At 55.2% G+C, this 57,671-nt stretch carries 47 protein-coding genes and 1 riboswitch (1 of these 48 cut by a window edge); of the genes, 20 read left to right on the plus strand and 27 right to left on the minus strand.

The window, feature by feature from the left end; all coding sequences use genetic code 11:
- From SHEW_RS15340 to SHEW_RS15360, 5 genes are all read right to left on the minus strand, one after another.
- Positions 1-1,228, minus strand: the 5' portion of a protein-coding gene (locus SHEW_RS15340; RefSeq protein ID WP_011866759.1) for an NAD-dependent malic enzyme. The gene continues 461 nt to the left of window position 1, outside the view; 1,228 of the gene's 1,689 nt are visible here — the first part of the coding sequence; it begins with the start codon at positions 1,226-1,228; its stop codon lies beyond the left edge, outside the window.
- Between the two features lie 210 nt (positions 1,229-1,438).
- On the minus strand, positions 1,439-1,903 hold the full coding sequence (locus tag SHEW_RS15345; protein ID WP_011866760.1) for a YehS family protein: 465 nt from the start codon (positions 1,901-1,903) through the stop codon (positions 1,439-1,441).
- A 55-nt stretch (positions 1,904-1,958) separates the two neighbouring features.
- Positions 1,959-3,101 carry a serine hydrolase domain-containing protein gene (locus SHEW_RS15350; RefSeq protein WP_011866761.1) on the minus strand — a complete coding sequence of 381 codons (1,143 nt, stop codon included), beginning with the start codon at positions 3,099-3,101 and terminating at the stop codon, positions 1,959-1,961.
- A gap of 22 nt (positions 3,102-3,123) precedes the next feature.
- Positions 3,124-4,350, minus strand: coding sequence for an Nramp family divalent metal transporter (locus tag SHEW_RS15355; RefSeq protein ID WP_263053318.1), 1,227 nt, complete (start codon positions 4,348-4,350; stop codon positions 3,124-3,126).
- Between the two features lie 161 nt (positions 4,351-4,511).
- Positions 4,512-5,042, minus strand: a complete 531-nt coding sequence (locus tag SHEW_RS15360; protein ID WP_011866763.1) for a PH domain-containing protein — start codon at positions 5,040-5,042, stop codon at positions 4,512-4,514.
- Between the two features lie 229 nt (positions 5,043-5,271).
- On the opposite strand from SHEW_RS15360, the gene SHEW_RS15365 reads away from it, so the two are divergent.
- Both SHEW_RS15365 and SHEW_RS15370 read left to right on the plus strand, forming a co-directional pair.
- On the plus strand, positions 5,272-7,845 hold the full coding sequence (locus SHEW_RS15365; RefSeq protein ID WP_011866764.1) for a TonB-dependent receptor: 2,574 nt from the start codon (positions 5,272-5,274) through the stop codon (positions 7,843-7,845).
- A gap of 246 nt (positions 7,846-8,091) precedes the next feature.
- Positions 8,092-8,727, plus strand: coding sequence for a glutathione S-transferase family protein (locus SHEW_RS15370; RefSeq protein WP_011866765.1), 636 nt, complete (start codon positions 8,092-8,094; stop codon positions 8,725-8,727).
- A gap of 116 nt (positions 8,728-8,843) precedes the next feature.
- Here SHEW_RS15370 and SHEW_RS15375 read toward each other — a convergent pair whose 3' ends face one another.
- The 6 genes from SHEW_RS15375 to SHEW_RS15400 all read right to left on the minus strand — a co-directional run bounded on the left by SHEW_RS15375 (position 8,844) and on the right by SHEW_RS15400 (position 14,659).
- Entirely contained in the window at positions 8,844-9,452 is a 609-nt protein-coding gene (locus SHEW_RS15375) for a hypothetical protein (RefSeq protein ID WP_041406696.1), read from the minus strand.
- Positions 9,453-9,598: 146 nt separating this feature from the next.
- On the minus strand, positions 9,599-10,099 hold the full coding sequence (locus SHEW_RS15380) for a DUF4447 family protein (RefSeq protein ID WP_011866767.1): 501 nt from the start codon (positions 10,097-10,099) through the stop codon (positions 9,599-9,601).
- A 36-nt stretch (positions 10,100-10,135) separates the two neighbouring features.
- Complete coding sequence (locus tag SHEW_RS15385; RefSeq protein ID WP_011866768.1) at positions 10,136-10,537, minus strand: SMI1/KNR4 family protein; 402 nt, start codon at positions 10,535-10,537, stop codon at positions 10,136-10,138.
- A 361-nt stretch (positions 10,538-10,898) separates the two neighbouring features.
- A complete protein-coding gene (locus tag SHEW_RS15390; protein ID WP_011866769.1) occupies positions 10,899-11,681 on the minus strand; it encodes a RelA/SpoT domain-containing protein in 783 nt (260 codons plus the stop codon).
- 150 nt (positions 11,682-11,831) lie between these two features.
- Entirely contained in the window at positions 11,832-13,916 is a 2,085-nt protein-coding gene (locus tag SHEW_RS15395; protein WP_011866770.1) for a M13 family metallopeptidase, read from the minus strand.
- A 200-nt stretch (positions 13,917-14,116) separates the two neighbouring features.
- Positions 14,117-14,659 (minus strand): sugar O-acetyltransferase, encoded by a 543-nt coding sequence (locus tag SHEW_RS15400; RefSeq protein WP_011866771.1) that lies wholly within the window; start codon positions 14,657-14,659, stop codon positions 14,117-14,119.
- A gap of 181 nt (positions 14,660-14,840) precedes the next feature.
- On the opposite strand from SHEW_RS15400, the gene rsuA reads away from it, so the two are divergent.
- Positions 14,841-15,533, plus strand: coding sequence for a 16S rRNA pseudouridine(516) synthase RsuA (gene rsuA, locus SHEW_RS15405; RefSeq protein ID WP_011866772.1), 693 nt, complete (start codon positions 14,841-14,843; stop codon positions 15,531-15,533).
- Between the two features lie 14 nt (positions 15,534-15,547).
- Here the strand turns inward: rsuA and SHEW_RS15410 are convergent, their stop codons facing one another.
- Positions 15,548-15,985 (minus strand): DUF3069 domain-containing protein, encoded by a 438-nt coding sequence (locus SHEW_RS15410; protein ID WP_011866773.1) that lies wholly within the window; start codon positions 15,983-15,985, stop codon positions 15,548-15,550.
- A 363-nt stretch (positions 15,986-16,348) separates the two neighbouring features.
- On the opposite strand from SHEW_RS15410, the gene SHEW_RS15415 reads away from it, so the two are divergent.
- Positions 16,349-18,172, plus strand: coding sequence for a GGDEF domain-containing protein (locus SHEW_RS15415; RefSeq protein ID WP_223294727.1), 1,824 nt, complete (start codon positions 16,349-16,351; stop codon positions 18,170-18,172).
- 64 nt (positions 18,173-18,236) lie between these two features.
- Here the strand turns inward: SHEW_RS15415 and SHEW_RS15420 are convergent, their stop codons facing one another.
- The gene (locus tag SHEW_RS15420) at positions 18,237-19,067 is read right to left on the minus strand and encodes a substrate-binding periplasmic protein (RefSeq protein ID WP_223294728.1); all 831 of its coding nucleotides are present in this window, start codon (positions 19,065-19,067) and stop codon (positions 18,237-18,239) included.
- A gap of 352 nt (positions 19,068-19,419) precedes the next feature.
- On the opposite strand from SHEW_RS15420, the gene queG reads away from it, so the two are divergent.
- Positions 19,420-20,583, plus strand: a complete 1,164-nt coding sequence (queG, locus tag SHEW_RS15425) for a tRNA epoxyqueuosine(34) reductase QueG (protein ID WP_011866776.1) — start codon at positions 19,420-19,422, stop codon at positions 20,581-20,583.
- 210 nt (positions 20,584-20,793) lie between these two features.
- Here queG and SHEW_RS15430 read toward each other — a convergent pair whose 3' ends face one another.
- The 4 genes from SHEW_RS15430 to SHEW_RS15445 form a co-directional block, all read right to left on the minus strand.
- Positions 20,794-20,997: a dodecin gene (locus tag SHEW_RS15430; RefSeq protein WP_011866777.1), complete on the minus strand. Its 204-nt coding sequence runs from the start codon at positions 20,995-20,997 to the stop codon at positions 20,794-20,796.
- Between the two features lie 125 nt (positions 20,998-21,122).
- A complete protein-coding gene (locus tag SHEW_RS15435; protein ID WP_011866778.1) occupies positions 21,123-23,087 on the minus strand; it encodes an alkyl/aryl-sulfatase in 1,965 nt (654 codons plus the stop codon).
- A gap of 126 nt (positions 23,088-23,213) precedes the next feature.
- The gene (locus tag SHEW_RS15440) at positions 23,214-24,932 is read right to left on the minus strand and encodes a GMC family oxidoreductase (RefSeq protein WP_011866779.1); all 1,719 of its coding nucleotides are present in this window, start codon (positions 24,930-24,932) and stop codon (positions 23,214-23,216) included.
- A gap of 37 nt (positions 24,933-24,969) precedes the next feature.
- Positions 24,970-25,572: a gluconate 2-dehydrogenase subunit 3 family protein gene (locus SHEW_RS15445; RefSeq protein WP_223294729.1), complete on the minus strand. Its 603-nt coding sequence runs from the start codon at positions 25,570-25,572 to the stop codon at positions 24,970-24,972.
- 256 nt (positions 25,573-25,828) lie between these two features.
- On the opposite strand from SHEW_RS15445, the gene SHEW_RS15450 reads away from it, so the two are divergent.
- Complete coding sequence (locus tag SHEW_RS15450; RefSeq protein WP_011866781.1) at positions 25,829-27,379, plus strand: glutamate synthase-related protein; 1,551 nt, start codon at positions 25,829-25,831, stop codon at positions 27,377-27,379.
- A gap of 349 nt (positions 27,380-27,728) precedes the next feature.
- Positions 27,729-29,243 (plus strand): tetratricopeptide repeat protein, encoded by a 1,515-nt coding sequence (locus tag SHEW_RS15455; RefSeq protein ID WP_011866782.1) that lies wholly within the window; start codon positions 27,729-27,731, stop codon positions 29,241-29,243.
- A 158-nt stretch (positions 29,244-29,401) separates the two neighbouring features.
- Here the strand turns inward: SHEW_RS15455 and metE are convergent, their stop codons facing one another.
- Positions 29,402-31,681 (minus strand): 5-methyltetrahydropteroyltriglutamate--homocysteine S-methyltransferase, encoded by a 2,280-nt coding sequence (gene metE / locus SHEW_RS15460; RefSeq protein ID WP_011866783.1) that lies wholly within the window; start codon positions 31,679-31,681, stop codon positions 29,402-29,404.
- A gap of 200 nt (positions 31,682-31,881) precedes the next feature.
- On the opposite strand from metE, the gene SHEW_RS15465 reads away from it, so the two are divergent.
- Positions 31,882-32,781: a LysR family transcriptional regulator gene (locus SHEW_RS15465; RefSeq protein WP_011866784.1), complete on the plus strand. Its 900-nt coding sequence runs from the start codon at positions 31,882-31,884 to the stop codon at positions 32,779-32,781.
- A 79-nt stretch (positions 32,782-32,860) separates the two neighbouring features.
- Here the strand turns inward: SHEW_RS15465 and SHEW_RS15470 are convergent, their stop codons facing one another.
- The 6 genes from SHEW_RS15470 to SHEW_RS15495 form a co-directional block, all read right to left on the minus strand.
- Positions 32,861-33,586 (minus strand): HDOD domain-containing protein, encoded by a 726-nt coding sequence (locus tag SHEW_RS15470; RefSeq protein WP_011866785.1) that lies wholly within the window; start codon positions 33,584-33,586, stop codon positions 32,861-32,863.
- A gap of 241 nt (positions 33,587-33,827) precedes the next feature.
- Positions 33,828-34,439, minus strand: a complete 612-nt coding sequence (locus SHEW_RS15475; protein ID WP_011866786.1) for an arylesterase — start codon at positions 34,437-34,439, stop codon at positions 33,828-33,830.
- Positions 34,440-34,532: 93 nt separating this feature from the next.
- Positions 34,533-36,503 (minus strand): TonB-dependent receptor, encoded by a 1,971-nt coding sequence (locus SHEW_RS15480; RefSeq protein WP_011866787.1) that lies wholly within the window; start codon positions 36,501-36,503, stop codon positions 34,533-34,535.
- A 99-nt stretch (positions 36,504-36,602) separates the two neighbouring features.
- Positions 36,603-36,819: riboswitch (cobalamin riboswitch) on the minus strand.
- 221 nt (positions 36,820-37,040) lie between these two features.
- Entirely contained in the window at positions 37,041-37,391 is a 351-nt protein-coding gene (locus tag SHEW_RS15485) for a DUF805 domain-containing protein (protein WP_011866788.1), read from the minus strand.
- Between the two features lie 141 nt (positions 37,392-37,532).
- Positions 37,533-38,834, minus strand: coding sequence for a metal-dependent hydrolase family protein (locus tag SHEW_RS15490; protein WP_011866789.1), 1,302 nt, complete (start codon positions 38,832-38,834; stop codon positions 37,533-37,535).
- Positions 38,835-39,022: 188 nt separating this feature from the next.
- On the minus strand, positions 39,023-39,676 hold the full coding sequence (locus tag SHEW_RS15495) for a hypothetical protein (protein WP_011866790.1): 654 nt from the start codon (positions 39,674-39,676) through the stop codon (positions 39,023-39,025).
- Positions 39,677-39,929: 253 nt separating this feature from the next.
- Between SHEW_RS15495 and SHEW_RS15500 the strand changes: the two genes are divergently transcribed.
- The 8 genes from SHEW_RS15500 (at position 39,930) to SHEW_RS15535 (ending at position 49,496) form a co-directional block, all read left to right on the plus strand.
- Positions 39,930-40,304, plus strand: coding sequence for a BlaI/MecI/CopY family transcriptional regulator (locus SHEW_RS15500; RefSeq protein ID WP_011866791.1), 375 nt, complete (start codon positions 39,930-39,932; stop codon positions 40,302-40,304).
- Positions 40,304-41,557, plus strand: coding sequence for a M56 family metallopeptidase (locus SHEW_RS15505; RefSeq protein ID WP_011866792.1), 1,254 nt, complete (start codon positions 40,304-40,306; stop codon positions 41,555-41,557). The genes SHEW_RS15500 and SHEW_RS15505 overlap by 1 nt, the downstream gene beginning before the upstream one ends.
- 264 nt (positions 41,558-41,821) lie before the next feature.
- On the plus strand, positions 41,822-43,507 hold the full coding sequence (locus SHEW_RS20160; RefSeq protein ID WP_011866793.1) for a pepsin-like aspartyl protease: 1,686 nt from the start codon (positions 41,822-41,824) through the stop codon (positions 43,505-43,507).
- A complete protein-coding gene (locus tag SHEW_RS15515; protein ID WP_011866794.1) occupies positions 43,497-44,153 on the plus strand; it encodes a GNAT family N-acetyltransferase in 657 nt (218 codons plus the stop codon). The genes SHEW_RS20160 and SHEW_RS15515 overlap by 11 nt, the downstream gene beginning before the upstream one ends.
- A gap of 94 nt (positions 44,154-44,247) precedes the next feature.
- The gene (locus SHEW_RS15520) at positions 44,248-45,060 is read left to right on the plus strand and encodes an SAM-dependent methyltransferase (RefSeq protein WP_011866795.1); all 813 of its coding nucleotides are present in this window, start codon (positions 44,248-44,250) and stop codon (positions 45,058-45,060) included.
- Positions 45,061-45,101: 41 nt separating this feature from the next.
- Positions 45,102-45,368 (plus strand): hypothetical protein, encoded by a 267-nt coding sequence (locus SHEW_RS15525; RefSeq protein WP_011866796.1) that lies wholly within the window; start codon positions 45,102-45,104, stop codon positions 45,366-45,368.
- A 70-nt stretch (positions 45,369-45,438) separates the two neighbouring features.
- Complete coding sequence (locus SHEW_RS15530) at positions 45,439-47,145, plus strand: GGDEF domain-containing protein (RefSeq protein ID WP_190272394.1); 1,707 nt, start codon at positions 45,439-45,441, stop codon at positions 47,143-47,145.
- Between the two features lie 173 nt (positions 47,146-47,318).
- The gene (locus SHEW_RS15535) at positions 47,319-49,496 is read left to right on the plus strand and encodes a cation:dicarboxylate symporter family transporter (protein WP_011866798.1); all 2,178 of its coding nucleotides are present in this window, start codon (positions 47,319-47,321) and stop codon (positions 49,494-49,496) included.
- A 2-nt stretch (positions 49,497-49,498) separates the two neighbouring features.
- Here the strand turns inward: SHEW_RS15535 and SHEW_RS15540 are convergent, their stop codons facing one another.
- Positions 49,499-50,281, minus strand: coding sequence for a CLCA_X family protein (locus SHEW_RS15540; protein ID WP_041407402.1), 783 nt, complete (start codon positions 50,279-50,281; stop codon positions 49,499-49,501).
- 224 nt (positions 50,282-50,505) lie between these two features.
- Complete coding sequence (locus tag SHEW_RS15545; protein WP_011866800.1) at positions 50,506-52,740, minus strand: acyl-CoA dehydrogenase; 2,235 nt, start codon at positions 52,738-52,740, stop codon at positions 50,506-50,508.
- A gap of 448 nt (positions 52,741-53,188) precedes the next feature.
- Here SHEW_RS15545 and SHEW_RS15550 point away from each other — a divergent pair, with 448 nt between their 5' ends.
- From SHEW_RS15550 to SHEW_RS15560, 3 genes are read left to right on the plus strand one after another with little or no spacing between them, the layout of a single operon-like run.
- Positions 53,189-53,932 (plus strand): (Fe-S)-binding protein, encoded by a 744-nt coding sequence (locus SHEW_RS15550; protein ID WP_011866801.1) that lies wholly within the window; start codon positions 53,189-53,191, stop codon positions 53,930-53,932.
- Positions 53,933-53,942: 10 nt separating this feature from the next.
- On the plus strand, positions 53,943-55,331 hold the full coding sequence (locus tag SHEW_RS15555; protein ID WP_011866802.1) for a lactate utilization protein B: 1,389 nt from the start codon (positions 53,943-53,945) through the stop codon (positions 55,329-55,331).
- Between the two features lies 1 nt (position 55,332).
- Positions 55,333-55,902 (plus strand): LutC/YkgG family protein, encoded by a 570-nt coding sequence (locus SHEW_RS15560; RefSeq protein ID WP_011866803.1) that lies wholly within the window; start codon positions 55,333-55,335, stop codon positions 55,900-55,902.
- Between the two features lie 285 nt (positions 55,903-56,187).
- On the opposite strand, the gene SHEW_RS15565 is transcribed toward SHEW_RS15560, so the two are convergent.
- Positions 56,188-57,081 carry a LysR family transcriptional regulator gene (locus tag SHEW_RS15565; RefSeq protein ID WP_011866804.1) on the minus strand — a complete coding sequence of 298 codons (894 nt, stop codon included), beginning with the start codon at positions 57,079-57,081 and terminating at the stop codon, positions 56,188-56,190.
- Positions 57,082-57,294: 213 nt separating this feature from the next.
- On the opposite strand from SHEW_RS15565, the gene ppiC reads away from it, so the two are divergent.
- Entirely contained in the window at positions 57,295-57,573 is a 279-nt protein-coding gene (gene ppiC / locus SHEW_RS15570; protein ID WP_011866805.1) for a peptidylprolyl isomerase PpiC, read from the plus strand.
- The last annotated feature ends 98 nt before the right edge of the window (positions 57,574-57,671 follow it).

Here is a 57,671-nt window from a genome sequence, read left to right on the forward strand (position 1 = left end):
TGATCGGGCGTTCACAGTGAGTGTGCATCGCCTTGATGATCTCTTCGCTGAACAGACCCGGCGCGCCAGATACCCCGATCAGCACGGTAGGCTTACCATTGTGCATCACATCCAATAGCGAGATGTTCTCACTCTCAGTGTTCCAGCCCTCGACCTTGGCCACCTGCTGCGCCAGATTCTGTTGGAAAGGCAGCAGGTTAGGCATGTTGTCTTGCAGCAGTCCCCAGCGGTCTACCATGAATACCTGCTGGCGTGCCTGCTCGTCGCTAATGCCTTCTGACACCATCTGGGCGATGATCGCCTCGGCAATACCACAACCTGCACTGCCGGCGCCTAAGAAGGCGATGCGCTGCTGACTCAGCTTACTGTCCGCCGCCTGACAGGCCGCCAGCAAGGAGCCAACTGTCACCGCCGCGGTGCCCTGAATGTCGTCGTTAAAGCAGCAGTATCTGTCCTTGTAACGCTCAAGCAGCGGCATGGCGTTCTTCTGAGCGAAGTCTTCAAACTGGATCAAAGCATCCGGCCAACGTCTATGTACCGCCTCCATGAAGGCCTCGACAAACTCGGCATACTCTTCGCCGCCGATACGCTGATTACGCCAGCCCATATACATAGGATCTTCCAGCAGATGCGGGTTATCTGTACCCACGTCTAAGGTGATAGGCAAGGTATAGGCCGGGCTGATACCGCCACAGCTGGTGTAGAGCGACAGCTTACCGATAGGAATACCCATGCCGCCGATCCCCTGGTCGCCCAGACCCAAGATACGCTCACCATCGGTCACAACGATGATCTTCACCTTCTGACGGGTCGAGTTATTGAGGATGTCGTCGATGCGATCCTTGTTGGGATAGGAGATAAACAGGCCGCGGTTACGACGATAGTTTTTCGAGAAACGCTCACAAGCCAGGCCAACCGTCGGCGTGTAGATGATGGGCATCATCTCGGTAATATGATTCTGCAGCAGACGGTAGTACAGGGTCTCGTTGGTATCCTGAATGTTACGCAGATAGATATGACGATCGAGATCGTTGCCGAAGTTCTTGTACTGATCGTAGGCGCGCGATGCCTGTTCTTCGATGGTCTCGATCACATGAGGCAGCAGGCCCTCTAGGTTAAAGAAGATACGCTCCTCTTCGGTGAAGGCACTTCCCTTGTTGATCAAGGGGGCTTCAAGAATGGCAGGGCCGGCAAAAGGAAGATATAGCGGGCGTTTATTATCGTCCATTGGTAACCTTTTCTCTATCTGTGGGTATGTTGGAATGGCTGTGCGTTCAATTTTGGCAAGATTACCACAAAGTGTGATCTTTGTTGCCTTTCGCGCGATCATTTTTTTGATTATTTTCACACCCAGGTTGTTTTAAACACCCCAGGCTTGAGCCTGACGCCAGGCATAAAAAAACGCGGCCTGAGCCGCGTCTTTAGCGAATGATATTATTTACTTACCGCGATACTTGATCGACAGACCCATCAAGAAGTTACGCAGCACCTGGTCGCCACACTCCTTAAAGTGTTTATGGCCGGGTTTTCTAAACAGAGCACCCAGCTCGGAACTCGTCATTCTGAAGTCCGCCAGGGCTAAGGTCTCGATGATATCCTCTTCGCGCATCTCAAGGGCGATCCTCAGCTTCTTGAAGATCAGATTGTTGTTTAACTGAGATACGGGAGCGGGGATCTCTGCCCCATCGCGCAGGCCGCGCTTTTCGATGATCAAGCCATCCAGAAACAGGCACAAGGTCTTGTCGTTACAGGGCTTATAGCCCTCTTCGGCCTCTTTCTTGAGCATGTTGAGCAGGACTTCCTGGCTCATCTCATGTTTGACCTTGGCGAAGATCTTGATCATCTTGGCATTCTTGTAATCGAATACGAATCGTAGACGGCGTAAAATATCGTTATTAATCATGACTTAAATTCTTAAATTACTGGCTCGCGCGGGTGCGCCTGCCATAGCGACGACATTATAACCGACTTTGCGTCGGCGCCGAGGCATTATTTTCAAACTTGCTACCTGCCATCAGAGTCTCCCGCAGCGCCCGGCGCAGCTTATCGTGCAGGCCGAAGGCTTGATTACTCTGATCGATCGGCCAGGAGGCGTTTTCCAGCACCACCAAATAAGTGTCTGACTCGGGATAACTCAGGCTCAACGATTGATAGCCGGGCAGATAACCTGAGTGGCTGTACTCCTTTATTCCCTGCTGGTTCACCTGCACGCCGAAGCCATAATAGAGCTGCGACCAGCGATGCGGCCGCAGTATCTGAGGAGCCACCATCGCCTGGTAGGCATCGTCGCTCAGCAGCTTACCGCCATGGAGCGCCCAGAGGTAATCGAGCAGCCCCTTGGCAGAGCCCGTCATGCCACCGCCCGGCAGGAGGTTCATCTGCACCTCATATTCCATCGGTTCTTGGGTAGCGATCTCTATCCCTTCAATCAGCCCCTGCTGCGCCCCAAGCTGGGCCTTGATACCTTCGACGCCGTGCTCGCTCAGAAAGGCATTCACTAGGGTGGCAAAGTCCTGCTGATAGGTAATTTCGAGCAGCTGCGCCAGCATCTGATAGCCCAGGTTAGAATATTGAAAATCGCTGCCGGGCGCAAACCGGTTCGCCTTGCCCTGAGGCGCGATGCCTGAGCTGTGGCTAAGCAGCTGAGCGATAGTGATGCGCTCGTCATAAGTCGGCAGATTGTTGGATGCCAGATAAGGATTGATCTTATCCTCCAGAGCCAACTTGCCCTGGCTTACCGCCTGCATCATCAGGGCGGCGGTGATCATCTTGCTCTGTGAGGCCAACATGACCCGGCTATCCAGTGTCGGCGCGGCGGCCTCACCATAAGGATTAGCTTTCACGTAGCGCACCTCACCATGCTGCATCAGGGCGATCACTCCATAGAAGGGACGCTCGTTGGCGGCGATGATGCTATCGAAAACACTGCCTAGCTCGGCAAAGTTAGCGCCACTCACCGAGTCATGCGCAGAGGGTAAAATCGCCCGCTCAGCAACAGCTTGCTCAAGCTTATCCACGATAACAAACTCACTAGCAGACACTCTGCCGCTAGCAATGGCCCCCAACAGACAGAGGCTGCTCGCCACGACACTCATCTTCATCCTTGTTCTCCTAAACGGCTATTTAACCGACAAACTTCCAGTAGACAAATAAAGCCGCAAACCCTAGCAGATAAGTCATGCCGATCCAAGAAAGCAGCCGCATGGCCACGCCGTAGCGATCGCCGGGCGCCAGATTGTCACTGGTCATCAGGCGATAGTTGAGCCAGGCGAAGATGATGGTGGTCATGAAGGCCAGGGTCATCACAAACTGCAGCAGTGGCAGCAATGCCCCCTTGAAGAAGAGTATGATCCCCAGCCCCAGCAGGCTCACCGCCAACATGGTCAGGTTGAGGCCGCGCTCGCTGACCTCATCCTTTCGCAGTAGCTGCACACTCAGGATAAGGGTACGGCTGTAGCCATCGACCACGGTAACCGTGGTGCTGAAGATACAGAGCAGGGCCACCAGGGCAATCAGATAGCGGCTCCCCTCCCCCAGCACCTGGCTATAGAGCTGAATCAACTGCTCGGCAAACTTGGCCCCGGAAGGCGAGAAGTGTACGCCCGAGCCGTGCATCACCATGGCACCGAGCGAGAGAAACACCACGGCCAGTATCGCCGTGGTGATGAAGCCCAGATTAAAATCGAACAGCGCCTGCTTAGGCGTCACCCGCTGCTGTTTCTGCTTTTCCAAAAGCCAGAGGGAGTTCCAGCAGCTCACCTCGATAGGCGCCGGCATCCAACCCATCATGGCGACCAGGAAGCCCACATGAGCCCACTGCCAGGGGGAAGGCGACACGAAGCCAGGCGCCAGAATAGGTTCGGCGTTAAAGGCCAGCGCGGCGGCGCTCAGGGTGGTCACCGTCAGGCAGAGCATGATCACCTTGGTCACCCTGTCCAGCACCCGATAATGACCCAGTACCAAGAGCAATAGGCTGGCGACCAAGACGATCAACGCCAGCAGATCGATAGGCAGAGGAATAAACTGGGTGAGCAGCGCGGCAGTTAACATGGCGACGCCTGCGGTGCTGGCCACCGCCGCCAGGGCGTTGAGCAGCGAGAAGAGCAGCAGGTAACCGCGTCCTTGGCGCTGATAGCCGTGCAGCAGGCTCTCACCGGTTGCCGCGGTATAGCGGGCCCCTGCGGCAAAGAAGGGATACTTGAGCAGGTTCACCAGGAGTATCACCCAGGCCAGCTGCCAGCCAAACTCGGCGCCGGCGCGGGTCGAGGCCACCAGGTGCGATGCGCCGATGGCCGCGGCCGCCATTAGCAGGCCAGGGCCTGTGGCAGTTAACAAGCGGCGGCACTGCAGCCAGAGGCTAGTCTGGGTTGTATTTACACTAACGTTTTCCACTCTCGATTTTCCTTCAGATAAACTAAAAACGTTTGCCCAGGCAGGGCTCTGTCAGCAATAGCCTGCTACGGCTGATGCTACGGCCGAGCCTGCTTGAACTAAGACTGAGCCTGCTTGAACTAAGACTGAGCCAGCTTGGCGTCGATGCGCCTCAGGGTCTGGTCGATACTCTGCAGGCAGGCCAGGGTCTGGGCGGCCACATCCACTTTCGCCTCAACCGGCTGGCTCTGCTCGGCCAGCGCACTCTTTTGCGCCATCACGGCGGCGCGAAACTCGGCCACCTCCTCGACGCCGGTAAGGCTTATCAGCGCACCATTGCCCGACTGCCCCGCCGTCTCTATGGTCAACTTATGAATGCCGAACAGGCGCATCAGCGGTCCCTGGATCATCGCCATGTCGGTGATCTTTTCCAGCGGCACGGTATTTTCGGTGCGGGTGAGTATTCCCTTACGCACGATAAGCTTCTTGGTGGTCAGCTCAGCGCTCATGTTGGCGATATATCTATGAGTCGCCCACAGGCCGATGGGGTACCAGAGCAGCAAGAGCGGGATCCCCACGACGGAGACGGCAAGCACTACCGCCCCCGAGGTCAGCCAATAGTGCCCAAGCTTGTGGTGAAAGCGTGCCTCGAGCAGTGTTTTTTCTTCCATTTTATTTACATCTCCCCATAGGTCTGACGGGAACCGAGCTATGACAATGCCAAGAGCCTTTGTATTAATCAATCAAATTCATGGGTTTATTTATTTACATTTGTTATCAATTCGCCCTATTGACTTTGTTACTTAAGGAATTAGTTTAGTAACGTTAATGTAACAAATGGTGGCGGTAGTTGAGTGGTAGTCACTGAATTAAAAATATAACGATTCAAAAGGGATGAACATGAAAAGACCTCAATATTGGCCCAGCGCCTGCGCTATCGCCATTACCATTGCGCTAACCCCACATGTTTATGCGGCCGACGAAGGCGTCGAGCGCATCGAAGTCACAGGCTCTCGCATTAAACGTACCGATATCGAAGGCCCATCACCGATCCAGTCGATCAACAAAGACGATATCGCCAACATGGGTTTCGACAACCTACAACAACTGCTGGAACGCATGCCAGCCAACGGCGCGGGCGCCTTCTCGACCCGAGGTAACAGCCAGGACTCTACCGCCAACGGCGCGGCCTCTATCAGTCTGCGCGGCATGGGTCCAGACGCTACTCTGGTACTGATCAACGGCCGCCGTGTGGCCATCAGCTCATTCGCCGAGGGGATCACTAACTCCTTCGTCGACATCAACAATATTCCTGTATCCGCCATCGAGCGTATCGATATCCTCAAAGATGGCGCCTCGGCCATCTATGGTTCAGACGCCATCGCCGGTGTGGTCAACATCATTCTGCGTAAAAACTTCGAAGGTATCGAAATCAACCTGGGCTACGGCGAAGCCTCTGGCTCCAGCTATGACGAACAGAGCGGCTCTATGCTGTGGGGCATGCAATCCGATAAGGGCAGCGCCTCTATTATTCTCGATTACTTCAAAAACAGCACTCTCGCCGCCACCGAGATGGGCCGCTTCGGCACCGCCAACCAGAGCCCATACGGCGGTGAAGATTTCCGCTCGTCACGTGGCTTCCCAGGCTACTTCTATGTCGATGGCGTTAAGACCATAGACCCTGATTGTCCACCCGACTCGGCCACCGCCAGCGGCAGCTGTCTGTTCGACTACGGTCCATACAACCTCACTATCCCTGCCGCCGAGCGTGTGGGCGCAATCGCCCAGTTCGACTATCACCTGAGCGACGAGATGACCGCCTTCTTAGAAGTTGCGGCCCAGCACAACACCTCTGAGGCCGGCGGCGCGCCGACCCCGCTGGATGAAGATGCCATGCTGACGGTTCCAGGCACCCACCCTAACAACCCGTGGGGCAAGGATATTGAGATAGGTCGTTACCGCACAGTGGATGCCGGCGCTCGTCGCTGGGACATAGAATCTGACACCCTACGTCTGGTTGCCGGTCTACGTGGCAACATAGATGAATGGGATTGGGAGGTCTCGGCTCAGAAAGGCCGCAGCGAATCGACCCAGAAGGGTGACAGAACCCAGGGCTGGGTGCGCACCGACTTCCTGCAAGCCGAGATCGATGCCGGTAACTACAACCCATTTGGCGGCACCATGAATTCACAGGATGTGATCGATCGCATCACCACCAGCCTGGTTCGTCAGGGTGTGTCACACCTGACCGCTTATGACGCCAGCATCACGGGCCCGGCCTTTACCCTGGCGGATCGTGAAGTCATGATGGCGGCGGGCGTCGAGTACCGCGAAGAGGACGTTAGCGATGTCCCGGATGATCAATTCCAGCGCGGCCTGATCTTCGGTACCGAAGCCGTATCAGCCCAGGCAGACCGCGACCAGTACGCGGCCTATGTGGAGTTCTCTATCCCAGTTACCGACAGCTTCGAGTTGCAACTGGCCGGCCGTTACGATCACTACAGCGATTTCGGTTCAACCACCAACCCTAAGGTTGCCTTCCAATGGGGAATTAGCGATCAGCTGACCGCTCGCGCCTCTTGGGCGACCGGTTTCCGCGCACCATCTTTGGCACAAATCGGTCTTGGCCCATCGAGAGAGAGTAGCTTCTTCATCGATACCTACCGCTGCGCCGCCGACAACGTCGACTGTACCGCGCTGGACTACAACACAGAATTTGCCGGTAACTCAGAACTGGACGCCGAAGAGTCAGAAACCTGGAACGCAGGCCTGATCTGGGCACCTAGCCAGAAGTTTGATATTGGCTTCGACGTCTTCAGTATCACCCAGGACAACAAGATCGATAAGCAGCCACTGGGCGAGATCTACCTGGCCAACTGTAACGATCAAAACAGCACTGTGTGTGAGCGTCTGGCGCCGCAGCCGGGGCAAACTCTGGGCCCAATCAGCCTAATCCACTCAAGCTTCATCAACTTAAGTTCGCAAGAGGTTCAAGGGGTGGACGTTTCCAGCCACTACGGCCTGGAGATGGACCGCTTCGGCGACCTCAAGTTTGGCCTGGAATACAGCTACCTGCACAAGTTTGAGAAGGACAAGCTGGATTACACCGGCGAGTACCGCTACCCGCAACATCGCTGGTTGCTGACCACTAACTGGACCATGGATGACTTCGCCGCCAACATCAACTTCAGCTACATCGGCGAGTTTGAAGATACGCCAGATATCGACTTCGACGGCTCACTCGACTTCGAGGTCAACAAGTCGCGTATGGTCGAGTCGCAACTCTTGGTGGACATGTCCGGTTCATACCGCTTCAACGACACCTTCAAGTGGACAGTCGGCGTCAACAACGTAATGGATGAAGAGCCGCCATTTGCCATCGGCGACGGCGACACCGACCTCTACGGCTATGTGATTGCCACCCATAACCCTATGGGCCGCTACTTCTACACCAAGTTGAGCATGAGGTTCTAATACCAATCACAGTAAGTAAGCTATCAGAAATAGCGTAAGAAAAACGTTTGATAACCAGGCAGGATTTTCGATAACTAGTTATTCTACAATCAAAAAAACTAACACGGTTATCGAACGTTTTAACGAGCTAGGATGATCAACTATTTACTAGGATAGGTAAAACATACACTGTCACAAAAATGGCATCCAAATGGATGCCATTTTTATTTACACTCATTACTCACCTAAAGATAAGCGAGGAAAAGGATGATCACTCTATATGGAACCCCAAGAAGCCGCGCCCTGCGCGTCTCCTGGCTTTTGGAAGAATTAGCTATCGACTGGCAATTTCATTTCATCAACTTTGCCAAAGGCGACAACCGCAGCGAGGCCTTTCTGGCCATGAACCCTTGCGGCAAGGTGCCCGTCATAAAGGACGATGACCTGGTGCTCACCGAATCCGCCGCCATCTGCCAATATCTGGCGGAAAAATATGGTCAGGGACAGTTTCTGCCCACACCCGGTACACCTGGGGCCGCTCATTACCATCAGTGGATGAGCTACATCATCTGCGAACTGGAGCAGCCCCTGTGGACCATGGGCAAGCATAAGTTCGCCCTACCCGAGGAGCACCGCCTGCCAGCCATACTGCCCACAGCGGTATGGGAGTTTAACAAGGCCGCCGCCATCGCCGAACAGTGGCTGCCGGACAGCGACTACCTGCTAGGAGATATCCCAACGGTTGCCGATATCATGCTGGCCCATACCCTGATGTGGGCGACGGTATTTGAGCAGCAGCTCCCACCTAAACTCGCCGCCTTCAGAGACAGGATGAAGACACGCCCGGCTCTAATCCGCGCGCTGGAAAAAACCGAAGCCGTCGCCGCTCAGGCAGCAGAGTAGTTAGGCGTAAAAGGTTTAGCAGCATAATGTCTAACGCTATAGAGATTATGCTGCCATCTATAGCCATGAGGCCTTACTGAATAGCCTAACGCTTTGCTATTGGAAGCAAACGATTATCACGCAGATGGGCAGCCTGGCACCTTGGAGAGATCCAAACTGATCTCGTCAAACCTGGAGCTTATCTTCAAGATATGCTCATCCAGGCTCACCTCATACTCCCCCATCCAGTCCAAGGTTTGAATCGGCGCCAATCGATACCGCCACAGGGGCAGATCGCACTGCATCCATACCCTGTGATAGGCCTTACCCATGGCGCCGGGATCTACGGTCTGCACCCAGATGGCGTAATCTTCATAGCGCTTAAACTGACTCTGCTCATTGGTAGGCGCGCTAAACACCAGGCTCATAAACAGACCCAGCACCAAGAAGATTAGCTGCACGGCCCCCAGCAGATAACTCAGCCCCATAACAATAGTTAACGGCCAACTGCCTTTGACGACCTGTGCAAATTGACGACGAAAACGCTCCAACAGCGACAATCCAAACAGTAGGGCAATCAGCTTGATCAGCAGGGTCACAGGTTGTGCCTTAGCCATAAAGCTAGGATCAACCCAGTAGGCGCCAAACAGGCCGGGTAACAGGCTCTCAATCAGCGGCAGATAGATAAGCGCTGCGATGGCAATGAAGAGTGAAGTAGGCTGGCGAAGGCTGGCGGCTTGGTACATATCCTTGTCCAAATGGAGTTAACCTTTAAGTAACATCTGCACAAGATAGCATTGAGCTCGTTGAAGCAACACAGTTTAAAGATGAAAGATAATTAAAAAAGCCCCGCTTTAACGAGCAGGGCTTTTTTATCGAATCAGGGGCTAATTCACAGCTGAGTAGCTGCCCACTTGGCACGGCTCTCGCGGCTCTCTTTCAGGCCTTCCTTCTCGCGATAAGCCTTGTAAGCCTCGACATCCAGCGGCACCAGGGTGACATCGACTTCCAGAACTAGCTTACACTCTTTCTTGATGCGCCAGGCCGCCGTGTTGTACAGCTCGGTCAGCGGCAACGAGCTTAAGAACTCGGGGTTGTACTGGGTGTAGATGGCCTGTGTCGGGTAGACCACGAAGCTCAGGCGGCGCTTAGGCTCCTTCTTAAACAGCTCCTCGATGCCGTCACAGGTGTTTAGCACCTGCATCTCTATGGTCTCATCCAGTTCCAGCAGCTTCTTGGCCGCCAGACCCGACACCTCGGCCTCACCCGCTTCCCAGGCCAGTACGTCGGCTTCACTACACTTGCTCAGCTCGCCCACCTGGGCGGCACTCAGGCCGAGTGAGTGACGCAGGTATTTAATTTCTATTGCATTTAATTCAGCTGTCTTTGCCATCTTGATATCCAAATTTGAGTTAATCTTGTCACGTGCCTAGGCGGGGATCCAAACCTCTTCGACCCATTGCCAGAACGACTCCCAGCTCTCCTCGGCCAGCTCGCCGTCTTGCCACAGCATCACCTGACCTTCCTGATCGATACAGTAAAAGTCATCACCCTGCTGACAGATGGCGATATATTCCCTCGGCATGCCGATAGACCAGGCATAGGAAGTCACCTCTGGCAGATAGGTATGGGCATAGGGATCCGCTGCGGTCACAGGCTCTAAGGTGCCGTGAATCACGTCGCTGGCGTAGAGGAGATACTCTTTCAACTCAGCGGGTAAGGGGATCAGGATCTGCTCTTCCACTTCGACCAGTTGATCGAAGCTGGGCAGCTCCAGAGGAACGGGAACTGTCTCGCTCAGTTCCCTGAGTTGCTCGATAAGATCGTGCATTGTCGTCTGCTCTAAATAGGCTAATGGCCGCAAGTATAATCGCTTTAAGCCCAGATTGTTAATCCAATTTATCGCAGACGCTGCACCTCAATGAGATTAGGGTCTGTTGACCTTTCCTGTTTGTTTTTGCAGCATTTTGTAGGGCATTTATACCAGGCAGAGGCCGTGTAGTGTAGTTATTCTACATAAACGGACGATAACGCCGTTGAAATGGCCTACAAAAACTGCCCGAAGGGTTCATCTAAACGCGCCTTGCCCTGTGTTACGTGCTACTTGCATAGAATACTATGCGGCACAGCACGCGCCTTGAGCAAAACACGTTTAGATTGAACAAAAATTAAACCTGAAAGATAAACAGACCCTAGGCCGCGGCTAACAGCTCGGCGCTGTCCAGCCTTTTATAGTAAAGCCACGCCTTGTGGTACTGCTTATGGGAGGCCTGACGCAGATGGGTTATCTGCGCCAGCTCTAGCTGGCTCAAGTCGCGAGACTGGGCCATGGCGCGGGCCTCGATGGTCTGGATCTGCTCGTAGGCCTTATGTTCCTCACCGCTCTTGATCTCGGCGATGGCCTTGAGGTGCAGCTGCACCTCGGCGATCATGCCGGTTTGCGGTAACTGCACCAGCAGGTTGAGGTCGCGATAACCAGAAACCTTAGGCTCGGCGAAACGGTTTTTCACCTGCAATACCTTGACCTGCTGCTGAAGATCCTCAAACGCCGTCATCAGCCCCTGAATGTCGTTAGCCACCAGGCTGGCTCTGGCAAGATCCGTGATGCGGCTGGCATCGCCGTCAAACTTGGCGGCAATCTTGGCCTTGGCACGTTCATAACTTTTCACTTCGGGGATCAGCAGTTGGTAACTCTCTTGGGTATTTAGCCCCTCTAGCAGGCTAGTCAGCTCCTGCTGGGCGTTCTGGGCCTGGGCATAGAGGCTATCGAGGTCGTCGCTACTCTGGCGGATCAGGGCAGCGGAGCTACTGGCGATGGCGTGCAGACCATGCTGGTCTTTACTGAAGGACTGTTTCTGGGCGTAGCAACCAGATTCCTCTTTGGTGTCGATTAAGGCGTCATAATTGGTCGCCAGGGCGCTACGGGTGGAGACAAGTAACAGGAAAATAAAAAAGGGTCTAAACAACTTATTCATAACCGTCCTCGGTAAAAGCGCAAACCTTGTACCCTTAATCTAGCCAGGGTTCACTTAACCCTTGCTGAATGGATGATGAACAATTATTTATCATGAAACAGACATAAAAAAAGAGCGCCAAGGCGCTCTTTTTCATCGAGAAAACTCGAATTACCAGATCTTCACACGCTGAGCGGGTTCGATGTACATGGCATCGCCCTGCTTAACGTCGAAGGTGGTGTAGAACTCAGGCATGTTAGACAGCGCGCCCAGGGCACGGAACTTAGCCGGTGAGTGTGGATCGGTCGCCACGCGGTTACGCATCGCCTCTTCCTTGATCTTGGCACGCCAGATCTGGCCAAAGCCGATGAAGAAACGCTCGTCGCCGGTCAGGCCGTCGATAACCGGTGCTTCCTTACCATTGAGTGACATCTTGTAAGCCTTGTAGGCGATGGTTACGCCTGACAGGTCGCCGATATTCTCACCCAGCGTCAGTTCACCGTTAACATTCAGATCGTCGAATACCGAGTAACCATTGTACTGATCTACCAGCGCCTTACCGCGCGCAGCAAACTCTTTCAGATCTTGCTCTGTCCACCAGTCGCGCATGTTGCCTTCGCCGTCGAACTTTGCGCCCTGATCATCGAAGCCATGGCCCATCTCGTGACCGATCACCGCGCCTATACCGCCATAGTTCACCGCGTCATCTGCCTCCATGTTGAAGAAAGGAGGTTGCAGAATTGCCGCCGGGAAGACGATCTCGTTCATGGTTGGGTTGTAGTAGGCGTTCACCGTCTGTGGTGTCATGTGCCATTCCCACTTACGGATTGGCGCACCTAGCTTCTCAAGATCCTTCTCATGGCTCAGCTCGCTGGCGCGCATGCTGTTGCCTACCAGGTCATCGGCCTTTATGGTCAGCTTGTCGTAGTTTTCCCAGCGATCTGGGTAACCAATCTTAGGATCGAACTTAGCCAGCTTGTCTTTGGCCGCGACTTTAGTGTCTGGGCTCATCCACTCCAGGCCATCGATGCTCTCGCCATAGGCGCGACGTAGGTTTTCAACCAGCTCCTGCATGCGGTGCTTGGCTTCAGGCTTGAAGTGACGCTTCACGTAAACCTTACCCACAACCTCACCCAGCAGGTTGTTTACCGTGCTCACGCCGCGCTTCCAGCGTGGCTGTTGCTCAGCCTGGCCATTGAGTTTCTTAGAGAAGAACTCGAAGTTTTCACGGTCAAGATCTGTGCTCAGATCGCCAGCGAAGTGAGTCAGCGTCTGCCAGGTCATGTAGGTCTTCCACACAGACAGATCGTTAGCCTGCAGCACTTCGTTGAAACCTTCGATGAAGCTTGGCTGGTTGACGATGATGTCGGCTTGCTTGTCAGCGCCTAGGGTCTTGAGGTAACCGTTCCAGTTGATGTCCGGCGCCAGCTTAGGCAGATCGGCCACCTGGTAAAGGTTATAGGTCTTAGTGCTGTCGCGGGTCTCGACGACGTCCCAATGGCGGCTGGCGATAGCGGTTTCCAGCGCCAGGATATGCTCGGCGCTCTCTTTCGCGTTTGGCAGACCGGCCAGGGTGAACATCTTCTCGATGTGGGCCACAAACGCCTTACGGATGTTGACGAAACGCTCGGCTTCGTTGAAGTAGTAATCCTTCTCAGGCAGGCTCAGGCCGTATTGCCAGATATGAGTGGCGTAACGGCTAGAATCTTTAGAGTCGATGTCGATGTAGAAAGCCAGCGGCGTGCCGCCACCAATCATCTGGCTGTGGGCAAAGTATTCCACCAGCTGGTCTTTGTTCTCCAGAGCGGCGATCTTGTCCAGCTCACCCTGAATCGGCTTGATGCCCAACTTGTCTAGCTGCTCTGTGTCCATGAAAGAGCGATACAGGTCGGCAACCTTCTGCTCGTCGCTGCCCGCCTTCAGGTTAGGGGTAGCCGCCACTTCTTCGATGATGGCTTTAACATCGTCACGAGACTTCTCACGCAGGTCATAGAAGGCGCCTGTGCTGGTGCGATCGCCTGGGATCTCTGTGTTCTTGATCCAGGTGCCGTTAACGTAGGCATAAAAATCATCTTGCGGACGTACCGACTTGTCGAAGTTAGCAAAATCGATACCCGAGGTCAGGGCCTGTTGTACCGCTACTGCGGTTTCTGTCTTGGCGGTTTCCGGGGCCTTAACTTCTGCCTGGTCGCTGTTGCAAGCGCTAAGACCAAGAATCAAAGAGGCGCAAACCCCTCCAACGAACACTTTTTTCATGTGAATTCCTTTTATGCTTAATTGTTTTTTTGTTAGCAATGCGACTGTCATGGCGAAGCCAAAATGGTGCAAAAACTGCTTCAAGAGACCTATGTTAAAGGGATTGGGTCAATGTAAACAAGTTTATCTGCTGCCCTTGGGCGAATTTCTGGTCACTCATATGTAAGTAAAGATTTCCTCTCCCTGGCGCTAACGCCCTATTACGCCTCAAGGTGGCGTATCACCCGCGCCGGATTACCGCCCACTACAGTTTTAGGAGGGACATCTTTAGTGACCACGGCGCCCGCCGCGACAACGGCCTCGTCACCTATGGTTACGCCCGGTAAAATGATCGCCCCGCCGCCTATCCAAACCCGCTCGCCGATATGGATAGCCTCGGCCAGCTCCCAGCCCTGACAGCGACGCGCCGCATCCAGCGGATGGTTGGCGGTATAGCACTGCACGTTTGGCCCTATCATGGTCTGGCGTCCTATGGTGATGGGGGCATTGTCCTGTAAGGTGACATTGACGTTGATGAACACCTGAGGCGCGACATGCAGATTCTGCCCATAGCTGATATAGAGCGGCAGCTTAACCACAGCCTTGGCGTCCAGATGAGGCAGCAGCTCATTGTCCACTTCCCCGCGGCGGTTCATCTCGGCATTAGCTTGTTGCCGCGCCTGCCAACGGCTCTGCAGCTCGCCGTCGAGGCAGTTGTACTCCTGGCCGCTAACCATCTTGTCAAATTCGCTCACTTCTTCCATCGCCTACCGGCTCCTTTCGAGGATGCATACTGTGTCTGGAATTTGCCATGCTAACACTCTTCTGGGCTAGCTCTTTTCCTTACTAATGCGTTTCGTGACGAGTCCTTTTTAATTGCCACTTTCCATTAATTCTCGACGGCCTCATAATACCGCCCCAAAGTAGAATCCTTAGGGCAATCCAGTGCGTCTAGACAAATTTATCAGCGAATCCACCCAGCTCACCCGCTCTCTGGCCAAGAAGGCCCTGCACAGGGGCGAAGTGACCGTTGATGGTCAGGTTATCAAAGATGGCAGCTTCAAGCTAAATGAGAGCCAGCAGGTCTGTCTGGACGGCGAGCCTATCTCGCTGATTGGGCCGCGTTTTATCATGTTGCACAAGCCGGCGGACACCCTCTGCTCCACCGTCGATGAGGTCTACCCTTCTGTGCTCAACCTGCTCGACCTGCCCCACAAAGAGGATCTGCATATCGCCGGACGCCTGGACGCAGATACCACGGGCCTGGTACTGATCACCAGTGACGGCCAATGGTCCCACAGGGTCACCTCGCCGAAACGCGAATGCGGTAAGACCTATCTGGTGCAGCTTGCCGATCCCCTCAAGGCCGAGTGGGTCGAGCAGTTTGCCACCGGGCTGGCGCTGCGCAGCGAAGAGGGACTCACCAAACCGGCTACGCTTGAGCTGCTGGGCAGCCACGAGGCGAGACTCACCATTACCGAAGGTAAGTATCATCAGGTGAAGCGGATGTTTGCCGCCGTCGGCAACAAGGTGGTGGGACTACACAGGGAATCTGTTGGCGAGATAGTGCTGGACGAGAGTCTGGCACCGGGTGAATGGCGCTACCTGACAGAGGCTGAGATAGCCTCGGTAAAGTAGCGCACAGTTATCAATTATCGGCCGGCGATGACCGCCTTGATGCTGTTGAGCAGGGCGCGGTCGGTGCGCGCCTTCTTCAGCTTCTTCACACTCTCTTTGAGCGAGGCGTCCGCCAGGCGGGTGAAGATGTTGTTGTACTCCTTCTCCTCGATCGCCTCGTCGCTGTCGGCCAACTCGGCAATATCCTGGGCGACACGGCTAAGCTGCAACCAAGAGTTAGCGATATAGAAGCCGTGGAATTCGGCTTGGCCGATTAACCCCTTGGCGCTGGCAGGCAAGGCGTTCCAGGCAGCCGCGAACTTCTCCTCTTCATCGCTGAGCAGCTCATTGAACAGATTGGCATAGGCCTCCAGCAGATTCGCCGGCACCTTATCCATGGGGATCACTGTGTTGCATACATTCAGCGACGCCTGCTCGGCGATCGCCTGATATTCTTGACTGGGTTTACTCATAAAACACTCTCAACACAAAGCGCCGCATTCATCGCGGCAGGTTCGCCTATAAAAACTTGCCAAATTGAAGCCGACAAGCAGGCGCAGAATAAAGGCTGACGTTATACCCTAGTCTGACTGAAAAGCAAAATTGACACCTTTGTTATATAAAAGTTAAAAATAAACGCATAAAAAATATACTTTTTACTGTCAATAAATTGTCATCCGTATAATATAGTTACAAAAAAAGTGTTTATGCTATGGTTAAATGGTCACATAGCAAGGTTGGCAAAGCTAAAAATGACAAGAACAACAAAAGCAAAATCCTGGATAACTTCTCTGCTGCTGATCAGTCTTAGCCTCTCACTCTTAGGCCTCAGCCCATTGAGCCAAGCGCAAGAAGATAGCGCCGAAGAGATAGACGCCATTTTTAAAAAGTTCGATCAGGGCGAGTATAAAGATCAGCAGGCGATCAAAGAGGCGCTCGGCTACCTGACAGCAAATATCACTGCCGACGACATGGAGCGTTACCTCAAGCTGCAGACGGTACTTTGCTGGAACAACTACGACATCACCAAACAGCAGGCGCTCAAAGATGCCATCGCCTTTGCCGATCTGAAACTGCTCACCGAAGGGGTCGCCGCCTCGGCGGAGGCCACCACAGATCTCAAGCTGTGCCGCGCCTTCATGCACCAATTACTTGGCAAGGTCGATATTGCCCTGGAGGAGTACAACAAGGTTGTCGCCGAAGCCTACCTGATAGAATCGCCACGTCTCATTGCCGACTCGCGCTCACTGCGCGGCGCCATCTACTCTTTTCAGGGTAACTTTGCCCAGGCGCTAGAGGATCTAATCACCGCCCAGCACCTCTATGAGTCCCTCAACCTGCAACACTGGGCCATCTACAACCTCACCGAGTTGGCCACCAGCTACCGCCGTTTCGGCGATCCTCAGACGGCAATAAAATATTATCGCAAGCTGGAGAAGGGCTTCGAAGATACCGGCGATAAAGATGGCGCCAACGCCATCAAGACGGAGATAGGCTTCGCCTTGGAGGAACTTGGCGAATATGAGGCGGCGCTAAAAAAGCACAAGGAAGCCTACCAATACTGGCGTGATACTCTGGGCGAGGAAGCCAGTGCCCACACGGCGGTGAATGTCGCCGGCGTGCTGATTCAGCTGCATCGTCAAGGGGAGGCCAAGCCCTACCTGGATGCGGCGCAGAAAAGCATCACCCCGGACCAAGGCGCCAGCTACAGCTTCATGCGTCTGTATCAGGCGCAATCTGCCCTCACCAATGGCCAGTATCAACAGGCGCTCGACTATATCGACATGGCTGAGGAGACCTTTAAGCAGATCAAGAATGCCCGCGGCCTAGAACAGCTGCACATGGTGCACAGCCAAATCTTCGTCGCCGAGAAAGACTGGAAACAGGCCTATGAGGCGCTGCTGAGCTACATTCAGACCCATAAGTCGCTGGATGCCACCCAGCAGACCAACCGCACCACAGAGATGCGCACCCGCTTCAATACCGAGCAGATAGAGCGCGAGAACCAGCAGCTGCTCGAACTGCAGAAGATCAAAGAGAACGAGCTGGTGATCCTCAAGCAGAACAAGTACCTGCAGCTGGCGGTGATCGTCCTGGGCTGCATCATAATGATCATTCTCTCCATCGTCGCCTACAAACAGTCGCAGAAGTCCAAGCTGCTCTCAATCCTGGCGTTGACGGACCACCTGACCCAGCTGCCCAATAGGCGCTATACCTACTCTAAGGGTGAGGGTTACTTCAAATCTAAGGATGAGGGCCACCAACCCCTGTCGATCATACTGTTCGATGCCGACCACTTTAAGAAGGTCAACGATAAGTATGGCCATGACATCGGCGACAAGGTGCTCATCGCCCTGGCCAACATTAGCAACGGACTGATGCGCAAACAGGATCTGGTGGGTCGGGTTGGCGGCGAAGAGTTTTTGGTGATCTTACCCGGCACCACGGCCGAGCAGGCCCTCAATGTGGCTCAGCGCTTGGTGACCACAGTGGAGAGCAGCAACTTCGATGACGTCTACATGAACTTCAAGCTCACCATCAGTGCTGGTATCGCCTGCACAGATGGCGACAAGAGCTTCGAGCATCTGCTAAAACGCGCCGACGATGCCCTCTACCGCGCCAAGTCATCCGGCCGTAACTGCGCCATATTAGATACCTAATGTTCTGAAAAGCAAAACGAAAGCAAGGTTGCAGTACAGGCAACAAAGCCCTATCGCTGCATCCTTAGTCGCCGTGTTTAAGCAGCTCGATACGGCTCGGGGGATTTAGCTTGGGAAACCAAGCATGATAGAGGCGGGCCATCTCTCCTGAGGCTTGTAACTTAACCAAAGCCTCATGCCAGCGACTCACCCGCTCAGGGTCGGTCCCCTTTGAGAAGGCCAGGTAGAGGTCTATCTGCGCCAGTTCCAGTACGGGATGCACCTCATCCAGCCCCATATTCACCTCGGCCAACAGACGCTCCACCGCCAGATCCGCCTGACACCAGAAACGTATCCTGTCATGTTGTAGCTGGCGCGCCGACTGCTGTGGAAAGCTGGCCACCGTCAGGTGCTCGACTCCTTGACGGGTCAGGATAGATTCTCCCAGAGAGCCGCGATAGACGCCGACGCTGCCCAGAGCGTCCAGCTCGGCCACCGAGGCGGGGTTCACCCTGTCATCGGCCTTGGCATAGATAGAGATACTTGTGGTGGCTATGGGACCGACGAAATCGAAATCCCTGCTGCGCTGCTCGTTAAGGGAGGTGGCAAACAGCAGCACGTTGGCCTGACCCTCTGCGATGGCAAAGGCGCGGGCCCAGGGCAGCACCTCGATATTGGCCTCCTCACCGAGCTCCTTGGCAAGACGCTGCACCAGGCTGACGCCATAGCCCATGGGAAGCCCCTGCTCCTGATAGCTCATGGGCGCCCACTCTTCGGTGAGCATGCGCAACGATGCCGCCCCGACAGGCCGGGATGACAAGAGCAGCGACATGCCGGTCAGTAATAAGCTGGCCAGTGATAAACCGGCTAGTGATAAGCCAGTCAGCGAATTAAGCCGCACGCTACTCCAGATCAAATAGTTCTCCCGGAAATGAGGCCAACGCCTGTTATTGATTATCGTCTAAGATAGACAGGCTTTCCCTAAGCCATGAATGCTGAGCGCTTTACAAACTTGCTCTGTTCAACATAAATAGCGCCCAACCAAATTGCAATAGGCACTAGCTGAGGCAAGACCAGACACTCTCTTTCCGTCCATCTTTCCGTCTCTCTTTCTCTCTTCTCTCTTTCTCGATGTATCAGGCAATCCCCAAGCCGGCTTAAGTTTTCTCCTCCCACGCAAAACTGGTATCATGGCAACACTGTTCACCCTGGCCACTCGCCCTTAGCCCTTAGCCCTTAGCCCTTAGCCCTTAGCCCTTAGCCCAAGTATGTCAGACCATAGCCCCCTCTCGCCTCAAGCGTTACAGCAGCTCGCCCTCAAGATTAAAACCTGGGGCAAGGCGTTAGGCTTTGCGCAAATCGGCATCTGCGACACGGATCTTCGCGCCGAAGAGCCCAAGTTTCAGGCCTGGCTCGATAAGGGCTATCACGGTGAGATGGGCTACATGGAGAGCCATGGCATGATGCGCGCGCGCCCACAGGAGCTACATCCGGGCACAGTGCGAGTCATCTCGGCGCGTATGGATTACCTGCCGCCGGAGGCGGGTTTCGCCACCCATCTCAAGGACCCCAACCTGGCCTATATCTCGCGCTATGCCGGTGGCCGTGACTATCACAAGATGATCCGCAATCGCCTGAAGAAGCTGGGACAACAGATTGAAGCCGAGCTGGAAACCTTAGGGCTCGAACGCCCAAACTATCGCCCCTTTGTGGATTCGGCGCCGATTCTGGAGCGCCCACTGGCCGACAAGGCAGGACTTGGCTGGACAGGCAAACATAGCCTGCTGCTCAATCACGAGGCCGGGAGCTGGTTCTTCCTCGGTGAACTCCTGATCGACCTGCCACTACCAGTAGACATTCCGGTGCAGGCCGACTGCAACACCTGCGTCGCCTGCATCAAGTCCTGCCCCACCAACGCCATCGTCGAGCCCTATGTGGTGGACGGCAGACGCTGCATCTCCTATCTCACCATAGAGCTTCAAGGGGCGATCCCCGAAGAGTTCAGGCCTTTGATGGGCAACCGCATCTATGGCTGTGACGACTGTCAGCTGGTGTGTCCGGTCAATGGCGAGGCGCCGCTGACCCAGGAGAGCGACTTCCACACCCGGGATCCGCTCAAACATCCAGAGCTGCTCACCCTCTTCGCCTGGAACGAGGCCGAGTTTCTGAAGTTTACCGAAGGGAGCGCCATCCGCCGTATCGGCCACAAGCGTTGGCTGCGCAACATAGCCATCGCGCTGGGCAATGCACCGGCTTCACAGGAGATCATCGCCGCCCTCGAAGCACGCAGGGAAAGCGATGAGGTAGATGAGATGGTGCGCGAGCATATCGACTGGGCACTGACGCGCCAGAGGCTTGGCGACTATCAGGCCAACCGTAAAACACAGCGGGTGATCCGCACCGTCGAGAAGGGACTCCCCAGAGACGCCTAGGCCATTGAGCTAAAGGTACTCGCCAAACGTCTCAGAGGAGATATTAATACCAAGCACTGTGAGTAAGTGATCATAAATAGCGCTGGAAAAACCTTCGAGAACAAGGCAGCATTTTTAGATAAGTAGTTATTCTACAATCAAAAATGATAACACCGTTTTCGGACGTTTTAACAAGCTAGAGTGATCAGTTATTTACTACGATTGGTATCACTAGTCTAAGGTAAAGCCCACCTTGACCGTCACCTGCCAGTGGGCGATCAGCCCAGCCTCCAGGTGTCCCCGGGTCTCGACCACCTGAAACCACCTCAGATGATGCAGCGACTGACTGGCCGATGCGATGGCATTCTTAATCGCCTCGTCCGAACTGATGGGCGAGGAACCAACGAGTTCGATGATCTTGTAGGTATGACTCATGGCGGTTCTCCTGTTGCAAATCGGCTACCCACTTGAGTATAGAAGAAATAATGCCTTTCCCTATTACCGAAAAAAGAAACCACCTCTAGGGTGGTTTCTTATCCATAGGCCTGCCTTGAACATCACTAAGGCATGACGATGTTAAACCAGAAGTTAAAGTCGTCTAACATCCCGAGGAACGAGGTAAACAGGGCCTTATCGCCAGTTAGCTTCACCTCGCCGCTGGCAATCGCATCATCGAAACTCAGCTCCTTCAATTGAATGCTGTTCATGGTCTTCATGCTCATGACCAGCTTAACATCGGGTTGCTCCACCTTACGTTTGCTGTGATGCAACACCGCATTCTCAACGGTGAGGGTATAAAGGCTGTCGAGATCGGAAAAGGCGATCTCTATATCAAACTGCTTTCCTTCCGCCTTGGCGGCATCTAGTCTCACTGCCAGATAGTCAAACAACATCTCGGGAGTCATGGCTCGGATCGTGTCGGGCGTGGCCGTTTGTGTTCCACCGGCCGCCGGGACACCATTTCTCAGCTCATATGCCCCTTGCAGGTATACTGAGCGCCACGGGCCAGATTCAGCCTGATACCCAAGCTGCTCTAACGCGTCGGCTAACAACTCTTTAGCGTCGATGCTTTTGGGGTTGGCAAATACGGCATGCTTCATCACCTCTGCTACCCAACGGTATTCCCCCTCATCAAAGGAGGCTCTCGCCTTACGGATGACCTCAGCTTCGCCCCCCATAAACTGAACATATTTCTTAGCGACGGCTTCTGGCGGCAGATTGTTAAGGTTAGCCGGATTGCCGTTATACCATCCCATATAACGCTGATAGACGGCGCGACTGTTGTGACGCAAGGTACCGTAGTAACCGCGGGTAGACCAACTCTGTTCCAGCTCTTTTGGCAGTGAAATCATCTCCGAAATCTCTTCCCCGGTGAAACCTTGGTTCATCAGACGCACAGATTGATCATGGGTAAACTTATAGATATCTCGTTGTTTCTTGAAGTAGGGAATAATCTTGTCATTGCCCCACATTGGCCAATGGTGACTCTGAAACTTCACCTCAGCCTGATCTCCCCAGAGGTCAATAGTCTCATCCAGAAAACTCGACCAAATGAGTGCATCCCTCACCTGCGCGCCCCTTAGGGTTAAGATGTTGTGCATGGTATTTGTGGTGTTCTCGGCCATCCACAGAGCCTTAGCTTGAGGAAACCAGGTGTTCATCTCCGCAGGCGCCTCACTGCCCGGCGTCAATTGAAATACCATATCAATGCCATCTATGGTCAACCTTTCGCCTGTCTTGGTGATCTCATGGGTGGGTAGCAGCAGTCCGGCCAATCCTGTGGATACCGTCATCCCCAGGCCGCCATTTACGCCGCCCTTGGCATTACGTGGTAAGAGGGCACCATACATATAGACGGCGCGCCGTCCCATGGCGTTGCCCGCGATCACGTTCTCCGATACCGCATGCTCGGTAAAATGCTCGGGGGCTATGATAGACACCTTGCCCGACTCAACCTCATCCAAGCTGACCAGTCCAGTTGCACCGCCATAGTGATCGATATGGCTATGGCTATAAACAACCGCCACCACGGGACGTGTACCGACTTCCTGGTTGATAAAATCGAGGGCCGCCTTGGCGGTCTCAGGTGAAATGAGCGGATCAAAAACAATCCAGCCCTTGTCCCCCTTGATGAAAGTGATATTGGTAAGATCGAAGCCACGTATCTGATAGATCCCCTCTGTCACCTGATATAAGCCGTGGTGCATTCCAAGCTGGGCATTGCGCCATAGGCTGGGGTTGACCGTATCAGGTGCTGACTTATCGTCTGCAATATAGGTTTTATACTGCTCAAGATCCCAAACAACATTTCCCTTAGCGTCTTTAATGGTGACGACATCAGGCTTTGCCATAAAGCCCCGCTTGGCATTTTCAAAGTCTTGTTTATCTTGAAATGGCAATTCTTTGAGAACCGCAGCATTGGCCTTCTGGGTGTGGGGCGTCGCAGGCTTGGCCTGGGTTGCAGCCAGCGACGGCAGTGCAATAACGAGTGAAGCTACCGCAACAACGAAATTAAGATGGCGCATAGAAACTCCTTTCTAAAGCATGATGAACGATCTACTTCCCTTTCCTGACTATTGAAGTTAGCCACAGAGTTCAGTAATCGCCACTCAGATGCCCCTTAAAAGGAGGAATAAGCGAATAATTTACATTTAGGTTGAAGTCTCAGAGGCGCTCGCGAGCCGCGCCAGCAGCTTGTCGGCCACCCGAAAGGCGTTGGCATAGATGGTCAAGGTCGGGGTGACACTGCCTCCGTTCGGCATAAAGGCGCCGTCGGTTACATACAGGTTGTCGCAGTCGTGGACTTGGCAGTCTGGATTCAGCACTGAGGTCTTTGGGTCCTTACCGAATCGACAGCCGCCGGCCACCAGATTGGCCGTCGGGTCGCTAAACACATTGCCCCAGGCCTCATCGGCGCCCATCGCCTTCATCACCTCTACGCCCCGGTCGACCAGATACTGGGCCACCTTAAGATCGTGGGGATGAAACCCGGCGCGCACCCTGGCCACTGGCTGGCCCCATTTGTCTCGCTCCTCATCGTCCAGGGTGACAAAACAATTGTCATTGGTCAGCCAGTCACAGAAGACCTCGAACTTAAAGTCCCGTGACTGGGTAAAGTGTGCCTTAAGCTTCTGCTTGAGCGGTGTGCCCCAAAGCAGGTTGCCCTGCTGCCACTTGAGCGCGTTCGCCTCACTGGTGGGCGATGGCGGATCAAACACGAAATCTAAGGTGCCCCCCTTCACCGGCTTATCGAACGCCGTCTTGTCGTCGATAACATACCAGTCCTGCAGGGCGCGATTAAAGAATGGCCCACGCTGCTTGAGCCCCTTAGCCGCATCCGCCGGTAGCCTATCGAGCTTAAACACCCCATGGCCCGTGCCCCCGGCGCAGCAGTGCAGGTTCTTACCCAGCTGATCGAAGCGATTGCCTATCCCCTTGGGATGTTTCTCGCCGGGGCTGGCCAGCAGCAGGCGGGTACTCTCTATGGCGTAGCAGGCTACCACAAAGGCCTTGGCCATAATGCGCCGGCTTTGGCCACTGGCATCGAAATAGTCGGCAGAGCTCACTCTTCCTTGGGCATCGGTATTGAGGCGATACACCTTTGCCCGGGTGATGATGCGGCAATTTCCGCTGGCCACGGCATCGTTTAGCAGCGCTGCCCGCGAGCTGCCCTTGGCACCCGAGTGGCAGCCATAGCTGCCGCAGTAACCAGAATACTCGCAGCTCAGACGCTGCTTAAAGGGGCGAGACAGAATCGCCCTCGCCATGGGCAGAGGATGCAGCTTAAGTGTCTCACAAGCCTTGTCGAAGCGCGCCGCTATTGGATGCTCGGCGGTTGGCGGAAAGGGAAAATCTAGGGTCGATCTCGGCTCTAACTGTGGATGCTTCACCACCCGGCCGCTGACGCCGACAATCTGCTCCACCTTGGCATAATAAGGCTCGAGCTCCTCATAGCTGATGGGCCAGTCCACAGTGTTAGCCCCGGGGATAGCCCCAAACGTGGAGGCTAGGCGAAAGTCACTCGGCTTGAGGCGATGAAAATAGCCGCTCATGAAGTTGGAGGCGCCACCGACGATATTGCCGCCCCAAAACTGCGCCGTGGTCTCCCTGCGCCAGCCACCCTCGCCGTCGGGAAGCTCGAGCACATGGCGCTCCTCATCGAACTTAGAGCGAAACACCCTATGGCGCGGCAACTGCTCATCTTTGACGAAATCCTGCTCGGTATACCAGTCGCCCTTCTCGAGCACGGCAACGGCAATCCCCGCCTTGACCAGCTCATAGGCGATGGGGCCGGCGCCCGCGCCGCTGCCGACGATACACACCTCAAACTGTTGCGGCGCCTGCGCCTCGCCCTTAGCTGCTAATCCCATTTAAAGATCCCTGTAAAAACTGAACCATAGTCTCTATTTAAAAATCCAGATAACTCTTACCCGTCACGGGCCGTGGAAAGCCTGGCTGATGCTCGAGCCAACGCCAGCCAATCTCATCCGGGTTACCGCCGTAGAGTGGATCTAACATTAATGCCTCAATCAGGTAATAGAGCAGCAGGGAAAGCCAGTTTTCACCTGCGCGGCTCTTGGCGATCGCCTTTAGCAATGCCTCCTGCTCATCCCAGTTCAGCACCAGGAAGCTGCGTCCTGTCTGGGTATCGGCCCAATCTTCCAACCAGGCCGCCCCCTGCAAGATGAACAGCCTGTCCTCATCGGCGCGATTGTCAGGATCTTCCATGGCCCACAGCAGATAGCGGTAGGCGTTCAGCTCCTTAGCCGAAGGGCCATCACCATCGTCGGGAAACAGGTGCAGCTGCACGCTCTCTATGACGGCGCGGTTGATCACGTCGAAATCTTTGGGTCGTGTGGTGAGAGAAAAGCCTTCGTCGCCGGCAAGGCTCAACTCAGGCTTCGCCGCCAGCAGCAGGCCCAGGGCGCCGCTGCGCACAAGAAAGTCGCGCCGGGTCAGGCCGCTTTCGAAGGCATACTGTCTATTTGCTTCGCGCCTACTCCTCGCCAACTTAATCTCCCGTTTGCTCACTAGATCTGTCTGTTTTATTGCCCATGACATAAGTCAGAACGCCTTACATAAGACCCTGATTATCGCCAAATTGATTCAATTGAGTGTGAATTTTTCGGTGCGCCGGGTCAACACCCAGAATCTGGTATCGAGAGACTATGACGAAGGAGATTAACAAAAGGTAGCGAGGCGGCGACCCGCCACAAAAGCGCCTAGACTAAAGACAACAGCCGCGCAGTAAGCCTAAGGAGCTCCCATGGTTAAACCCGTCATCGCCGATAACAAGCCCAAAAAAGTCGAGCTAACCAAAGGAAAGGAATACTATTTCTGTGTCTGCGGCCGCTCAAACAGCCAGCCCTTCTGCGATGGTTCCCACAAGGGAACGGGATTTAGCCCCAAGGCCTTTACCGCCGAGCGAAGCGGCGAGGCCTACCTTTGCGCCTGTAAACACACGGGCAATGCCCCCTACTGCGACGGCACCCACAAACAGTTTAGCGCCGAACAGGTGGGCAATGAGGGCCCGGGCCGCGAGGCGATCGCCAAAGAGGGCAACCAGGCTCCCAAGGCGGTCGCCACCAAAGAGGAGCCCGGCGTCGAGTTGATCCATCAGCTCGCTAGGGATGGACTCAAAACACTCGGCCATCATGGTCCCATGGTCGCCATGGGGGTGCCCAGATATCAGCTGCCCAGCTGGGATGAGATTCAGATCATGACGGCCCAGATGGCCAACAAGCCCCTGTTCGAGGAGGAAGCGGTCGACACCGAGCTGATCATAGGCCCGGAGGCGCGAAAGCCCCTGAGGCTGAAGATCCCCCTGCTGGTGTCAGACATGAGCTTCGGCGCCCTGTCGGAAGAGGCCAAGGTCGCCCTGGCCAAGGGGGCCGAACTTGCGGGTACCGGGATCTGCTCCGGCGAGGGCGGCATGTTGCCCGAGGAGCAGGCGGCCAACTCACGTTACTTCTACGAGCTGGCCAGCGCCCAATTTGGCTATCAGGAAGCCTTGATGGCCAAGATACAGGCGTTTCACTTCAAGGGCGGCCAAGGCGCCAAGACAGGCACAGGCGGCCACCTGCCGGGCAGCAAGAACCAGGGCAAGATAGCCCAGATCCGCGGTATTCCAGCGGGCCAAGATGCCATCTCGCCGCCAAGGTTTAGGGAGCTCAACTCTGTGGCCGACTTTAAACGCTTCGCCGATAGGGTACGTGAACTCAGCGGCGGCGTGCCTATCGGCTTTAAGCTCAGCGCCAACCATATCGAGCGGGACATTCAGTTTGCACTCGATGCCAGCGCCGATTACATCATACTCGACGGCCGTGGCGGCGGTACCGGCGCCGCGCCGCAGATCTTTCGCGACCACATCAGTGTACCCACCATCCCCGCCCTGGCTCGCGCCCGCCGCTACCTGGATCAGCAAGGTGCCAGCGGCCGGGTGACGCTCATCATCACAGGCGGCCTGAGGCTCCCCATGGACTTCGTCAAGGCGATGGCACTGGGCGCCGACGGCGTTGCCCTGGCCAACAGTGCCATGCAGGCGATCGGCTGCGTCGCCGCCCGCATCTGCAACACCAACAACTGCCCCGCCGGTATCGCCACTCAGAATGCCGACTTGCGCCAACGCCTCAACATCGACAAGTCGGCGCAGCAACTGGCCAACTTTCTGGGCGCCTCCACCGAGCTTATGCAGGTGATGGCCAGGGCCTGTGGCCATCATCGCCTGCAGGACTTTACCCTGGACGATCTCGCCACCTGGCACAGCGAGATGGCAAGGCTCTCCGGCATCTCCTACGCAGGCGTGACACCGATTTAATGCCATAGGTGATGCCGTTTTAATACCAGAGGTGATGCCGTTTTAATACCAGAGGTGACGCCGCTTTAAGGCCAAAGGTAGCGCCTCTCCTTCCCATCTCCCCTTCCCATATGCCCTGCCGCCTCCCCCAGCCCGTCCCCTTCGCGGGCGGGGCGCTCAACTCTATTAAGAACGAAGCAATAAGGCAAAGCTCCCACCAGTAAAGACTTGTTTAACAAGATAAATGGGTGCACACTTGCCAGCGATTTAGGACAATCCATCCCCTAAGGCCAAAAGCCTAAGGCCAAAAGCCAAAAGCCAAAAGCCAAAAGCCACGTCAATTCAGCCATAGATAATGTGAAGGATCACAATGCAAGTCGTTATTTTCTCGGTAATCTTAGCCCTACTCTTTATCAGCCTGCTGCTGGTCTACCTAAACTGGCGCAGCAAACAGCCCATCGAAGTCACCGGCGGCCCGGATGAGGTCATTTTTCTCGCCAACCAACTGCTGCACAGCGGTCGGGAAGCCCAGGCCCTCGATTATCTGGAGCGCGCTGCCGCCATGGGGATGGCCCACGCGGCGCAGTTCCTGGGTGAACTCTACAGCCTCGACGATCATCATCTGTATGATTTAGACAAGGCCAATCATTGGTTTCAACAAGCGGGCGAGCTGGATGAGCAATTTGCCCAGATTCAACGCCAGATGCTCAAGTTGAAGCTTCATCCAAGCCAAAAAGGTGGCAGTCACGAACTGGAAGCCATGCTGAAACCTGGCGCCGATCAGGGCAACAGCCAGCATCAAGGCGAACTGGGCAGACTCTATCAGGAGAGCCCACTGCTCGACCCCGACGGCAGCAAGGCGCTGCACTATCTCGAGCTTGCGGCCGAGGCGGGTGATGCTGAAGCGCAATATCATCTGGCCAAGGTGTTGCTGGAACCGCGCCATGGCGAACCGGATCCCATCAGGGCCAGAGCCCTGCTCACGGCCATTGCCGACAGCGATCCTCTGGCCAAGAGCCAACTGGCGCAGATGCTGCTTAGGGGAGAAGGCGGCCCGGCCGACCCCCGTGAGGCCGAGCGCCTGATGCGCGAGGAAGCAGAGGACAACGAGTTTGCCCTCATCGAGCTGGCGCACCTCTATCAGGAAGGTAAACATCTGCCTAAGGATATCGATAAGGCAGAGGAGTGCCTAAGACAGGCGATGGCCATGGAAAACAATAGCGCCACCTACCTGTTGGGGGAGCTACTGCTCAAACATAAACGCGCCAACGACAGTCACCTTGAGGCGATCACCCTGCTCACGCCATTGGCCCAGCAGTGGATGACAGACGCCCTCTTCCTTTTGGGTCAGGCTCACGAAGAGGGACTTGGCACCCGTCGACATCTCCCCACGGCCCTGGCTTACTATCGTTTGGCGGCGATCGATCCCGCGCCCTATCATCTTGAGCGGGTCGAGACATTAAGCGCCAAGATGGGCAGCTATGAGAAGGAGCAGGCCGAGAGCCTGTATCAAGCATTTCTCACCGAGCACCCCATAGAGAAGTCCCAGCAGGCCTGCATAGATCTGACCCACGGCCTGCGTCTGCTCCATGAAGACGATAAAGGTAAACGCCATCCGAGAGAGGCTATTAGCTTTCTGGAGCGCGCCGCACTCGCCGGCGAGAACCTGGCATTTAAGCCGTTGCATAAAGCCTGCGCCGAGCTGAGCCAGAGGGTTGATGCCGCCGTCTGGGCACAGATCGCCCTGGAAGATCAGTTCTATTTTCTGCCCACGGGCGAGATGGAGAGCAGCTTAGCCAGCCTCAAGCAAGGCTTTAGCGAGTCAGAGCAGGCGCTGTTTGAGCAGCGCTTACAAGAACGGCGAGAGGCACTCACAGGTCACTAGGCTTTCACCAGCACTCGTCGCTAATTTCAAACGCACTAAGCCTAAAAGCGCTAAACCCAAAAACGCTAAGCCCAAAAGCGCCAGGCCCAAAACATAAGCCAAAAAAGGGTGGCCAGTAAGCAGGCCCCCCTTAGTCTAAAAACGGGGATTAGAAGAGACTAACCCAGGCGGCGTCTTAGCTCCTTGGTCGCCTTCACCATATTTTGCAGCGCAGGCTCCACCTCATCCCAGGTGCGCGTCTTCAGCCCACAGTCAGGGTTCACCCACAGCTGTCCCACAGGGATCTTGGTCGCCGCCTTCTCAATCAATGCCACCATCTGCTCCACTGTCGGAATATTCGGGCTGTGGATGTCATACACCCCCGGGCCTATCTCGTTGGGATACTCGAAATCCTCGAAGGCATTGAGCAGCTCCATGTGCGAGCGCGAGGTCTCTATGGTGATCACATCGGCGTCCATGGCGGCGATGGCATCTATGGTGGCGTTGAATTCGCTGTAGCACATATGGGTGTGGATCTGGGTCTCATCCTCGGCGCCCGCCGCACTGAGTTTAAAGGCGGCCACCGCCCAGTCGAGGTAATGCTTCCAGTCACTGGCCTTCAGTGGCAGGCCTTCACGAAACGCCGGTTCATCTATCTGTATGATGCCGATCCCCGCCGCCTGCAAGTCGGCTACCTCGTCGCGGATCGCCAGGGCAAGTTGATTGGCTATCTGCTCGCGGCCGATATCTTCCCGGGCGAAGGACCAATGCAGTATGGTCACCGGGCCGGTCAACATCCCCTTCACCGGCCTGTCGGTCAGGCCCTGGGCGAAGCTTGCCCAGGCAAGCGTCATCGGCTGACGACGTGATACATCGCCATAGATGAGCGGCGGCTTGACGCAGCGTGAGCCGTAGCTCTGCACCCAGGCAAACTGAGTAAAGCCTACCCCGTCGAGCTGCTCGCCGAAATACTCCACCATGTCGTTGCGCTCGGCCTCGCCATGGACCAGGACGTCGATCCCCAACTTGAGCTGACGCGCTATGCTGTCGCGGGTTACCGCCTCGAGTTGCGCCACATAGGCCTGTTCGGTCAGTTCGCCCTTGCGCCAGCGACTGCGCAGGCCGCGAATGGCCGGCGTCTGCGGGAAGGAGCCGATGGTAGTTGTTGGCAGCAGCGGCAGACGAAAACGGGCCTGTTGCTTTAGGCGGCGCTCGCCAAAACCGCTAGGACGATTGAAATCCTCAGGCGTTAGGGCCTTGAGTCTCGCCTGCACCTCAGGGTTGGCCGCCTGTTCACGGACCTGACGCCTCGCCTCACAGCGCGCCACTATCGCCTGGGCTGCCTCGCTCTGTGGGGTAAGCAACAAGGTGCGCAGCGCCGCCAGCTCGTCGAGTTTCTGCTTGGCAAAGCTGAGTTGATTGGCAAGCTCTGGCGCCAGCTCGGTTTCGCTCTCCAGATCCACGGGCACATGCAGAAGCGAACAGGAAGGCGCCAGCCAGACACGCTCACCAAGATCCGCCACCAGGCCACGCAGACGCTCGGCCAAGATGTCGAGATCCGCCGCCCACACGTTGCGACCGTTGATTACCCCAAGGCTGAGCACCTGCGTCGGCTTCAAGCTGGCGCCAAACAGGGTGAGCTGCTCGGCATCGCTCACCAGATCCAGATGCAGGCCATCGACTACGAGATCCTTAATCAACTCATGATGATGGGCCACAGAGCCATAGTAACTGGCTAGCAGCAGCTTAACCCCCTGGCCACTGAGTTCTTTGTATGCCGGCTCGAAGGCCGCCAGCCAGTCATCATCTAGCTCCAGCGCCAAGATAGGCTCGTCGAGCTGCACCCAGGTCACGCCTTGATCGGCAAATCGCGCCAGAATTGCTTGGTAGGCCTCGAGCAAGTTGGGCAGCAGGCTCAGCTTGTCGAAGGGCTCGCCCTCGCACTTGGCAAGATAGAGGTAGCTGACCGGGCCAAGCAATACCGGCTTAGGCTGATGCCCCAGGGATTTAGCCTCGGCCACCTCGTCGAACAGCTGCTCATAGGCTATCTCGAAGCGCTGACCCGCCGTGAGCTCAGGCACTATGTAGTGATAGTTGGTGTTGAAGTATTTCTTCATCTGGGCGGCGCGGCTCGCCTCCCCCGTGGGGGCGCGGCCACGGGCCACTCGAAACAGGGTATCGAGATCCACCTGCTCGCCGCTGCGATGGCGCGCCGGGATGGCATTGATGGTAGCGCTCAGGGTCAGCACCTGATCGTAGAAGGCAAAGTCACCAACCGGCACTTGCTTCACCCCCGCCGCCTGCTGCCACTGCCAATGAGTTCTGCGCAGCTCGCTGGCGAGCGATTGCAGCTGCGTCTGCTCTATCTCACCACGCCAATATTTTTCCAGGGCAAATTTGAGTTCCCGTTGACGACCTATGCGGGGAAAGCCTAATGAAGCGATATCTAGAGTTTGCATATTGTATACCTTTTACATTAAGATGAGAGAAATTCATGGTTAGCGCCCTTCGCTGTCATCGCAATACAGGTTTGAGAACTGAAATTGCACAACAAACTAAAACAGGCGTCTGGACGTCTAGAAGTTTATTGTGCTAGTCTGTTGTCTCGCAATCGAATTGATTTCACGAGCAACATGAGCCAAATTCATGTGAGGTAAAAATGATAGAGCTTAGGCATTTACGTACATTGGTCGCCCTGAAAGAGAGCGGCAGTCTCGCAGGCGCAGCCAAGAAGCGCTTTGTCACCCAGTCGGCCTTATCCCACCAGATCAAGGAACTGGAGACCCGCATCAACTCGGCGATTTTCGTGCGTAAGAGTAAACCCCTCTCCTTTACCCAAGAGGGCGCTAGGTTGCTCAATCTGGCCGAAGAGATCTTGCCTAAGGTGATAGAAACCGAAATCGATCTCAAGAATGGCCTGGGCAGCGAAGCGAGAGATCTCTTTGTGGGTATCGAATGCCACAGCTGTTTTCGTTGGCTGATGCCGGTGATCGAGCAGTTTAATGCCAGCTTTCCCCACACCAACCTGGAGCTGTCGAGCCGCCACCTGTTCGATTCGCTGACCGCGCTCAAGCAGGGACAGCTGGATGTGGTGCTCACCTCAGACCCTATACCCGATCATGATATTGCCTATCAGCACCTGTTCGATTTCGAGGTCAAACTACTGGTCGCCGCGGATCATCCGCTGGCCGAACTTCCCTATGTCACGGCGGCGCAGCTTAAGGATCAGACCCTTCTCACCTACCCAGTGCCACTAGACAGGCTGGATATCTATCGCCACTTCATGGAGCCTGCGGGCGTGCCGGTTGCCAAGCAGATCCGCTGCGATCTCACCGCCATGTTGCTGCAACGCATCGCCTGCAAGGATGGGGTCGCCGCCCTGCCGAGTTGGTCGATCAACGAGGCCCACGGCCTGTCGCTCAAGGCGGTAAAACTGGGATCAGAAGGGCTCAGACGCCCGCTGTTTGGCGCCTATCGCAGCAACGGCAGCAGTGCGCGCCTCGCCCAGCAGTGGCTCAATCTGGTGACCTCTGAGGGGCTGGAGCGTCAGGGGCACTAAAGGCGCAATTTCAGAAAAGCTAAAATTAAGGCACAAAAAACCTGCACTCGGCAGGTTTTCTTTTATCAAGTGACAACGTCTAGAGCGGGTTAAGCAGTTGATTGCGCATGGAAAGCACTCTGCGCAGCACCAGACCTGGTGAGTCAGGATTGCGAGTCTGACGTAGATTATGGGCGATCATAAACTCTTCTCTGAGCTCCTCATCCAGTCCTAGTGACTCGAACGCCTCAAGGGTCAGCGTCTGCTTCTGATTATCGATCAGCGACTTGATGATAGAGAGCGGGAACGACTGCTCCGACTCGGCATTCAGGTAGGCGAAGGCGGTCAGGGCGATGATCTCGCCAAACACACTAAACAGCGCCAGGGTCTGCACCTCATCGGGATTGATGTTCACCCCTTCCATATGATGCAGGCTATCCACGGCGTCGGTAGCGATGCTCTCGGTGAGCGCCCAGTAGCCGTATACCAGCTTCTTGTAGGGCTGTGGCAGCTCGTCCAGACGCTCCTTGAGGTAGAAAGTGAAGGCATAACGGTAGATATTGACCTGGCCCAGGCGCACCAGGGCATCTTTCAATGAGCGGTTCTTCGATGACACGCTGGCGTTAGCCGCCGAGTTGCTGCGCCACAGCAGATGTGCCGCCAACGCGGGATCGGAAGAGACTATATCGATCACATTGCGGATATCGCCATCGGCAATAATGGCTTTCTTCAGCGGGATCAGAATCCCCCGTCGTCCGATAACCTGTTCTTCATTGGCAATAATTGCGCGTACTTGAGTGAATACCTGATGCTCAAGATCTGTCATGAGAAGTTATTAACCTGATTTATTATTGGCACGGCGCCATTTGTTATCCGAGAATTTACCCATAAAACGACTGTCTGGGTCAAGTCGATTTGGGGTAAAAACGGACATTAACCTAAATAAATTCATCTTGCCACTCACGCTTGAGCTTTCAGCCTGTAATGGACGAAAGATAAGCGACAAAATTCCGCCACTTAACCAAGGGGTGACGCCCATTGACTGGCTACTGCCAGGGCCATTTTAGCTATAGGGCACCTGCCTGTTGCAGACTCTGATATAGGTGCTCGGCGAGACGACGATAGCCTTCATCGTTGAGGTGAATCGCATCAGATTTTACCTCTGATAATTTTAGCAGTTCTGTCAGAAAATCCTCAATAAATAGCGGCTGATATTGCGCGGCCAGCTGCCCATACAGGGGCGCGGTTTCCAGCCAGATGCTCTTCTGGGGCACGCCAATCAACACCACAGGAATATCGCGCCCCTGAGCCTGTGCCAGCATGGCTGAGAGGTTGGCCTCGACCTGCGCCGCGTTGCCATTGCGCAGAAAATCATTGCCTCCCTCGAGCAAGATGATGAGATCCGGCGCCGTCTCATCCAGCACTCGGGCGAAGCGCTCGCGGCCCTGGGATGTGGTCTCCCCCGAGATACCGGCGTTGATCACCTCGCGTCCGCTCATTGCTTGCAGCTGCGCAGGATAATCCATGCCGGGGCTGGCTCCCACGCCCTGAGTCAGGCTATCGCCAAAAGCGAGGATCCTGGCCCCCCCCGACAAAGGGGCAAGAGAGGGGCCGCCACTTGGCCAGAAGATGATGGCCAAGATCAAGATAACGGGCACAAGCAACCACTTTAATTTCATCCCACAGAATCCCAAATGATCTATGCCCTATGATGAACAGCGGGCAATAAAAAAGCCAGTCAGATCTGACTGGCTTTTAAGGCTAAAGCCGCGTTAGAAGCGGTAGCTGGCAGTCAGGCGCAGCGCCCGGCCCGTACCAGGATAATAACCGCTACCCCAGGTGCTGAAATACCCAGAGCTGACATACTCCTTGTCCAGCAGGTTATCGACCCGCAGGCTGGCCAGCCAGGCATCGCGGGAATAGTTGATGGCGATATTTGCAAGGGTATAGGCATCGAGCTTATCGCCCTGGTTGGCATTGTCACCCTCCATGTAACGCTCACCGGTGTAGACCGCCTCGGCGAAGAGCTGCAGATGTTCATAAACATCGTAACTGACATAGCCACGACCTGTGTTCTTGGCCACCCAGGAGAGCGCCTTACCCTCGTTAGCCCCTTCGGTAAACTCGGCGTCTATGTAGTTATATTCAAGCCCAAGCAGTAGATCCTGAGTCGCCTGCCAATCCCAGTCTGCGCTCACCCCATAACGGCGCGAGGCATCGGCGTTCACGTTGGCGCCGGGAAAACTACCACCGGCAGGTGTCTCGGCGCTTGGATCGAAGACGATCTCATCTTCGAGATCCAGTCGATAGGCGCTCAGGCGCAGGGTATTGCGCTCGAGCAGCAGATCCCAGCCCGCCTCGTAGGAGCGACCCGTCTGCGGCTTAAGTCCCTGAATGCTCTCTGGCGTATAAGCCTGCTCATCCACCTTGGCGAAACGGAAGTTATCGTCGGCGCGCAGGTAGAATCTATGTTGCTGGCTCGGGCGATAGTTAAGGCCAAGCTCGAATGCATGGGCATCCTGATCCAGATCGATCCCATTAGGGTAGGCACTGGCGTCCACCAGTTCATCCGTCACCTCGGCGTAACGACCGCCCACCACATAGCTGAAGCTCTCGGTGAGGGGCACGGTCGCCTGCAGATAGGCGCTGGCCAACTTCTGCACATTGCTGCGATTGCTAAATGTCGCCTCGCCGCGGCTGAGATCCAGACCGGTCACCAGCTTAAGCTCGCCGATATCCGTCTTGATGTTAGCCACAGCCTTGGGCTTAAACTCCAGCAGGGAGCGGGTATCGCGGCGGCTTGTGTTCCAGGTGCTTAGCCCGGTTGTCAGAGTGTCGCTGTAGTTAAGGTCGGCGCCCAGTGCCCAGGCCTCATTCAGCTGTCGCTGATAGCCGGTGCGGGCCGCCGTGGTCATCTCATGCAGGTAGGCATCGATAAAGAGATCGCCTTGCTTCAGATCACCCATCTGTCTTGGGTTTTGCTTGAGCTGATCGTCATTCAGCGCAGCAGCCAGTTCGCGGTGGTTGTCATAGTGACTCGCCTCGGCCAAGAACTGCTGCACTTCATCGTCATACTGCAGGCGTCCCAGCACTGAGCTGGTCTTGCTGGCATTGTGATCGCGATAGTTATCGCTCTTGAGGTGGTTGGCCGCGCCATAGAGGCGCCAGTTGTCGTTGATGGCGACCGAGCCCTCGGCCTTGGCCTCAAAGGTGTCGAAGCTGCCGCCGGAGAGCTGCAGGCTGCCGCCGTTATCTTTCGGCGCCTTGGTGATAATGTTGATCACCCCGCCAACCGCCTGGTCACCATAGAGCACACCGGCGCTGCCTGAGAGGATCTCGATTCGCTCCACCTGATTGAGCCCGATGGCGCTAATGCTCGGCGCGGCGATATCGATGTTGTTGAGACGACGACCGTCGATCAGGATCAAGGTGTTGTTGACCGCCTGACTGGCACTGAAACCGCGCATGGCAAACACGGCACCCGAGTTTGAATCTGACACCTGAATGCCGCTCTGTCCGCGCAGCAGCTCGGTGAGGTTGGTGGCACCGCTGAGTTCGATGGCGGCGGCGTCGATCACATTGACGTTAGCCGCGATATTGATAGGGGTGTTTTCGGTGCGGCCGATAACCGTGATAGTTTCATCCACAGGCCCTGGGGTGCCCGAACTTTCCGCTAAGGCAGGAAAGCTTCCGGCCAGACAGGCGCCAAGCAGTAGCGCAATTTTACTAGGTTGTGTACCCATTTTCCTTTAACTCCTAAAAGGGAAACAGGGCAAGGCGTCACGACTGGGCGCAGTCCATCAAACCGCCAGGGTCGCATTTCGAGATCTGCCCGCCGAAATCTCAAAATCACCTTAAGGGCCGGTCTCCGGACTGAGGCTAAGTCTAAACAAAGGGTTTAAACGACGAGCGTAGATTTTTTTAACGCCATGATGTTAAAGGCATGGCGCACCCAGCTCTCACCTATCACCGTTGCGGGGGCAGTGCCAGATTCTCACTGGCTTCCCGATTATCCCTTGCGCCATTTTGGCTAGGGCACCACATAAGGTTGACTAAATTAGGTCACGCTCTGTCTCATGGCAAGCCGCGACTTATGTGCGGCGTTGAGGAGAGGCTCTCTCCCGGCTACTGTGACAGAACGCGGGCATTATAGACGTCTACACGTATAAATGTCTAATACTCCCATGATGGCCCGAATCGGCATCTTCACCCAAGGGCTGCATTACTCCCTAGAAACAACAAAGGAGGCCTAAGCCTCCTTCATCGCAGATAGGGGAAAGTTACGCCTCGGCCAAAGCCTTAGGGTTTTCACCATACTCGTTGCCTTCAACGCTGTCTTGTACATAGAAGACGATCAGCACGATAGCCCCGATAAGCGGGATTAAACCTATCAGCTGCCACCAGCCCGAACGGCCGGTGTCGTGTAGGCGTCTGGCCGAGATAGCGAGAGTTGGGATAAGCAGTGCCAGCGAAAAGATACCGCTCAGCATATACAGACCTGTTACCACATCTATAGTTGCCGCCACGGCATAGAAGATGATGTAGAACAGGGTAAACATCCAAAACTCTTTGCGACGTGCACGACCGGTGAAATCAGCAAACTTCTTCAACGCACCAATAAAATATTCCATATAGTTCCCTTTGTTTACGTAAATTGACTGAAAAACTCCAATAAAGAGGGGGCCATTCCTAAGCCCCCTATTGGATAAGTGTCATAATATATCAATAGTTTAAAAAATATAAATTGAATTTTAATGACAATCTTTTTTCACTCACAGGCGCGACTTCACCACCTTGCCGCCTTTCATCACGAAGCCCACATCCAGCAGGGCCGAGATATCCTCCAGCGGGTTGCCCTGGGTCGCGATAATATCGGCCTGCTTGCCGACACTCAGGGTGCCCAGGCTATCTGACATATCCACTAGCTCTGCGCCGTTGATGGTGGCCGAGATCAGCACATCTTTATTGCTCATGCCCGCCTGATTCATCAACACCGCCTCTCGCGCATTGGTGCCGTGGGCCGAGACGCCGCTGTCGGTACCATAGGCAATCTTGACCCCGGCCTTATAGGCGCGGGTAAAGTTAGCCGTCATATCGGCGCCCACTCGCACCGCCTTCTGCTTGATGGCCGGCGACATGAAGTCAGACTCCTTGGCCATATGCACCACGGTATCGCCCGCCAACAGGGTGGGCACTAGGAAGGCGCCATTCTTCTTGAGTAGCTTGATGCTCTCCTTATCGGCGTAGCTGCCGTGCTCTATGCTATCGACCCCGGCGCGCAGGGCGGCGTTGATCCCCTCTGTCGCATGGGCATGGCTGGCCACCTTACGCCCCAGGGCATGGGCCGTCGCTACAATTTCTTTGATCTCATCGTCGTTCATCTGCTGGCCCGTGCCCGTGTCGGTATCCGACAAGACGCCGCCGGTAGAGGTGATCTTGATAACATCGGCACCAAACTTGATGGCGCGGCGAGTGGCACGGCGACAGTCATAGGGGCCGTCGCAGATGGTCTTAGTGGTGAACTTATCCAGCAGATCTGGGCTCATGCCATCCACATCGCCATGACCGCCGGTCACCGACACCCCGCCCGAGGCGATGATCCGCGGCCCGTCTATCCACCCCTTTGCAATGGCATCGCGCAGGGCATACATCTGCTCCGGCTTGGCGCCGAGATCCCTAACCGTGGTAAAGCCCGCCATCAGGGTCTTATTGGCGAAATAGGCGCTCTGCATCGCCACATCGGCGTCTGACATCCTAAGGCGCTGGCTATCATTCTTGGGCCCTAGCTCACCTTGTAGATGCACATGCATATCCATCAGACCCGGCATCACAAAGCCCTGCTTGAGATCCACATACTTGGCGCCGGGCGCGACGGTCTCGACGCTCAGATAACCGGGGGCAACCTGGCTAATCTTACCGTCGGTGATCACTAGGGTCTGTTCGCTGAGCGGCTTGGCGGCCGGGTCGGCCAGCAGGGTGCCGGCATGGATCACTGTCACATCATTGGCAAACAGGGATGGCGACAAGAGAGCAGCCGTCAGTGCGGCGAGGGGGAGCAGAGTATTATTTTTCATTATGGCCCGTTAATCATGTCTGAAGGAGTGAGAACTCACCGCGCCTTGCCGAGAAAGCTCCCGGTAAGGACAAGGGCGAGCGCCTAAAACTTCACTAACATGACAACAAATTGGCCTAAAAACAACCACAAAAGCGGCCATTGTTAGCTCTGGCTAAAGCAGCGTCGCAAGCAAGGGCCAAGCAGGCGTTATCGCAGGCCCGACATATCGGCGATGCGCTCGACGGGCGGTGCTATCTTAAGGGAAGTAAGAGATAACAAGGCCTCGCCCCGCGCCGATTGATGCAGCAGAAACAGATCTTCCTTGCCGGCAATAACCGTATAGTGACCTATCTCGCCGACCGGCTTATCTATGCCCTGCTCGCCTCTGTGGGTCTGCGGCATCTTATCGCAGGTCAACATGGCGCTATAGCTCGCCTTACCGCCGAGCTCGCTGGCGCCCAGTTTCTGGTATTGCATCTCACCTTCGCAGGTGTGGCGATACTGCTCGGCGAAACCGTCGAGAAAGGCCTCGGGGTCGATACGCTGCGCCATCCCCTTAAATCCCTGCACGCAGTAGAGCGACGACCAATGGGCCAGCAGCTCCTGGGCGGGCACAAACTCGGCCGAGAACATATCGCCGCGCTGCTCGCTGTAGGCAAGGCGCCAGTTGGCGGGGAAATGCAGGCCAAGATTCTGCTTGAAGATAGTCAATTGACTGGGCTGAACATGGGCCTGTGATGACATCTGTGCCAGCTCGGTGGCGGTCGCGTCCAAGGGCTGTGCGAACAGGGGCAGTGCAAACAGGCCAAGCGTCAACCCTTTGGCCAACGCCGGAGTGAATACCTGTAGTGAAAAATCCATTTTATCTACCTCATCCTCAATGCTGCGACACCCAGATAGCAAACAAAAATAACCAACAAACCGATAATAATCTGCGGCCATTTGCAGTGTGAATCACTAAACACCAGTGATTTCCAGCAGATATTACTACAAAGTTACCCAGAGGGAGCGGATGATTTACAAAAATTAAGACTGAAAAATTTCTTGACGCTTTGGATTACAGATGTAATCTTAATTAAAAATTACAAACGTAATCGTAAAAGACGGTCCTATCATGAAAGAGATTAGCAACGCCGAACTGTCGGTACTCAACATCCTATGGCAAGACTCGCCCCTCGGCGCCAGCGAGGTGGTAGAGGCGCTGACCAGCAGCAAGGACATGCACGAAAAAACCGTGAAGACACTGCTCAACCGCCTGGTGAAGAAACAGGCCCTGGGCTTTGAGAAGCAAGGTAGAGCCTATCGCTACTTCCCGCTGATCGATCAGAGCGAGTATCAACTCAAGGAGAGCCAGTCTTTCGTGGAGCGGGTATTCGCCGGTAAGGTCGCTCCCCTGGTGGCAGGCTTTGCCAAGCAGAAACAGCTCAGCCCAGAGGATATCGCCGAACTTAAGGCACTCATCGATAACTGGGAAGAGGAGCAGTCCTGATGATCTCGCTAATCGTTAATCTGATGCTGCCGCTAACCCTGCTGTGCGCGGTTATCCTGTTGCTGCACAGGCCCCTGCTGGCGCGTCTTGGTGCCCACAACACCTACATGCTCTGGGCCTCGGTGCCCTTGCTGTTGGCGGGCACACTACTGGGTCTGCTGGTTCCCGCCAGGCTTGCCAGCCCCTCGCTTGAGCAGCTACAGCACTATCGCGTGCTGGCCGGTGAGCTGTTATCCCAGGGCGATAACCCGACACTAAACCTAATATTGGCCAGCATCTGGCTGCTGGGCAGCCTGACACTGCTCGGCGCCCTGCTCTATCAGGCGACTCAGCTTAAACGCCTGAGCAATCGAGCCGAAGCGCTCGAGCTGCCGCAAGCATTGAGCCAGGGTCCGCTATCTCTGACAGGGCGCGAGACCTCTCTGGTGATCAAGTGCCACCCAGAGATAGATTCCCCCATGCTGGCGGGACTGTTTAAGCCAGTGATCTTGGTGCCGACGGGTTTTACACAGCTCGCCCCATCACAGCAGGCAGCGGTACTCAGCCATGAGCTTAAGCATCTTACCCGCCACGACATAGCAGCCAACCTCTTTGGCTACCTGCTGGCAACGCTGTTTTGGTTCAACCCTGTGTGCTGGCTGGCCTATCGTCGTTTTCGTGACGATCAGGAGCTAGCCTGCGATGCAGAGGTGATCACCCACATGGATAAACAACAAAGAATTGCCTATAGCCAAACGCTATTGGCCTACTCCCAGCAGGCCCACCTGGGCATGCTACACACTCACTATGGAAACAAGACCATCCTCAAGGAGCGGATCATGCAAATGAAGAAAACACACACCAAGCGGCCCCTCGCCATTTTAGGTCTGGCACTCACACTGGGCCTGTCGGGCGCCTTAATCAACCAGAGCGCCATCGCGGGCGACAAGCATAATGATGAACACCACGACAAGGCCAAGGCCCCAAGCCCTGTGATGCGCATCGAGCCAGCCTATCCGGCCGAGGCGGCGAAACAAAGTGTCGAGGGCTATGTGCAGCTAGCCTTTGATATCGACAAGCAGGGCAAAGTCAGTAATGTGTCTGTTATCGAATCATCCCCTGCCGGTGTGTTTGACGTCGAAGCCGTTAAGGCGCTGAGTCAGTGGCGCTATGAAGCCTCGCCCGAGGGCGTCAGCCAGGCTAAGGTACAGCTGGATTTTATGATGTCGGCGCCTAAGGCTGAGATCGAAAGAGTTCGGGTCACCGCCGGCTAAGGCCAGGCGAAAAATCCGAAAAGTGAAAAGGGGCCGCGTAGCTCTTTTTCTGTTACCAAACCGTTCAGGCCATCTCCCGCCTAACTAAACATTTCCTAAACTTGTCAATCAACAAGGCTCCCGCAAACTGGCTCATCCGGATCTATTGGTTTCTTCCATACCAGCAACTGGCCGTCTTCCTTAAATTGACCCTCTTGATTGGATAGGGTAAAACAATCACTTATATAACAATTATATGAATTCCCTTAGCCCCAAAGGTCATCGATGAGTTCAACCACCAATGCCCGCACCCTCAAAGTCCCTCTCGTCAATGTGTATGCCAAAGGTGGCTACAGTGCCCAGTTAAGAATTGGCGCCGAGAAGCACCCGCTGAACCTGATCTTAGATACCGGCAGCAGCACACTGGTGGTATCTGGCAGCGACTATGTCGAGGAGCGCGACACTGCCCTCACTCCCACCAGCTTCGCCCAGGAGGTGCTCTACGGTATAGGCGGCTGGGACGGCCCAGTGGTCTACACCCGGGTGGGGATTCGTGAGGATGCGATAGATTTCGATCTCCATGACGACCATGTTCCCCACGCCCATCATCCCATAGTGCTTGAGCAGTGTCCTGTGGCCGTGGTCTCATCTCTTGCCCAGGAGACCAGCTTTGCCGATGCCGACGGCATATTAGGTCTAGCCTACGACGCCCTTAACAAGGTCTATGATCTCAAGAACTATTTTCATCACTATGGCATAGCCCCAGCGCTCACCTTCCCCTGGCCCTTCGATGAGGAGATCCACCTGTGCAGCCAGCACTATCGCCCCATACTCACTGAAGCGAATCATGACTTCTCCATGGGTCAGGGCGCGCTCGCCGCGCAAGACTCCCAGTGGCATCAGGCGACCGAGACGAGCTTCAACAGCGAAGATCTACGCCAATTTAAGCGCTTTCTGCGCACCCAGCCGACAGATGATCTGCCGCCCTATTTCAGCAATTTAACCAGCCACGGCCTGACTCCTAACAAGTTTGCCTTCTTCGCCCGCCGCTCCAGCATACATGTGGCCAGCCAAGAGGTGCTCGCTCTCAACAGCGCCAACGAGTTCGCCTTCCTCGGCCAGGATCCCCTCAACCAGGGCTGGTTGATCTTAGGTGGCGGCGAGGAGCATACCGAGCTGTACCAGGGCGAATTTAAGACCATAGCGGTGATCGAAAACCGGTATTACAACGTCAACCTGGTGGGACTAAAAATAGGCGATGGCGAGATGATCCCCAGCCTGCTGACGCAATCTGTAGAGGAAGCAGAGGAGCAAGCATTAGCGGAACACGAGTCAGCAGGGCAAGCGCCAGAAACAGGCGAGGCCCAGTCAGATAACGCACCATCAGACACTAGTGCGCTCTGCCCAGACGGCCAGCACCTGCACACCCACGGGGTACATATCTGCGACACTCTGAGGGGGCAGAGCAATGCCATCATAGACACGGGCGCCTCGGCAATCGTACTCACCCGTCACCTGTTTGGCGCGCTGACTCAGGCCCTGGAATCGATAGATCCCAAGTTCACCCAGCAGATAGCCCCCTTTAGCGATATCGCCTTTCAGCAGATAGGTATCGACATGGCAGAGCTACAGCTAGAGCGCTGGCCGGATCTCACCTTCTATTTTGTCGGCCCGCGAAACGAGCATAACGCGGCGCCGAGCTGCGACGATCCCGACTGTCCACCGGGATGCGAGCCTATCGCCATCCGCGTCACGCCCCAGCATTACTGGCAGATCAACACGCCGACTCAGGGCAAGGCCTGCTTCAAGCTGTTGTCGCAGCTGCCCAACTGGCCGAATCAATCCATTTTGGGTCTGCCGCTAATGAGCGCCTACTATGTGGTGTTCGACCGCTCGGTGGACGACAAGGGAGTGATCCGCTTCGCCGAGCAGAGACCGCTGCAGACGTCCGAGGTGCAGCATGCCAGATAATGAGCCCTTCTCATCAAAGCAACTCCCCTCAAGGGAGCAGCCTTCCTCCGCGCTGCCCTCGCGGCTTACCCACTACCTAGCAGACCATGGTTTTGCCAGCAAGCGCCTGACCATGCGCCCGATAGATGAGACAGACCAGGCGCTGTATCGCCGCCTCTATTGCGACGAGAAAGTGATGCGCCATATCGGCGCGCCGCTCACCCAGGCCGAGGCCGACAGGGCGTTTCAAACGGCCTTGAGCCAGATGAACCGGGCACTCTCTGGCGCTGCATCTAGTTGCCAATATATGAACTGGGCGATAGTCGAGCAGCAAAGCCAGCACGCTATCGGCATACAGGGGCTCACCTGGCAGGGCGAGGATCGCACCCAGGCCGAGATAGGCATAATGCTGATGCCCCAAGCCAACGGTAAACTCTACCCGGAGGAAGCCATGGGGGCACTGATGGAGTATGCCTATCTTAAGCTAGGCGTGATGCGCATCCTGGCAAACTTTGCTGCCAAGAACCTCGCCACCGAACGCTTCGTCAAGAAACTGGGATTTGTGTTCGACGCAGATGCATTGCCTGCGGCCACCACAGAGGCAAAAGAGGCTCGCCAGATGAAATCCTGCTTCGCCGATTCACACCACTATAAAAGGTCGAAATAAGTATTCAATTCAAGGCAATTAGCGGTTTTAAAACAGAGAAATTGCTGTTAGCTTTAACCCTTAATTAACATGCATAACATCAGGACCCAAATTCATGGCGGGAAGCCTGGCTTGTGTCGGCATAGGGATGACCTTAGGCGCCCATATCTGCCCGCTGGCACGCAGCTATATTGAACAAGCCGACGTCGTTTTCTCGGGCGTTTCAAACGGCATAGTCGAACTCTGGCTACAGGAGATGCACCCAGACGTACGCTCGCTACAGGTCTACTACGGCGAGGGTAAGTCACGCCATATCACCTACCGTGAGATGGTCGACGCCATACTGGCAGAGGTCAGACAAGGCAAAAAAGTCGTCGGCGCCTTCTACGGTCACCCCGGCGTATTCGCCCAGGCGCCCCATAGATCCATAGAGGCGGCGCGCGCCGAAGGGTTCGAGGCCGTCATGGTGCCCGGCATCTCCGCCGAAGATTGCCTCATCGCCGACCTCGGCATAGACCCAGGCCAATTTGGCTGCCAGCAGTTTGAAGCCAGCCAGTTTATGTTTTACCAGCGGCGCTTCGACCCCTCCTGTTACCTGATCCTCTGGCAGATAGGCCTGGCAGGTGATAAGAGCATGGCCAGATTCGCCACCGGCAAGGCCCATCGTCAGGTGCTGATAGAATTGCTGGCAGAGACTTACCCCTTAGATCATCAGGTGATCCTCTACGAGGCCGCCGTGCTCCCCATAGATAAGGTGCGCAAACACACTTTGCCGCTGCGGGACCTGGCCGATGCCGAGATCTTCATGCATACCACCCTGGTGATCCCGCCCAGCGAAAAGATGCGGCCAAACCCTACAATCTTGGAGAAGCTGGCTAAACTTGAAACGGCATACCAAGTCGATGACACCCTAATACCCGAAAACTAATCAACAACAAACTAACTACCAACAACAATTAAGGAAGAGCAATGTCGAACGTTATTCAATTACTGGAACGCATGGGTCAGGATGCGGCGCTACAAAACCAAGACGCTAAAGCACAAGAAATTTTAGCTGCCGATGTCGCGGCTGAAATTAAAAACTCGCTACTGGTCAACGACACAGAAGCGCTGCACGAACAGCTGGATATCTGTCCTGACGTCGTCGCCTTCCTACTGCCGGCAGAAGATGAGCAGAAAGAAGATGAAAATAATGAAAACGAAGAACAGGAACAGGCCAGCGCAGTTAACCAATAATCTTATTCAGACTATTTAGATGAAAGTCAGATATTTATTATTATTGTTAATATTCTTCTTCAGCCAGTCTATGGCTGAAGAAGTCGATATTGACGCAACCTTAACTCAGGCCGATCAACTTAAGAGCAGCAATCCAAAAGCCTTCTCTGAGCTGCTAAATACCCTAGAAAAGGAACCACTCAATCCACAACAGAGATATTTTTTAGACTACCTGCGCGGATATGAGCTGACCTACCAAGGCAAGCAAGCGCAGAGCATCGACGTGTTCAACAAGATCCTTAACTCGAACGCCAACGAAACACTAAAATTCCGGGCTAATCAAACCTTAATCAACATCTATGCAATCTCCCAGGATTGGTCCAAAGGCCTGACGCATCTCTCCAAAAACTTTCAATTTATCGAGCAGATAAAGGACCCCGAAACGGTTCAGAGCGGACTGGCCATCGCCGCCATTTTTTACAACCAGATTGAGCAGTATGAGTTAGGTCTAAGCTACGCCGAAAAATTAAGAAGTAGCAAGCCATCTAAAAGAAACACCTGTCTAGCCAATGGCTTAGCCATAGAGGCGCAGCTTGGCCTCAATCAACTCGAGGTCGACTCGCCCAGTTTACAGGCTGCGGTCGCCAGCTGTGACGAAGAGGTGATAATGGAGAGCTTTATCCACTCCTTTATCGCCACTAAATACCTGCGAGACGGAAATACGGCAGAGGTCTATGGCCAACTCAAGCCATCGCTGGAAACCATAGAGAAAACCCGTTACCCAAGGCTTATCGCCGAGGTCTACGCTACCCTGGCCAGCGCCTATCTGCAGGATCACAAGATAGGTGAGGCTCGCTTATTGGCAGAAAAAATTGTCAACCTGGCAAAAGGCTTAGGCAATACTCAGGCGGTCGTTACCGCCTACAAGGTGCTCTATCAGATCGCCGAGCTGAGCGGCAATTACAAGGCGGCGCTGGATTATCACGTCAAGTACGCCCAGGCCGACAAGGCATATCTGGACGATATCAAGACCAAGCATCTGGCCTTCCAGCTCGCCGAGCATCAGGCGGCGGAGCAGAAGAGTCGTATCGCACTGCTGGACAGACAGAACAACCTGCTGCTGACCGAGCAGCAACTGGCGAAGACCCAAGCGGAAAACAACCGACTGTTTATCTCGCTGCTAATCGCCATCATCACCCTGCTGGGCTTCTGGGCCTATAAGTCATGGACGATTCAGAAGCGCCTCAAGCAGCTGGCGGAATACGATGCCCTGACCCATGTGTTTAACCGCGGTCACTTCACCCAGGTAGCCCAGAGCGCGCTCACCTACTGCGAGAGCAGCGAGGTAGACCTCAGCTATATCCTGTTCGATCTGGATAACTTCAAGCAGATCAACGATAAATATGGTCACGCCATTGGCGACTGGGTACTGAAGAAAGTTGCCAAGGCCTGTCAGGCACAGGGACGCAAGAACGATATATTCGCCCGCATCGGCGGCGAGGAGTTCTGCATCGCCCTGCCCGGCTGCGATCTACAGACGGCGGTTAAGCTGGCCGAGGCCTGCCGTAAGGCGATTGCCGGGATTGACTGCGGCGCCACCGGCCATGAGTTTGAGGTTACCGCCAGCTTTGGGATCACAGATACTCAGATGTCGGGCTATAAGTTGGAGCGGCTGATCAACGACGCCGACAGCGCCATGTACCAGTCGAAGGAAACCGGGCGGGATCGCATCTGTATCTTCGACCCAGAGGCCAAGCGCACTATCCCTCAGGCGTCCCATTCTCTGCTCTCCCTCTAACGAGGGAGGCTAGCATCAAGCGTTCGGGCCAGCCTTGGCATTAGGCTGGCCACGACTATCTGCTCAAATATTAATTGTGCTGCTGCGCAACAGATTGACATGAAAGCCTTTTGCCAAACCGCAGCGCCTTTTATAATCAGGCAGTCGGAAACTCAAGCATACGTAAAAAGGGAATGACTCTCGTGCTAAAGAAACTGCTCGCCATGACCAGCTCGACCCAGATGCTCGTCGCCATGTTTGTCGGTTTTGCCGTGGGGCTCTTTTTCGGTGAATCCGTCGGCTGGATGAGCAGCATAGGCACCAGCGTGATCCTCTTGATGCAGATGACGGTATTGCCCTATATTCTGGTCTCCTTGGTGGGGGGCATAGGTAAACTCAAGCGCGCCACCGCCAGCCTGATCTTCAGCCGCGCCGGCGTCATCATGCTACTACTCTGGGCTGTTGGCCTACTACTGGTCGCCCTGATGCCACTCTCCTTCCCCTTTGTCGAGACCGCTTCCTTCTTCAGCACCAGCTCCATCGAGCCCGCCACGGCCATCGACTATTTCAAGCTCTATATTCCCTCTAACCCCTTCCAGTCGATGGCCGAGGGTTATGTACCCGCCATGGTGATCTTCGCCATCGCCATGGGGCTGGCACTGATTGGCATGGAGGGCGACAACAAGCAGCTGATCATTAACTTCATGCACACCTGCAGCGAGATATTCTCCAAGATCACCCAGGCGCTGGTGAAGGTACTGCCTATAGGGATCTTCGCCATGTCGGCCTCGGCCGCTGGCACCATGGGAGTGGATGAGTTTGCCAGCATGCAAGTCTATCTCATCAGCTACTTCGTCCTCTGCCTGCTGCTCACCTTCTGGGTACTGCCCTGGATAGTCGCCTCCCTGACGCCGGTCACCTTCGCCCAGGCGCTAAGGATCAGCAAGTCCAGCCTGGTTACCGCCTTTGCCACCGGCAACATCTTCATCGTCATCCCGGTGATCGTCGAGGAGTGTAAGCAGATCATGCGCGAGCATCAGAGCCTGAGCGACGATGCCGAAACCCTGGTGGAGATCTTGGTGCCCATCGCCTTCACCTTCCCCAACATAGGCAAGCTGACGGTGATCCTCTTCGTGCTCTTCGCCGGTTGGTTTAACGGCACGCCGATAGAGCTCAGCGCCTTGCCGTCGCTCTCCATCAGCGGCGTCTTGTCGCTGTTTGGCAGCGTCTATGTGGCGATCCCCTTCATGCTGGACCTGGTGCATCTGCCCCAAGATCTATTCCAGCTGTTTGTGATGTCAGGCTTTATCACGGGCAAGTTTAACTCCATCACCGCCGTGATGAACCTGTTTGCCCTGACACTGTTGACGGTGGCGCTATTTGAGAAGCGTCTAAGACTCAGGCCGCCGCAACTGCTCAAGATGGCCATAGGCGTGGGGGCCAGCGTGGTGCTCACCCTCATCGTCTGCCGGGTGGGCATGGGGCTGTTTATTCATAGCCCAGAGGTGACCAGCGGCGTTATCGCCAACATGCAGGTGGCCGACAAGGTGCCGACCAAGGTGAGCAAGCAATATCCGGTATTGGGTCAGAGCGCCAGTCGCCCTATCGCCGATGTCAACGCCATCCGCGCCCGCGGCCTGCTGAGGGTCGGTTATATCCCCAGTAATGTGCCCTTTAGCTACTACAACAACGCCGGGCAACTGGTGGGCTTCGACAGCGCCATGGCCAATCGTCTGGCGGACGATCTTGGGGTAAAAGTCGAGTTTATCCCCTTCGAGAAGGATAAGCTGGCCGCCTCCCTCGACGCGGGCTTCTTCGATATCGCCATGTCGGGTCTGGCGATGGATATCGAGCAGATGGACAAGCTGAACTATGTGGAGCCCGTGCTGCTGCTTAACCTTGCCATCGCTACCAAAGACCATAAGGTCAACAGCTTCAAGCGCAACCAGTCAATCAAGGCGATGCAAGATACCACCATCGCCTACGTGGAGCACAGCGACATCATAGAAGATGCCAAGGCCTTCTACCCCAACCTCAAGTTCGTCAAGATTAAGGGCTACAAGGACTTCTTCCGTCAGAAGGGCGACAAGTATGACGCCTTGGTGATCAGCGCCGAGGCGGGCTCTGCCTGGACCCTATTCTTCCCCGGCTATGGCATAGCGCCGCTGGAGTACAAGGCGAAGTACCCTATCGCCTATGCGGTCGCCCAGGACAACCAGTCGCTGCTCAACTATGTCAACAACTGGCAGAAGCTGCGCAAGGTGGATGGCCACCAAGAGCGGCTCTACAACTACTGGATGCTAGGCCAAGGCGCCAGCGAGCCTAAACCCAGGTGGTCCATCATACGCGACGTTCTGCACTGGGTAGATTAAGGCTATCCCTCGCGCCCCAAGGCATCACCCAAGGGGCCGAAATAGGCCAGTAGCTGGCGATAAATGCCCTCTCTGTGGTCTAGGCTAGGGTATCCTCCCGCCTTAGCCAGCGGCGAGTCCAGGGTCTCGTTGACCAGGTAGGGATTGCGGATCTCGGGATGCACCTCGATACAGGCCTCGAAGGCCCTGGCCATCATCTCTGTGGGTTTGGAAAAGTATTGCCTCCCCTGCTGCCTGTCGAGCGCCACGGCGCGGCGTACATACTCGTGGCTGTCCTGGCCATCTCCGCTCAGCAAGACGCAGGCAAACAGCTGCATCAGGCGATCGTTAAGGGGATGAACAACTGGCGTGTGTTCGGCCAGCCAGCAGTGGCTAGCGAAGGCGATGCCCGTAGATGGGATCTCGAAGGCCTTGGTAGCGATATAGTGGTCAAAGGCGTGCCAGAACTCGTGTGCCAGGGCGCCGGCACCGGCATTTTTTGCCAGGGCTAATTCCCTCTGAGCTGGCATATAGTGGGCCTGCACGCCCATCTGCCCACCTGTCCCAAAGGCCAGGTTCAGCGTCTGTCTCAGCCCCATGGCCTTGGGCGGCAACTGCAACATGAAGGCGAGATCGGCAAAGGCGTCGAAGATTAGGTTGGCCGCCTTATGCTTCTCTTCCTCCTCCACCCAGCTGCCCAGGCGAATATGATTGAGGCCAAACACCTCCTTGATGTCGTGAAAGCTCACCTGCTCGCCGCAGCGATAGTCTGGTCCCTCACGTCGATACTGGTTTCGTTTTAGCACTCGCCTGCCCATAAAATTGCCCGCAGCCATCATACCCTATTTTCTCTCTATGCATGACCTCGGCAATAAAGGAGGTGTGGCACACTTTCAAGTGCTGGTCATGACCCCGATAATCGCCCCTAGGACGACCGAGGCCGTCGCAATATCGGCACACAAAAAAGCCGCCCTAGGGCGGCTCTTGGCATCGATGCTAATACGAAGAAGATCAGACTTAAACCATTAGGCTAGGCTATCTTCAGCGCCGCCTTGTCGCTTATAAGCTGCATGTCGAAGTCGAACTCATCGACACGAATGGCGCGCTCACGCTTGAGGTTATAGTCCAGCAGTTGCTTGTGCTCGCCCTCTGTGATGATCTTGGCTTCGCGGGCGCGGTCCAGCGTCTGGGCGAATCTCACCCCAGACTTGAAGTAACCCTGCTTCAGTCCCTTCTTCACCTTGGCCAGCAGCGGCAGACAGGCGATCTTCGCCAGATAAGCCTGCTGGTTGATGTCGTTGCCATCGCCCGGTACTGGCTTCACCAGATGAGTCAGCTGACGCTTGATCTGGGTGTTGAGCTGCGCCTCATGGGCCAGTTCGCGGATCAGGTCGTCGTTGATCTTCTTCATCTTAGGCGAGTAGGTCACAGTGATAAGCTTCATCAGCTGACGTGTCGCAGCCGACGGGAAATTATCCAGGAAGCTCAGCAGGGCATTTTCGGCGTTCACCAGCGCCCAGCGGGTCGCGTACTCGAAGTAAGGCTTAGCCTGGGCACGATGCTCGCTGCTCACCTTCTGCTCGTAGTAGCGAATCGACGCCATGGCCGCGTACAGGTAGCTCATCACATCCCCCAGACGCGCCGACAGCATCTCGGCCTGCTTGAGCTTGCCGCCAAGCACCAAGAGAGAGAAGTCGGCATATACGGCCAGTTTCGACGCCAGCTTGTGCACCGCCTTCTCATATTCTACCACCTCGCTCAGCTCTGACTTGGCATCGGCGGTAAAAGGAAGCAGACCCAGGCGGAAGGCGCGCAGGCTGTTGCCCACACTGTAGCCAACAGTCTGCTTAAAGATACGGTTAAAGGTCTTGTCGGCATCTTTGTCGTCGCTGTGAATCGCCTCAACCATGCTCTGCAAATGAGGGTGACAGCGCATCACGCCCTGACCAAAGATCATCAGGTTACGGGTCAGAATGTTCGCCCCTTCCACCGTGATGGCGATAGGCTGCGCCACATAGCCAGAGGCCAGGGTATTTTGCGGACCACGCTGAATCGCCTTACCGGCCTGAATATCCATGGCCGAGTTCAGCACGTCGCGGCCAATCTCCGTCATATGGTACTTGGCCATTGCGGTCACCACTGATGGCTTGAGCCCCAGGCCCAGGCCTTCTGTTGTCAGTACACGCATCGCCTCTTGCAGATAGGTCTTACCTGCGATATCCGCCAGCTTCTCCTGAATCCCCTCGAACTTGCCGATGGCCAGGCCAAATTGCTCACGCACCGCGGCGTATTCCGCCGACGACTTGAAAGACGCCTGGCTTACCGAGACCCCGAGAGCCGGCAGCGAGATGCCGCGACCGGCGCCGAGACAGGCCACCAGCATCTGCCAGCCACGGCCAATATTTTGCTGACCGCCTATGATGAAATCCATCGGGATAAATACATTCTCACCGCGTGTGGTGCCGTTATAGAAGCGACAACCCATAGGATCGTGACGGTTGCCCAGCTCGACACCCGGATGCGACTTAGGGATCAGCGCGCAGGTGATCCCCAGCTGCTCCTTGCCCCCCAGCAGGCCTTGTGGATCTTCCACCTTGAAGGCCAGCCCCAGCACGGTAGCGATAGGCGCTAACGTGATGTAACGCTTGTCCCAGGTCACCGACAGGCCGAGCACCTGCTCGCCCTGGTATTCGCCCATGGTCACAGTGCCGATATCGGGAATACCGCCGGCGTCCGAGCCCGCCTCTGGGCTGGTCAATGCGAAACAGGGGATCTCCTGGCCATTGGCCAGACGCGGCAGCCAGAAATCTTGCTGGGCCTGAGTACCGTAATGCATTAGCAGCTCACCCGGACCTAAGGAGTTAGGCACCATGACGGTCACCGCCACCGCCGAACTCTTGGCGGCAATGGTGGCCACAATTGTCGAGTTGGCATAAGGGCTGAATTCCAGGCCGCCGAAGGCCTTAGGAATGATCAGCGAGAAGAACTTATGCTCTTTTAGGAAATTCAGTATGTTGTCTGGCAGATGCAGGCTGTTTTGAATGGCAAAATCATCCACCATCTCGATAAGTGTCTGCACTGGGCCGTCGAGGAAGGCCTGCTCTTCATCGGACAGGGTCGCCCCCGGTACCTGACGCAGGGCATCGAAGTCTGGGATCCCCTGATAGATAGATCCCTCTAGCCATACATCACCGGCGTCGAGCGCCTCTTGTTCAGTGGTAGAAATACTCGGCAGTACTTTTTTAAATTTTGTTCTAATACTCATCTTTCAGACTCATCCGACCAGAAAACCTAGTGTGCATTACGTCACAAAAAATGGATTAGATCAAATATTCTAACCTCAAAAAAATGCTTTATTTTACAGTTACAAACGCAACCAAAAATTAAGCTCATTCTTTTCAAAAGGTTACAAGTGTACGCTCAAATAAAAAATTTAAACACTTGTTTCATATAATTGTTTGAATCAGGCCTTTTTTGACCTAGATCAGAGACATTTTTCATTAATGAGTGAGCGAAATCACCCTGTTTCAAAAATGAAAAAATAAGCATATATATTTACTAAATTAGCACTACTTATTATGTGGATATAAGCTTAAATTATCATCACAAATAACCCTGCGATATGGGCCAAATACCCAGCTTATGCCACCTGTAGCGGCACAATAAGCCAGCGCATTCGCCCACATGCAGCCTTCAAAATAAGAGAGTGCTTCATGAAGATAGCCCTATTTATTCCCTGTCTGGTGAACCAGATGATGCCCCATGTCGGCATCGCCACCGTCGAACTCCTCGAAAAACTCGGCCATCAGGTCATACTGCCCAAGGGGCAGACCTGCTGTGGCCAGCCCATGACTAACTCGGGCTGTTTTGATGAAGCCAAGAAAACCACCCTTAAGCTGCTGAACGCCTTCAAGGGTGTCGAGTGTGACGCCATCGTCTGCCCGGCCGCCTCTTGCCTGGTAGCCGCCAAGGAGAACTTCCATGAGTTTGACGACAGCCCAGAAGCCCAGGCAGTGATCGACAAGCTCTATGAGCTAACCGAATTCCTCCACGATGTGGCACCGATCCCCGCCTTCAACAAGGCGTTTAACTTCAAGATCAGCCTGCAGCTGAGTTGCCACGGCATTCGCATGTTGGATCTGGCGACGCCGAGCGAGCAGATGGGCCCACGCACCAATAAGGTCGAGGCCGTATTGAGCCGTATCCCAGGTATCGAAATCGTCTACCCAGATCGCCGCGACGAATGCTGCGGCTTCGGTGGTACCTTCGCCGTCGACGAAGGCGCCGTTTCGGCCAAGATGGGTAAAGACAAGGCACAGGCCCACGCCGCGACGGGTGCCACCTATGCGGTAGGTTTCGATCCCTCATGTCTGCTGCACCTGGATGGCATGATCCGCCGTCAGCTATTGCCGATCGCGACCCGCCACATTGCCGAAGTCATCAACGCAGCCCTGTAAGGAGTAGCTCATGTCTAGTCAAACCACCGCACTCAACTCAGGCGTGCATGCGAAGAAGGCCGACATCTTCTGTCAGGATGAGGCTCGCGTCGATTGGCACTCTAAGGCCCTATGGGTGCTGCGTGAGAAGCGCGATCGCGCCGCCGCCAGCCTGCCAGAATGGGAGCAGCTGCGTCAGCTCGGCTCCGAAATGAAGCTCCACACCCTGACCCATCTGGGCGAATACCTGGAGACCTTCGAGAAGAACTGCCAGGCCAACGGTATCGTCGTGCACTGGGCCAAAGATGGCGCCGAGCACAACCAGATAGTCCATAACATTCTGGCCAAGCATCAGGTGAAAAAGCTGGTTAAATCCAAGTCTATGCTCACCGAAGAGTGTCACCTCAACCCTTACCTCGAGAGCAAGGGCATAGAGGTGATCGACACCGACCTGGGTGAGCGCATCATTCAGCTGGCCAAGCAGCCGCCATCACATATCGTGGTACCGGCGATCCACCTAAAGAAAGAGGAAGTCGGCGACCTCTTCCACGACAAGTTAGGCACAGAGGCGGGCGCCTCGGATCCTCTCTATCTCACCCGCGCCGCCCGCGCTCACCTTCGTGAGCAGTTCCTGTCGGCCGATGCGGCCATGACAGGGGTTAACATGGCCATCGCCGACAAGGGCGCCGTAGTGGTCTGCACCAACGAAGGTAACGCCGACATGGGCGCTAACCTGCCTAAGCTGCAGCTGCACTCCATGGGCATAGACAAGATAGTGCCGGATCTCGACAGCGCCGCCATCTTGCTGCGCACCCTGGCCCGCAACGCGACCGGTCAGCCGATCACCACCTACTCCAGCTTCTATCGCGGTCCACAGGATGGCGGCGAGATGCATGTGATCATCGTCGACAACGGCCGCACCGACATGCTGCAAGACAAGATCCTGGCGGAATCGCTCAAGTGTATCCGCTGTGGTGGCTGTCTGAACACTTGTCCTGTGTATCGTCGCTCAGGCGGTTACAGCTACAACTACACCATCCCAGGCCCTATCGGCATCGCCGTGGGTGCTCAGGCCGATGATACTCATTCTATCCCTTGGGCCTGTACCCTGTGTGGCAGCTGTAGCTATGTCTGCCCGACCAAGGTGCCGCTGGATAAGATCATCCACCATCACCGCCGCCTCAAGGCCAAGGCGGGCAAACTGCCTTACGGTAAGCGCAACTATATGCCGTTGGTCGGTAACTTCATGGCCAGCGAAACCATGCTCAACTGCTCCATGAGTGTCGCCCGCACTGCGCTGCGCATCCTGCCGGGCTCACTGCTCAAGCCATTCTCTGGCGCCTGGGGCAAATACAGAGAGCTGCCGGTAGCACCTAAGTCCAGCTTCGAAGCTTGGTTTAACAAAAACAGAGGTCAATAAAATGTCGAGCAAGCAATCTATTCTCAATGCATTAAAAAGCGTCGCGGTTGCACCTCAGGCCATGCCGCCAATCAATGTCAGCCCACGTCTAGACGATGTGATTGGCCAGTTTGAAACCAACCTAGGCACGGTTGCCGGTACCCTGCATCGCGAGGGTGGCCTGGCCGCCCTGCAAACCAAGGTCGACGAGCTGATTAAAGAAGGCAAGCAGGTGATCTCTCAGGTCGAAGGTGTCACGGGCAACCGTAACGCCCCGGACACAGCCCATGAGCTAAGAGACATCGACTTTGCGGTGATCCCCGGCGATGTCGCCGTGGCTGAAAATGGCGCCATCTGGGTCAACAACCAGCATCTGGGCCACAGGGTAACTCCCTTCATCTGTGAAAACCTGTTCCTGGTAGTGAGCGCCGACAAGGTGGTTGCCAACATGCATCAGGCGATTAAACAGATTGGCTTAGACAGCGGTGAGTTCGGCGTCTTTATCGCCGGCCCGTCCAAGACGGCGGACATTGAGCAGGCCTTGGTCGTGGGTGCCCACGGCGCCTGCAGCCTGAATGTCTACCTGGTTTAAGCGCCTAGCTTAAAACATTAGTTTAGGTCCTAAGCTTCAACCCTATTTAGCAGCCTCAAACTGCCTGGCCACCACGATCACTGTGGTGGCTTTTTTTTGCCTGAATTTCTTGAGTGAAATAATTTCTTGAATGAAATAGTTGTCTTAATTTGTCGCCAAACGTCAGAGACGATGCAGACGAAATCTTGGTAGGCGGTTAGCAGTGAGTTTGCTTGAACAGGCGCCAGCGCCAAAAACAAGGGACTAGCGAAGCTGACGCTAAGCAAAGGTGTTAGCAGCGCGGCGTTAATGGAACAAACAGCTGGCTCTGTCCTGCATAAATTCGATAAACAGCTTCACCTTGAGCGGCTGATGGGTGCGCTGATGGTACAGCAGGGAGATACGTCGTTGCTCGCCGTGCCAGTCGGGCAGCACCCGGCGCAGCTCACCCGAAGCAAGCTCCCCCTTCACGAACAGCTCTGGGCCGTAGAGAATACCGCCATCGTCTACCGTGGCGCGCACCGCACCGTTGAGATCCCCAAGGGTCAACTTAGCCGGGCCTTCGTAATAGAAATCTTCGCCGCTGACATGCTTCATCGACCAGTTAAACAAAGGCCACACCTTGATCAAGGAGTGCTCCACCAGCTGATCCGGATGTTGCGGCGTACCGGCGCAGGCAAGGTAGCCCGGCGAGGCGAACAGGCCATAATCCAAGACCCCCAGCGACTTAGAGACCCAGGAGGAGTCGGGCTGGGCGCCGCCGACGATGGCCACGTCCACCCCTTCGTCGATCAGATCGATACTGGAATTATTCTGGGTGATATGCAGCTGAATATCCGGGTAGGCCTTAGAGAAGTCGTTTAGCACCCCGATGAAGATCATCGAGATGATAGACACGGGCGCCGCAATACGCAGGGTGCCTTCGGCCTTCTCGACTCTGGGCTCGCTGCAGCGGTCAAACTGGGCCACCACATTCTGGTAGCGGCCAAAGAGCTCGCTGCCCTCCTCTGTTAACCTCAGCTTACGGGTGCTGCGCATGATCAGCTGTGTATCCAGCAGGCTTTCCAGCTTAGTCACCTTGCGGCTAACGGTCGCCACGGGCATACCCAGCTCTTTGGCCACCTGGGAAAAACCGCCGGTATTCACCAGATGCACAAACAGATGGATAAGCTCAAGTTCTGTGCCTACGCTACGCGCCATCAAAAGCCTCGAAAAAACCGATTAGAAATGGATAGGAATTATAACAAAACCGCGCACATAGCGCAGTAGAAAAGCCAGAGGCAACACTGAGCCGTATCAAGAAAAGTGCAAGTAATTCTCCTCTTTTACGGTAAGTGCCCCGTGAATCTGGCCCGCAAGCTGAGTTATAATCATCGGCAATGATTAATTCCCGCCAATCCAGAGAGCATTAAGATGGCTAGAACCGCCGCCGCATTACACATTTTGGTCAAACATAAAGAACTCGCCGAAGAGATCATCGAGAAGCTCAACAAGGGCGCTAAGTTCGACCAGCTCGCCAAGAAACACTCCACCTGCCCATCGGGTAAGAAAGGCGGCAGCCTGGGTGAATTTAAGAAGGGTCAGATGGTGCCCGCCTTCGACAAGGTCTGCTTCAGCGGCGAGTTGATCACGCCGCATCTGGTCAAGACCAAGTTCGGCTGGCATGTGGTGAAGGTGTTGTATCGGACCTGATACTAAGGTTTATTCTAAGTGTTCAATGGGGGTGATGGTTAACCGTCATCCTCCCCTCTATTTATCTCAGTGAATTACACTCACTCAACCATTCTTTC

It is taken from the genome of Shewanella loihica PV-4, from assembly GCF_000016065.1.
In the GTDB taxonomy this organism is placed as follows: domain Bacteria; phylum Pseudomonadota; class Gammaproteobacteria; order Enterobacterales; family Shewanellaceae; genus Shewanella; species Shewanella loihica.

Excerpts from the sequence above, each read along its gene's own strand:
- SHEW_RS15520 (WP_011866795.1), top strand. The coding sequence starts at position 44,248 with ATGGCGGGAAGCCTGGCTTGTGTCGGCATAGGGATGACCTTAGGCGCC.
- SHEW_RS15395 (WP_011866770.1), bottom strand. The coding sequence starts at position 13,916 with ATGAAAAAAGTGTTCGTTGGAGGGGTTTGCGCCTCTTTGATTCTTGGT.
- SHEW_RS15365 (WP_011866764.1), top strand. The coding sequence starts at position 5,272 with ATGAAAAGACCTCAATATTGGCCCAGCGCCTGCGCTATCGCCATTACC.
- SHEW_RS15350 (WP_011866761.1), bottom strand. The coding sequence starts at position 3,101 with ATGAAGATGAGTGTCGTGGCGAGCAGCCTCTGTCTGTTGGGGGCCATT.
- SHEW_RS15560 (WP_011866803.1), top strand. The coding sequence starts at position 55,333 with ATGTCGAGCAAGCAATCTATTCTCAATGCATTAAAAAGCGTCGCGGTT.
- ppiC (WP_011866805.1), top strand. The coding sequence starts at position 57,295 with ATGGCTAGAACCGCCGCCGCATTACACATTTTGGTCAAACATAAAGAA.
- SHEW_RS20160 (WP_011866793.1), top strand. The coding sequence starts at position 41,822 with ATGAGTTCAACCACCAATGCCCGCACCCTCAAAGTCCCTCTCGTCAAT.
- SHEW_RS15470 (WP_011866785.1), bottom strand. The coding sequence starts at position 33,586 with ATGACAGATCTTGAGCATCAGGTATTCACTCAAGTACGCGCAATTATT.
- SHEW_RS15400 (WP_011866771.1), bottom strand. The coding sequence starts at position 14,659 with ATGGAAGAAGTGAGCGAATTTGACAAGATGGTTAGCGGCCAGGAGTAC.
- metE (WP_011866783.1), bottom strand. The coding sequence starts at position 31,681 with ATGCAAACTCTAGATATCGCTTCATTAGGCTTTCCCCGCATAGGTCGT.
- SHEW_RS15375 (WP_041406696.1), bottom strand. The coding sequence starts at position 9,452 with ATGTACCAAGCCGCCAGCCTTCGCCAGCCTACTTCACTCTTCATTGCC.
- SHEW_RS15455 (WP_011866782.1), top strand. The coding sequence starts at position 27,729 with ATGCAAGTCGTTATTTTCTCGGTAATCTTAGCCCTACTCTTTATCAGC.
- SHEW_RS15505 (WP_011866792.1), top strand. The coding sequence starts at position 40,304 with ATGATCTCGCTAATCGTTAATCTGATGCTGCCGCTAACCCTGCTGTGC.
- SHEW_RS15525 (WP_011866796.1), top strand. The coding sequence starts at position 45,102 with ATGTCGAACGTTATTCAATTACTGGAACGCATGGGTCAGGATGCGGCG.
- SHEW_RS15465 (WP_011866784.1), top strand. The coding sequence starts at position 31,882 with ATGATAGAGCTTAGGCATTTACGTACATTGGTCGCCCTGAAAGAGAGC.
- SHEW_RS15450 (WP_011866781.1), top strand. The coding sequence starts at position 25,829 with ATGGTTAAACCCGTCATCGCCGATAACAAGCCCAAAAAAGTCGAGCTA.
- SHEW_RS15430 (WP_011866777.1), bottom strand. The coding sequence starts at position 20,997 with ATGAGTCATACCTACAAGATCATCGAACTCGTTGGTTCCTCGCCCATC.
- SHEW_RS15385 (WP_011866768.1), bottom strand. The coding sequence starts at position 10,537 with ATGCACGATCTTATCGAGCAACTCAGGGAACTGAGCGAGACAGTTCCC.
- SHEW_RS15535 (WP_011866798.1), top strand. The coding sequence starts at position 47,319 with ATGACTCTCGTGCTAAAGAAACTGCTCGCCATGACCAGCTCGACCCAG.
- SHEW_RS15500 (WP_011866791.1), top strand. The coding sequence starts at position 39,930 with ATGAAAGAGATTAGCAACGCCGAACTGTCGGTACTCAACATCCTATGG.
- SHEW_RS15550 (WP_011866801.1), top strand. The coding sequence starts at position 53,189 with ATGAAGATAGCCCTATTTATTCCCTGTCTGGTGAACCAGATGATGCCC.
- SHEW_RS15390 (WP_011866769.1), bottom strand. The coding sequence starts at position 11,681 with ATGAATAAGTTGTTTAGACCCTTTTTTATTTTCCTGTTACTTGTCTCC.
- SHEW_RS15370 (WP_011866765.1), top strand. The coding sequence starts at position 8,092 with ATGATCACTCTATATGGAACCCCAAGAAGCCGCGCCCTGCGCGTCTCC.
- SHEW_RS15515 (WP_011866794.1), top strand. The coding sequence starts at position 43,497 with ATGCCAGATAATGAGCCCTTCTCATCAAAGCAACTCCCCTCAAGGGAG.
- SHEW_RS15475 (WP_011866786.1), bottom strand. The coding sequence starts at position 34,439 with ATGAAATTAAAGTGGTTGCTTGTGCCCGTTATCTTGATCTTGGCCATC.
- SHEW_RS15530 (WP_190272394.1), top strand. The coding sequence starts at position 45,439 with ATGGCTGAAGAAGTCGATATTGACGCAACCTTAACTCAGGCCGATCAA.
- SHEW_RS15380 (WP_011866767.1), bottom strand. The coding sequence starts at position 10,099 with ATGGCAAAGACAGCTGAATTAAATGCAATAGAAATTAAATACCTGCGT.
- SHEW_RS15345 (WP_011866760.1), bottom strand. The coding sequence starts at position 1,903 with ATGATTAATAACGATATTTTACGCCGTCTACGATTCGTATTCGATTAC.
- SHEW_RS15495 (WP_011866790.1), bottom strand. The coding sequence starts at position 39,676 with ATGGATTTTTCACTACAGGTATTCACTCCGGCGTTGGCCAAAGGGTTG.
- SHEW_RS15410 (WP_011866773.1), bottom strand. The coding sequence starts at position 15,985 with ATGAGTAAACCCAGTCAAGAATATCAGGCGATCGCCGAGCAGGCGTCG.
- SHEW_RS15490 (WP_011866789.1), bottom strand. The coding sequence starts at position 38,834 with ATGAAAAATAATACTCTGCTCCCCCTCGCCGCACTGACGGCTGCTCTC.
- SHEW_RS15555 (WP_011866802.1), top strand. The coding sequence starts at position 53,943 with ATGTCTAGTCAAACCACCGCACTCAACTCAGGCGTGCATGCGAAGAAG.
- SHEW_RS15440 (WP_011866779.1), bottom strand. The coding sequence starts at position 24,932 with ATGGGATTAGCAGCTAAGGGCGAGGCGCAGGCGCCGCAACAGTTTGAG.
- SHEW_RS15485 (WP_011866788.1), bottom strand. The coding sequence starts at position 37,391 with ATGGAATATTTTATTGGTGCGTTGAAGAAGTTTGCTGATTTCACCGGT.
- SHEW_RS15435 (WP_011866778.1), bottom strand. The coding sequence starts at position 23,087 with ATGCGCCATCTTAATTTCGTTGTTGCGGTAGCTTCACTCGTTATTGCA.
- SHEW_RS15545 (WP_011866800.1), bottom strand. The coding sequence starts at position 52,740 with ATGAGTATTAGAACAAAATTTAAAAAAGTACTGCCGAGTATTTCTACC.
- SHEW_RS15360 (WP_011866763.1), bottom strand. The coding sequence starts at position 5,042 with ATGGAAGAAAAAACACTGCTCGAGGCACGCTTTCACCACAAGCTTGGG.
- SHEW_RS15480 (WP_011866787.1), bottom strand. The coding sequence starts at position 36,503 with ATGGGTACACAACCTAGTAAAATTGCGCTACTGCTTGGCGCCTGTCTG.
- SHEW_RS15565 (WP_011866804.1), bottom strand. The coding sequence starts at position 57,081 with ATGGCGCGTAGCGTAGGCACAGAACTTGAGCTTATCCATCTGTTTGTG.
- queG (WP_011866776.1), top strand. The coding sequence starts at position 19,420 with ATGTCAGACCATAGCCCCCTCTCGCCTCAAGCGTTACAGCAGCTCGCC.